Consider the following 48,421-nt stretch of genomic DNA (forward strand, 5'->3'; position numbering starts at 1 on the left):
GCTGGACGACCCCCTTCACCCTCGGTCTGTTCGGCACGGCGGCCGTCGCCCTGGCCCTGTTCGTCGTGGCGGAGACGCGGCACGAGCACCCGGTCCTCGACCTGTCGCTGTTCCGCAGGCCGTCGTTCACCGGCATCATGACCGCCGCGCTGTTCCTGCAGGGCGCCGCGTTCGCCTACCTGTTGTACGAGTCCCTGTGGATGCAGTCCGTCCTGGGGTACGAGCCCGTCGAGGCGGGTCTGTACCTCCTGCCCATGTGCGCCTCCGCGTTCGTCGTCTCCGCGCTGGCGGGCCGCTTCGGCCCCTGGCTCCCGCGGGCGACGATCGGAGGAGGGCTGGCACTGATCGCCCTGGGCTCCGCGATGCAGGCGGGCCTCGACGCGGGGTCCTCGGGCGGCAGCCTCGTGGCGGGGCTCGTCGTCGCCGGTCTGGGGGTCGGGCTCGTGACGCCCAGTCTGTCGGCGGCCGCCCTGGCCACGGTGCCTCCGGAGCGCGGCGGCATGGTGGGCGGCGCGGTCAACACCTTCCGCCAACTGGGGTTCGCCCTCGGCATCGCCGTGTTCGGCGTGATCTTCCAGTCGCGGATCGAGAGCGTCCTGCGGGCCGGCGGCGGGGTCCCGGACCCGCACGGTGCGGCCGTGGCGCTGAGCGGCGGACAGGCGCGGTCGGTCGTCGCCGGCCTGCCCGAGGGCGACCGCGACGCGATGGCCCACCTGGTGCGTGAGGCGTTCGCCTCCGGCCTGAACGCGGTGCTGGTCGTCGCGGCGGCGCTGGGGGCCGTGGCCTCCCTGGTCGTCGTCGCGACGGTACGGGTCCCGGCGGGCGGCACCGAGCAGCGTCGACCGGCCCTTCCCGGGCCGGCGGCGGACGCCGCCCTGGAGACGGGCAAGAGCGGCTGACCTCCGCCCGGGCCCGTCAGGCGCCCCGTCTCACCACGGCGTCATGCTCATGCCCTGGTCGACCCAGTCCGCGAAGGTGACGGGCCGGCCGCCCAGCCTCAGCGGGAGGATCCGGTCGCAACTGGCCCTGCCGTCGAACCACATCTCGCCGCGGTGCGGGCCCGTGACGACGAGGAGGGTGGAGAAGCCGCAGCCGCCCTCCTGGATGAACACCGCGCCGGCCGTCACGCGCTCGTGGAACACCCCGCCCTCGGAGTCCCACGCCTCCCACGCCGCCGTGTCCTCCCGGGGCGGTTCGCGCGCGTCGTGCTCCTCGTCGTAGGCACGGTACGAGTCGGGGTGCGGGAACGGCTCCGTCAGCAGGTCGTAGTTGGTGTCGACGTCGCCGTACCAACCCCAGCCCCGCGGACCGCGCCACAGCTGCCTGAAGCGACGTCCGACGTCACCGAACCGCAGCAGGTGCGCGCGGTACTCGGAGGGGAACGTGATCCCGAGATCCTGCTCCGCCTCGCGCACGTCCGCCTCCGTCAGGCGCCGCTCCAGCGGATTCCCCTCCCGCCGCACGACCTCGGGGTCCAGCCGCTCGTGGCGGTGGCCCCGCGTCAGGCGCAGGTACTCCGCGGTCCAGTCGATCTCCATGACCCGAGGGTAGCCAGGCCGTGCCGGAGCGGGACCGCGGGGACCGCCCCTGCGGTGTCAGTGCGGCGAAGTATCCTTCCCGGCACCGCACACCGACCCGTGAGGACCGAGAGAATTGACCGGCCTGTCTGCCTTCCCGCTGCCCTTCCAAGCCGCGCGTTCCCTGGCGTTCGCCACACCCCGGACGCTCCGCGAGCTTCAGATGACGGAGTGCAGCGCGCACCTTCGGGCGAAGGCGGGGTGGTTCGACAAGATGCACGACCCCGGCATCGTCGCCCGGTGGACGCGTGAGGCGGTGGAGCAGGGCCTCACCGAGGCTCAGGTGCGGTACGTGCTGGCCGAGCTCGCGCACTACGCGACCCTGCGGGACGCGCGCACCGGCATCGAGGTGTCCGCCGTCGACGGCGTGTGGCAGTCGGACACGCTGATCGACGACAAGCTCGCGACCCGGCTGCGCGAGGCGGTCCGGGTCCTGGAGGACGTCCCCGAGACGGAGCTGGACTGGCACCCCGGATCCGACGGCCAGGTGCTGGACCTGGTGCACCCCTCCCTGTTCTGCCTGGTGCGCGAGGCGAGTGGCGCTCCCGAGCGTGCGTGGCAGAACCCGACGAACCAGTTCTCGAAGCACGAGTTCTCGGAGGTGTTCCAGTGGCTGCCCACGGACGTCGACGTCAGTGACGGCGGCGAGGCGGCGTTCCGCTCCTACGTCAACAACGTCCACCCCGAGACGCACCGCGAACTCGCCGCCGTCCTGCCGGACCTGTTCGCCCGCATGCTGCCGCTCTGGGAGAACGTCCTCACCGATCTGCGCCACCCGCGGCCCCCTCGCATCGCGGCCGACCCGTACGGGTGGTACGACTCGGAGCCCGCCTATCCGGTCAGGGCCTCCTTCGGGGACGACGCGACCTACGCGGAAGCCCGTCGCGTGTGGGCGGACGCCCACGAGGAGTGGTGGGAGAACCGCCGCCCGGTCGTCCCGGACGCCCCCGCCTTCACCGCGCCCGAGGTGCCCGACGCCGCCTCCCGCGTCGACCTGCGCGGCCGCCGCCTCCAGGTCATCGCCAAGCTCGCCACCATCCACCTGACCCCGGAGAAGCCGGAGTACGCCGGCGGCTCCTGGCACGTCGAGGGGATGCTCAACGAACGGATCGTGTCGACCGGCATCTACTACTGGGACAGCGAGAACATCACCGAGAGCCGGCTGAGCTTCCGGGCCGCCCTCGACGACCCCGAGTACGAGCAGAACGACGACAACGGTCTCCGCGAGGTCTTCGGCCTGGAGGACGAGGACGCGCTCAACCAGCTCCTGGGTTCGTCCTCCACCCCGGCCGGCCGCTGCCTGGCCTTCCCCAACGTCTACCAGCACCGCGTCGGTTCGTTCCGCCTCGCCGACCCCACCCGCCCGGGACACCGCAAGATCCTCGCGTTCTTCCTCGTCGACCCCTCGGAGACCCTCGTCTCCACCTCCGACGTGCCCCCGCAGCAGCCGTGGTCCGCCACCTCCACCATGACCCTCGACCAGGCCAGGGCCTACCGCGAACAGCTCATGCAGGAACGCAAGTTCTTCGTCGACGAGCACAACGAACAGCTCTACGAACGCGAGTTCTCCCTCTGCGAGCACTGAGCCCCGCGCTCCGGGCCGCCCCCCCCCGGTCGGCGTCCTCTGACGCCGACCGGGGGGCAGAGCCGATCGCGGATCTAGCTTCCGGGATCGGGCTCGGCAGCCGCGTCGCTCGCCGTCATCCGCTGCCGGACCTCCTCCGCCAGCGGGTTGCCGAGGGAGTCCAGGATCGCGACCGCCTCGGCCAGGAGCGTCCGCGCCTCCACGGCCCGGCCCGCCCCACCCAGCTGCACGGCAAGGCCGTCCAGAGAACGGGCCAGTCCGAGCAGGTCTCCTATGCGACGCCGTACCTCCACGGCCTGTCCGTACCACCCGATCGCGTCGTCGGTCCGGCCGACGGTCCGGCACACATCGCCCAGCCCGTGCAGCGACTTGGCCTCCGTCGGCAGGTCCGCCGTGGCCCGGGAGCCGGCCAGCGCCCTCTCGTACTCCTCGAAGGCAGCGGTCGGGCGGCCGAGGGCGAGACTCAGGGCGCCGATCTCCGTCCGCGTGATGGACTCGCCGCGGCGGTCTCCGTTGCTCAGGTGGATCGGCAGGGCTTCCCGCTGCCGTTCCAGTGCTTCCTCGTGCCTCCCCATGAGACGGAGGGTCCAGGCGATGTTGTAGATGCTGGTCGCCTGCCAATGGCGATCGCCGGTCGCCTGACTGATCGTCAAGGCTTCGGTGAAGTGACGCATGGCGTCCTCGTGCAGGCCCATGTCCGACTCCGCGCCGGCGACGCAGATGAGGCTCCACGTCTCGGCCCACCTGTCGTGCAGGCGACGGGACGCCCGCACGGCCGTGTCCGACAGGGCACGCCGGTGGATGTCGTGCCGGCGCAGCCGCAGGAAGTACACCAGCGCCACCGGCAGCTTCCAGGCCACGTCGTCCAGGCCGAGCTCGACCGCCTGGTCCACGGCGGGCACCAGACTCGGCAGTTCCGCGTCGCACCACGCGAGGGCCGCCTCAGGCCCGGGAAACGAGACGGCCTCGCCGTCGGCGGCGCGCTCCAGGGGCACATGCTGACGCTCGGGGACCAGGACGCGGTCCGCGGCGTCCGCCATGCGCAGATAGTGGGAGAGTTCCCGGCCCAGCGCCTCCTCCCTCGCGCCCTGGGGCTCCTCGCTCACGACCCGCTCCCGCGCGTAGTCCCGCAGCAGGTCGTGGTACGCGTACCGTCTCGGTCCCGTCGCCTCCAGCATGTTGACGGCGACGAGCCCGCGCAGGGCCCGCAGGGTCTCTCGTTCGGGCAGACCGATCAGGGCCGCGGCCGTCGAGACGGAGAAGTCCGGCCCGGCGTGCAGCGCCAGCAGCCGGAACGCCTTGGCGTCCGCGGGGGCGAGTTGCTGATAGGACCAAGAGAACACCGTGCGTACTCCCCTTCGCTCGTCCGGCGTGGACAGCGAGTCCAGCCGGCGGCCGTCTGCTTCGAGTTCCTCGATGAGTTCGCCCAGACTGGTTCCGGAGCCCGCTTGTTGTGCCGCGATCCGGACCGTGAGCGGGAGACGGCCGCAGCGCCGAACGAGCCGGGCGGCCCCCTCCCCGTCGTCATCACCCGACAACGCAAGGAACAGCTCCACGGCGTGCCGCGTGTCCAGCGGATCGATCTGCACGGGCGTGGCGCCGTCGAAGGCGGTCAGGTCCCCGAGCCGGTTCCTGCTCGTGACGATCGTGAAGCAGCCGGGCGCGGAGGGGAGCAACGGCCTTATCTGGTCGGCGTCGCCCGCGTTGTCCGCGACCAACAGGACCCGCTTCCCGTCGAGCAGGGAGCGGAAGAGTGCGGACATGGCGTCGAGCGAGCCCGGTATCCGATCCGGTGGCGCACCCAGGGCCGTGAGGAAACCGTGGAGGACCTCCTCGGGCGCGAGGGGTGCGAGCCGGTCGTAGCCCCTCAGGTTCACATAGAGCTGGCCGTCCGGGTAGCGCTCCCTCGACTGGTGTCCCCAGTGGACCGCCAGGGCGCTCTTGCCCACGCCCGCCGGCCCGGAGACGGTGACCACCCCGTTCGTCGTGGTGGCGACAGCACTCAGCGCGGCCAGGTTGTCCGTCCTGTCGGTGAAGCAGGTCACGGCCCGGGGCAGCTGTCTCGGCACCGGCAGGGTCGGTGCAGGCGGGGCTTCGCCGCGGGTGTGGACGCCTCCGTAGATGATCCCGGCCTGCACCACTTGCCCGGCACGGCCGGTGAACGCGTTGCCCCCGCTGTCGGTGCTCATGCGGACACCTCCGCCCCTCTCACTCCGGTCGCGCGGCGCAGAGCCCCCGGAGCGGGGGCTGCCGACAGACGGTCGACCGCGGTACGAAGCCCGGTGACGAACCGCACGCCGGCCGGGGCGAGGCCGGCTTCGCCGGCGAGCGTGTCCACGGCGGTGTCGGCCCGTGCCACACAGCCGCGAAAAGCCGCGGCGGCCCGCGCCCGCCGATGCCGCTCCCGTACGAGGAACCTGTCGCGCGACACCACGCCGCCCCACGACAGCGGGTGAGGCGGCCCGAGTGCCCGCGCCCGCCAGAGTTCCGCCAGGGCGACCTGCGCGTAGGCGTCACGGAGCAGTTCCTCCACCGGCACGGGATCGTCCCGCCCCGGCATCCGCAGGGTGGAGGGGCCTGCGGTGTCGAAGAAGTCGTACGCGTCCGTCAGCGCGTCGAGTTTGGCGCACTGGAATTCCCGGAGCAGCGCGGAGGCCAGGTCGGCGGTTCCTCTGTGCATCGCAAGCCGCACCGCGCCGAACGGTGCCCTGAGGAGCTGTACCGGCGACGCGGGCCGGTCCACCGGCAGCACACGCACGGGGACCACGACCCGGAAGACCGCACGCAGGGGCGTGGCGTAGTCCGGAACCGACCGGGTCAGCTCGTGCCCCGCACGGCTGAGCGCGACCTGCCAGGTGGCCCACTGCCGTGGGGAGAGACGGTCGAGGGCGACGACGTCGGCACGGCGGACGGCGCGGTACGGGTCGAGGTCGTCGAGGGCTACCGGCAGCCAGGGAGCGGTCAGTCGTCTGACGCCGAGCCAGCCGGGGGGCGTCCCGCCCGACCCGTCGACAGTCATGTCCGCCGTCGGTCCCGCAGGGTCCACCCGTACCGCGCCCAGACCAGGCAGGTGCGCGAGCCCCTGCCGCACGGGGAGGGGAAGTCGCGTGATGACGCCGGCGCGCCACGCGGCGGCCGCGGCGACACAGGCGACGTGCGCCCGGTCGCGTCCGAAGGCGTCCGGCTCTTCCGGCGGCCCTGCTTCCCCGCCCGCGGTGGCCGCACGGCGGAGGCGCTCCCGGGCCCATGTCTGGACGAACGGATGGCGCAGTACTTCGGCCGTCTCCGTGGGGTGGCTGCCGTCCAGTTCCAGGAGGAGCCGCCGCCCGAGGGACTCCGCCACGGCCAGCTCCGAATCGGGACCGTCGAGGGGGTCGAGTCCCGCGACGAGGGCTCTGGTCAGCGAGGTCTGCATGCTGACGAGGGCCTGCGCGCCGTGGAGGGTCCCCGCGCCCGCGGCGAAGGCGTCGAAGGCTCCGTCCGGCAGGCGGTGGACGGAGGGCGCGGCGGGTCCGGGGCCTGCGTGGCGCCTGACCCCGATGCCACGCATGCGTGCCGCCGGGATCTCCGACGCCATGCGTTTCAGGTCGGCGCAGTACACGGAGGGGTTGTCGAATCCGTTGCCGGGCCGGTATCGGTGGGCGTAGAGCCCTCCCCCGCAGACGCGGACCACCGGGCAGGCGAGGCAGGTGGCGCACAGGTCCGCGTATCCCTCGTTGCGAGCCGTGACCCCGGGATGGCCGGCGAGGTCGTCCACGCTGTGGGTGAAGACGGACATGCCGGTCGCGGGGGCTCCGTCGTAGGCCGTCTTCAGGGAGTCCGCCTGCTCCCACGATCCGTCGGTGTCCACGACGGCGAGGGCGACGGGCTGGAGCCCCACGGCCTCGCTGCCACTCGCGCCGCCCCACGCGGCGGCCGCGAGACCGTCGAACAGGCGGATCGGAACGGGCCGGCCGTCGGCGATCCAGCGTGCGTGGACACGCCCCAGCCAGTCGGCGTAGGGGGCTGGTGTCCCGCGCGGTCGGGGTGGCGGGTGCTCCCAGGTGGCGTGGGGCAGAAGGAAGTCGAGACGGGGCGGTTCCTGTTCCAGCAGGGCCTCGTACACGGCGATCGGGTCGTTCTCGACGTCCACGGTGCAGAGGATCCCGCCGTAGACGTCGCGGAACTCCGGGCGGCGCAGGAGCTCCAGGCCGCGCAGGACCGCGGCGTGACTGCTGCGGCCGTTCGCGTACCGGCGGTGCCGGTCGTTCGCGGTCCGGTCTCCGTCGAGCGAGACACCGACCTGCACGCCGGACGCGGCGAACAACTCCAGGAACGCCGGGTCGAGGGTCACTGCGTTGGTGTGGACGTTCAACCCGAGCCGTTCGACGTCTCCGAGGGCACTGCGGAGGGCCTGGATCAGCGCACGCAGGCGCTCCACGCCGAGCAGGAGCGGTTCGCCGCCATGGAGGGTGATGCGCACGGTGGGGATCGCATGCCTCGCCACGTGGTCCGCGATGCGTCGCGCGACGCGTTCCGCGACGGCCGGACTCATGGTCCGGGCCTTGCTCCGCCAGCTCTGGTCCGCGTGCTCGTACACGTAGCAGTGGTCACAGGCGAGATCGCAGGAGCCGTGGACCTTCAGGACGTACTGGTCGATGAAGGGAAGCACCCGTCCCCACCGATCTCGGAGTTGAAGGCCGCCGTCCGCGCGGGCAGGCCCGGGATCACGACGCTGGTGCGGAACTCCGCGACCAGACCGGCGCGGTCCGCTACGAGCGTTGCCAGCGAGACGCTCCCGAGGTCGGGGAGGGGACGCCCGAGGGGTTCGTTGTCGGTCATGGTCACCTTTTCCGCTGAGGGTGGAGATGATGGCCGATCGAGGTGCTCGTATCTGCGAAGAGTGGAGCGGGAGAAGAGAGCGGTGAGGAACGAACTGTTCACGAGGCGGGTCGACGGGCGGAAGCGGGCGCATAGCCACCTGCCTCCAGGCTAGCAGCGGCGCGCTCGGCTGTCCCTGCCCTCTTCCCTCTGCACCGTGGCACTGTCGTACACTCGGCCGCGTGCGCAGGGGACATGATCGGGTGTCACAGCTCGTCCTTCGGAGCGTCGTCGCCGACGACGAGCCGCAATTCCTCGAACTGGCTCGCAAGAGCGCCGAGTTTCATCACCCCTGGGTCGAACTGCCGCGCACTCCTCAGGTCTTCGCCTCCTATCTGGCCCGATCCGACCAGGTGAGCGCCGCCTGCATGGTCCTGACCCATCGGGATCAGGGCGACCTCGTGGGAATGATCAACATCAACGGCATCGTGCGCGGCCCCTACCAGCGCGGCCTTCTCGGCTACGCCGCCTTCCTGCCCTATGCGGGCCAGGGATATATGTCCGCCGGGGTGGCCTTGGCCGTCCACCACGCGTTCGAGGTCATGGGACTGAACCGCCTGGAGGCCGACGTCCAGCCGGGAAACGCCGCTTCCCGTGCGCTGGTCCGGCTGCTCGGGTTCCGGAGGGAGGGACTGTCGCCGGGCTTCATCAGGATCGGCGGCGTGTGGCGCGACCACGAGCGCTGGGCCATCACCGCGGACATGCCTCTGCCGTTGGCGCGAGAGGACGAGGGACTCGATTGACTCCGGGCCCGCCCTCGTAAGGAGCGGGCCCTGGTCGATGACACGCCGCCGCACGACGAACGGTCACTGCATCGTCAGGCCGCCGTTGACCTCGTGGGTCTGGACGACGTTCTTGGCCTCGCCGTGGAAGGTGTTGGTGACGGTGCCGGTGGAGGCGCGGTTCCAGAGGTCCTCGCACTCCTGGCGGAAGGAGGGGTCGCGGGTGAACTCCTCGTGGAGGGCGGTGGCGATCTCGGCCTCGGTGGCGGGGGTGGGGGTGCGGCCGGAGAAGCGCTCGCGGATGCGGCGCCAGAGGGTGGGGAGGGCGGCGGTGGCGGACTCGCTCACCGCCGTGGCGGCTCCGGCCACGAGGGCCCCGGCGATGGCGAGGGACAAGGGATCCATGGACGACCTCCACTCGACGGGTGTGCTCCGTCCATCATGGAGGCACGGGCGGGCGGGTCACAGCCCTTCGCCGGAGCCGGAGTTCAGGGGCGGTCGGTGCGGCTCCTGGCGGCCGCGAGGGCGGCCTTGACCTCGCGGGCCACGCGGGCGGCGTCGTCGGGGCGGTTGACGACGTCGGTGTGGTTCATGTCGATGACGAGGACCTCGCTGGCGGAGTAGTGGCGGTGCACCCACTCGTCGTAACCGGACCAGAGGGTGCGGTAGTACTCCACGAGGGCCTCGTCCTGCTCGAAGTCGCGGCCGCGGAGGCCGATGCGCTGCAGGACGGTGGAGAAGTCGGCCTTGAGGTAGACCATGAGGTCGGGGGCCTTGCGGTACGGGAGGCCGTCGATCTCGCGCATCATCTCGTCGAGGAGGCCCTCGTACACCTGCATCTCGAGGGAGCTGATGCGGCCCAGGTCGTGGTTGACCTTCGCGAAGTACCAGTCCTCGTAGATCGAGCGGTCGAGGACGTTGTCGCCCTGCTTGTACGCCTCCTTGATGGCGGCGAACCGCGTCTGGAGGAAGTAGAGCTGGAGGAGGAAGGGGTAGCGCTTGGCCTGGATCTCCTCGGGGCTCGCCGTGTAGAAGAGCGGCAGGATCGGGTTGTCGTCCACGCTCTCGTAGAAGACGTCGCTGCCGAGCTCCTTGGCGAGCAGCTCGGCGACGCTCGTCTTGCCGATCCCGATCATGCCTCCGACGCAGATCACCGACATACCTCACTTCTCCCTGGGGACTTCTGTGCGCGGGCGGGAGTCGGGCCGCCCACGGCACCGGGACATGTGGCGGCGGTCACTCGATTCCCCGGGATCTGCAAGATCGGTCTCACGTGGCCCCCCGCCCGGGCCTGGGCCCCGACGCGGGCCGCGTCCTCGGCGGGCCCCACCGGCCGCTGCGCGAGTGCCGCCCAGGGGAACGAACCATCGCCTCGCGGCCGCTCTGAAGCATAGAGGACGACGCGCCCCGGGTCGGCCCCGCGAGGGGGGTCGACGGGGCGGTCTCCGGCGCCCGTGCGGCCTGCGGCGCGGGCGAGTGACGTACGGCACTTCGGCGGACCGCGGCGGCTGAGCCGGGGCCCGCGGCGCGGGGAGCTCCTCAGTGGATCGTGGACGAGGTGACGACGAGGATGGGTTCGTCGACGAAGTCGTGGGAGAGCGAGACGGTCCGGACGCCGGAGGCCGTCGTCACGGTCAGGAGGACCGTGCTGTCGAGACCGGTGACGGCGGAGTCCACGGGCAGCGAGACGTGCACGAAGTCGACGGTGTGGGACGGGCTGAGGGTCAGCGCGGGCACCGGGTCGCCCGGGTCGGCGAGGAGTGCGATCTCCGCCGTGAGGGTGCTGACGCCCTCGGCCGCGAAGTTCAGCCCGGCGGCGTTGACGGTGAGGGGGTGCTGCACCTCCTGCACGGTGTGGGTGTGGAAGGCGAGGAACCGCAGCATCGCGGCCTTCGGCAGCGGGAGGGGGACCTCCAGGGTGCGCGAGACCTCCACGGCCGTACCGGCGCCGAGGCCCTGGAGGGTGGTCGACCGTCCGCCTTCGAGCACCATGCCGCCGAGGGGCACGCCGGGTCCCGGGGCCTGGCCGTTCCTGACGTCGGCGCCATGGAGGAGCCTGAGGTCGAGCGGCCCGCGGTTCGTCGCCTGGGCGGTGGGGGGTGATCCGGACAGGGGCGTCGTCGTCAGGTCGCCGCCATGGGCGGTACGGCGCAGGTTGAGGAGCAGCTGGGTGCGCACGGGCTGGGGGAAGACGTCGTCGAGCCGGACGGCGATCGTGCCGAAGAGGGGCGCCGGCCCGGGCGACGCGAGCTGCTGGAGGAAGAGGTTGACGAGGGTCGTGGCCGGGGTGGGCCGGTCGTCGGAGATGTCGACGCTCACCTGGACGGCGTTGCCGTCTCCGTCGGCGAAGGCGGCCCGTCCTGCCGGGAACCCCTGGAGACCGGACGGGGTGCGGGGGTCGAGCCCGCCGGGCAGGGCGACGCGCAGGGTGCGGCCGACGGCCTCCGGGGTGGCGAGGACGTCGGCCCGCAGGCGTGCGAGGTCGATGGGGTCGGCCATCGGGGCGACCGTGAAGGTGAAGTGGAACCGGCAGCCGCTGAGGGTGGCGGGCGACTCGTCGACGACGGAGTCGAGGGCCGCGAGGGCTCCCTGCGCGGTGACGAGGATCCCGTAGGCGTCGGGGACGGCGATCACCGTGCCGCTGACCTGGCCGAAGAAGACCCGCTGGAGCGAGGGGTAGGTCGAGGAGACGTCGCCGAGCGTGGTCAGTTCGCGGAACTCCGAACGCGGTCCCGCGAAGTCGTTGAGGTCGTTGCCGTCGATGATCGGCCGGGTCATGCCCTCGGCGGTGATGGTGAACCGGCTGCGGTGGGCGTCGGTGTGGAAGTGGAGGCCGAGCGCCAGGCTGCGGCGGAACCGGGCGGTGCACGGGAAGAACACGTACGCGCCGACCCGGTCGAGGAGGGACGGCATGAAGGGGGCGTCACCGGTGTTGCCGCCGTCGCCGAAGACCTCGAACTGGAGGCCCTGGAAGACCGGACCGTGGACGGGGAAGCCGACGTCCGGCGCCGTCACGAGGGCCGTCTGGTAGCCGGAGTAGGTCGGCTCGTACTCGACACGCAGCTCGCCGCTCCTGGTGAGGTGCACGTAGGCGGCCTCGACCAGCGAGCCCGACAGTTCGAAGGTGGCCGTGAAGGTGGTCCCGCTGATCCTGGCCGTGGTGCCCGGCACCCGGTGGACGACGACCGTGTCGTCGGCCTCGGTGATCGGCACGGCCAGCATCACGACGGGCCGCAGCTCCGGCACGGGGTGCAGCTGGCCCGAGACGACGGAGGTGAGGACGCTCTGCGAGAGGTCCTCCTTCAGTGTCAGGGTGAGGGTGGCGCGGTTGAACGGTCCCCCGTCGGTGGCGACGTCACCGGGACGCTGGACGACGTCGAAGGCGAACTTGGGGTCCCGGGCGGGCAGGACGTACTCGGGGAGGAACCAGGTCGCGTCGGGGAAGGGGCCGAACGCGAGGACGTCGGGGGCGGAGCTGCTCTCCAGGCGCGGGAGCAGGGGTGCCTCCGCGGGGAGTCCGGGTCTCCCGCCCTCGTCGATCACCGACTCGACGTGGTCCCCCGTGCGTCCCACGAGCCAGTGCTTGGGCTGCGCGACGAGGAACTCGTCGAACGCCTGCTCCATGTGTCCCATGGCGTCTCCCCGTCGGGTGTCCTCCACGCGTCCCGTTCGGGCGGCTCGGGCCCGCACACACGGGGGCGGGGTCCACGGGAGCCGCACGGTGACGTCGACGGCCGCGTGACGTACCGGTCGTCGGGTCGCGATCCGGCCCGCGGGCGCCTTTTTCGACAGTAGTTCCGACTCCCCCGGGGTCGCCACCCGGCCGCGCGCGCCGCACCGTGTCCTGCCGGGTCGACCGTCCTCCTCACAGGGACGAGCATTGCCTTCGATGCCAACCATTGCAACGGATCGTTGCATTCAACGGCAGCGTCATTGCATCAATACACTTCACCTCACCAGCCATAACATCGAAAGTTCATTGACGACTTACTGAATGCAACGTAGCTTTCAGGGAACTTCGAACATGTCGTACCGCGAGATGAGGACGGACCATGAGCGACTCCCTGCACACCGTCACGGCGCTGCCGACGGAACGCCGCGCAGGCTGCCCCTTCGACCCGCCGGCCGAGCTGATCGACGCCCGGCGGCACGGCCCCCTCAGCGCCTACACGCATCCCGGCGGAAAGCCCGGCTGGCTGATCACCGGCTACGACATGGTGCGGTCGGTCCTGGCCGACCCCCGGTTCAGCTCGCGCAAGGACCTCATGAACGTGGTCGACTTCGCGCTCCCGCCGGCGCCGCCCGGCGAGTTCCTCCTCATGGACGAACCGGAGCACAGCCGCTACCGGAAGCCCCTGGTCGGCAAGTTCACCGTGCGGCGCATGCGGATGCTGAGCGAGCGGATCGAGCAGATCACCGCCGACTGCCTGGACGCCATGGAGGCGGCCGGGCCCCCGACCGACCTGGTGACGGCGTTCGCCAAGCCGATCCCCACCATCGTGATCTGCGAGATCCTGGGCGTCCCCTACGAGGACCGGGCGTCGTTCCAGGAGCAGATCGACACGTTCATGGGCGGGGAGGTCGGCGACGAGGAGCTGATCGCGGCCTACACCGCGACGCAGGAGTACCTGGCGCGGCTGGTGGCCGCCAAGCGCGCGCACCCCACCGACGACATCCTCAGCGAGCTGACGGACAGCGACCTGACGGACGAGGAGCTGCGGGGCATCAGCCTCATCCTCCTCGCGGCCGGGTTCGACACCACCGCGAACATGCTGTCGCTCGGCACGTTCGCACTCCTGCGGAACCCCGCCCAACTCGCCGCGCTGCGCGCCGATCCCACCCTCACCGACGGCGCCGTGGAGGAGCTGCTGCGGTATCTGAGCGTCGCCAAGACGTTCCACCGCACGGCCCTGGAGGACGTCGAGCTGGACGGCCGGACCATCAAGGCCGGCACCACCGTCGTCCTCTCGTACCACACCGCCAACCACGACCCCGACCGCTTCCCCGACCCCCACACCCTCGACCTCGGCCGCCAGTCCGCCGGGCACCTGGCCTTCAGCCACGGCATCCACCAGTGTCTGGGGCAGCAACTGGCGCGCGTGGAGATGCGGGTGGCGTTCCGGGCACTGGTCGACCGCTTCCCCACCCTGCGCCTCGCCGTTCCCGCCGAGGAGGTCGTCCTGCGCCCGGAGACCGCGGACATCTTCGGGGTGAAGAGCCTCCCCGTCACCTGGGACGCTCCGTGAGCGCGCCGCGCCTGAGCGCCGACCGCGGACGCTGCATCGGCGCCGGCATGTGCGCCATGACCGCCCCCGACGTCTTCGACCAGGACCCGGACGACGGGCTCGTGCTCGTCCTGCACGCCGAACCGCCCGCGGCCCACCGCGCGGCCGCCCGCATGGCCGTCGGCGTCTGCCCGTCCGGGGCGATCACCCTCCACGAGCCGACGACGTAGGGAGTGTCCGGAAGGCGGGCCTGTTCTCCGGCGCCGACACGGCCACGACGGCGACGACGAGCAGGAGCGCTACAGGCCGATGTCCCGGAGTCGGAGGTCCGCCAGGGTCTCCCGCCGGACGAGCACGCGGGCCAGACCGTCGCGTACGGCGACCACCGGCGGACGGCCGACGAGGTTGTACGAGGACGCCATCGACAGGTGGTACGCGCCCGCCACGGGAACCGCGAGCAGATCGCCGGGGTGGGTGTCGGCGGGCATCGGCACGTCCTCGGCGAGGATGTCGCCGGCCTCGCAGTGGCGGCCGACCACCGTCGCGCGCTCGTCCTCGGCCGCCGGGTGGCGGCCGATCAGGCGGGGCGCGTACCGCACTCCGTACAGCGCGGGGCGCGGGTTGTCGCTCATTCCGCCGTCCACCGCCACGAAGGTCCGCGTCGGCCCGCGTTTCACCGCGAGGACCCGGTAGACGGCGACACCGGCGGGGCCCGTGACCGCGCGGCCCGGCTCGATGATCAGCCGGGGGACGGGAAGTGCGGCGGCGGCGCAGCTCCGGGCGAGTTCGGCGCGGAGCCTCGCCGCCAGCCTCCCGGGGTCGAGCGACGGCTCTCCGGGGCGGTAGGCGATGCCGTGACCGCCCCCGAGGTCGAGCTCCGGCAGGGCGATCCCGTGGGTGTCGCGGACCCTGGCCATGAGGCCGACGAGCCTGCGCACGGCCACGAGGTACGGCTTGACGTCGGTGATCTGCGAGCCCAGGTGGCAGTGGAGTCCGGTGAGTTCGAGCCTGGGCTGGTCGAGGACGCGGGCGAGGGCGTGCTGGGCGTGGCCGTCGCGCAGGGAGAGGCCGAACTTCTGGTCGTCGGAGCCGGTGCGGATCTTCGAGTGGCCGCCGGCGCCGATGCCCGGCGTGACGCGGACCATGACCTTCTGGCGGGCCCCGGTGCCGACCGCGGCGGCGATGCGGGCGATCTCGGCGGAGGTGTCGATGACGATCCGGCCCACGCCGATGCGGAGGGCGGTCGCCAGGTCCTGCGGCGACTTGGCGTTGCCGTGGAGGAGGATCCGGTCGGCCGGGAATCCGGTGGTGACGGCGAGCTCCAGCTCTCCGGCCGAGCAGACGTCCAGGCCGAGCCCCTCCTCCTCCATCCAGCGGGCGACGGCGCGGCACAGGAACGCCTTGGCCGCGTAGTGGATCCGGGCCTCGGGAAAGGCGCCGCGGTAGGCGCGGCAGCGGTCGCGGACCTCGGCCTCGTCCAGGACGTAGACGGGGGTGCCGTGGCTCTCGGCGATCCCGGCGAGGGACACGCCTCCGACGTGGAGGTCGCCGTGCGGACGCTCGGTGGTGGTCGCGGGCCAGATCCGGTGGAGATCGGCGGGTTCCGTGTCCGTGGGGGTACGGGGGCCGGGAGCCGGGCCGGTCGGGGCGGCGTGCAGGGGGAGCGTGCTCATCGCCACTGCTCCCTTCACCGTGTGACGGCGGTGAGCGGGCGGACGGGCGTCGCCTGCGCCGGGCGGACAGGCGTCGCCTGCCCCGGGCCGACAGGCGTCGCCTGCCCCGGGCGGACGGGCGTCGCCTGCGCCGGGCGGACGGGCGCGGCGGACCTCGTCGGCTGCGCCGGGCGGGCAGGCGCGGCGGTCGGCACCCGGTCGCCCGGGGCGGCGGGGGCCGGGGCGGTGAGGACGGGGTCGATCCGGAGCGTGCGGACGCCCAGGGGCACCATGAGCGCGCGCAGGGCCGGTTCGGCGAGGACGATCCACGGCTGGCCGACGCCCAGGACGGCCCGCAGCCGGGCCGGGGCGGTGAAGGCGACGGCGGTCCGACCGCCGACGGGGGTACGGAAGAGGCGGGTCACACACCCGCCGGAGCCCGGCCGGACGGGGACGCAGAGCCGTCCGGCCGGGAGCTGTTCCTCGGGTTCGGGCTCGTCTCCGTACAGGGCAGCTGACATGGGTTCCTCCGCGGAAGAGAACGGACCCCGGGCGTGGTCGCGGCGGGGTGTCCCCGACGCTATGCCCGGGCCCCGCCGGTCCGGGCGCCGTCCTGACGCTCCCCTGACGGCGTCGACCGGGACGCATACGCCGCGCCTACGCCTCGCGCCGCTCCCTCGGGCGGGCCGGCCGCCCGAGGGCCTCCCGGCCCGCCGGGACCGCCAGACCTGACACGGTCCGGCAGCCGTGCGACGGTGGATACAGGGCCGGGCCACGGGCGCGTGTGCGCCGCCGCACCGGGTGTCCGCCGTGCCCGGGATGACCAGCCCTGGAGGCGTCATGCGGGCGAGCGACAGAGCACCGGGCGGGCCTCGGGGCGACCGCGTGACACGGCCCGGAGCGGCGGGGCCGGGCGGTGCGCCCGGCCGCAGGGCCGCCCGGAGGGGCGCGCGGCGGGCCCGGCTGGCGACGGAGTGGGGCCGGGCCAAGTACGCCGGTTCGTGGGCCGAGTACCTGTGGCGGCGGCTCGACGCGTTCGACTTCCTCAACCAGGCGATCCTGCTGGCCGCCACGCTGCTGCTGTGCGCGGTCCCGTTCCTGATCGTCACGTCCGCCCTCGCGGGGCGGTCGGCGGTGTCGGGGATGACGCGGCGGCTGGGGCTGAGCCGGGAGGCGGCGGCCGACATGGGCGACCTGTTCGCCTCCACGACGGCCACGTCCACGGCGGTCACCGGCCTGTCGTGGGTGTTCTTCGTGCTGGCCGGTCTCGCCTCGGCCGGCTCGCTCCAGAAGCTGTACCAGCAGATGTTCCGGCTGCCCCCGCGGCGGCTGCGGGACGGGCTGCGGGCCCTGGTCTGGCTGGCCGTGACCGTGGGGTGCACCGCGCTGGGCGCGTTCGCGGGGCGCGGGTTCTACGACCGCGCGCCGATCCTGTGGTGGATCGTCAACGTCCCGGCGTTCGTGGCGTTCTGGTGGTTCACGATGTGGTTCCTGCTGGCGGGGCGCATCCACTGGCGCAAGCTGGCGCCGTGCGCCGTCGCCACCGGGGTGCTCTGGTTCGGGATGCTGGTCGTCTTCCACTTCGTCTTCTCCGGCATGGTCACCGGCTACGAGGACAAGTACGGGCCCATCGGCGTGGTGTTCGCCCTGATGTCGTTCTTCATCGCGATCGGCGTGGTCATCACGCTGGGAGCGGCCGTCGGCATGATGTGGCAGGACCGGCACATGTCCTTCAGGGCCGCGGTCTCCAAGCTGAGGCGGCCGTCGTGACGGCCGGCGGCGGCCCCTCGTCGGGCCGGCGGCGTCCCTCCGCACCGTCGACGTTCGTCGACCACGTGCGCCGGGACGGTGTCGTGGTGCGCTGGGAGTCACGCCGCCACCGCAAGCACCAGCGGCCCGCCGCCGGCTCCACGTGGTGGGCGCCCGCGGCCCGCGGCTGGTGGATCGCGGTGCTCTTCGCCGTCGGTTCGCTGCTGTTCGCCGTGGGATCCGTGCCCGGCTACACCGAGGCGGTCGGTGTGCGCGGGGACACGGTAACCTACTTCGTCGGGTCGCTGTTCTTCACCTCGGCGGCGTTCCTCTGCTACCGCGAGTCGGTCGACGCCGCCCCGCCGCCGTCCGCACCCCCGCGCCGGCGCTTCCTCGTCCCGCGGCACCGGCGCATCGACTGGTGGGCCACCGCGATCCAGCTGGTCGGCACCGTGTACTTCAACGTCAGCACGGGCGTCGCCATGGGGAGCAGCCTCTCCGCGACCACCGCCCACGCGCATGTGTGGCGCCCCGACGCGATCGGCTCGGTGTGCTTCCTGGTCGCAAGTCTCCTCGCCTGGTACGAGACCTGTCACGGCTGGGCGGCCTGGCGGCCGTCGTCGTGGTCCTGGTGGATCACGCTGGCCAACCTCGTCGGGTCCGTCGCCTTCGGCGTCTCCGCCGTCGCCGGGTACGTCGACCCGGTGACCGGCGAGGTGCTCGATGCGACGGGAGCCGACACCACGACGCTGATCGGCGCCGTCTGCTTCCTCGTGGGCTCGGTCCTGCTCCTGCCCGAGCGGACCGAGCGGACCCGCGAGGCGGCCTCGTCGTCCGCGGCCGGCACACCGGCTCCGTAGACGGCGCTCGCGCGCCTCGCGCGCACCTTTGCCCGCGCCCGGCGGACCGTCGGCGCCCGCCGCCCGACCCGGTCGGGGGTGCGGACGCGGATCCCGGGCAGCGTGACCGGTCGTGGCGGAGGGTCCGGGACGCCGCCGGAAGCGCGGCGGTGATCGACCCCGTCTCCTCGTCATGTCCCGTGGGCGATCGGATCCGAGGATCCGGCCGCCCACGTGTGGATCTCGTGCGGATCGGCGGCAGGTCCTGCGCCGAACACCCGCCCCGCGGTCAGCCGGATGCCACTCCCCCCGCGGACCCGTCCCCTTTTGCGTACGGCGCGATGCGGCTTTTTCGCTATCAATCGCCGTTCATCCAAGCAGTTCTGTTGGTCCGTCAGTGACGGTTGCGCTTCGCTCGGGCGTTCTGGAAATCTCCGTTCGACTTGTCCGACCCGCGAGCAACGGAGCAACCTTCCATGCCCTCACGGCGAATACGTCACGCCTGGCTCACGGCGGCCGCCGCGGCCTCGCTGGCGTTCACCGGCCTGGCGGCGCCCGCCCAGGCCGAGGACGTCCCGCGGGGAGCCTCGGACCCGACGGTCCAGGAGCCCCGGACGGCCGAGACCACCCTCTCGCCGCTCGCGGCGCGTGCGTGGACCTCGCCGGGCGGTGCGGCCTCGCCGGGCGATTTCACCTTGTCCCCCGGCGCGCTGAACTCCGAGACGACCACGCGGGTGAGCCGTCTGGACTCGGTGCTGCCCAAGTCCGGTGTGCAGAACCTGCTCGCGGGGGCGAACCGGACGGTGGACCCGTGGTGCTCCCGGGACCCCTTCGGCACCGCCGCGGACCCGGACGTCAAGTACTGCCTCCAGAGCGACGACTCGGTCTCGCGCGAGTGGGTCCCCCAGGGGTTCACCGGCGTCTCCGACGCCAAGGACGACGAACTGTGGGGCGCGGCGGGGAACATCCAGCTGTTCGCCTCGTACGACGGCTGGGACCCGGGCCGGGAGAACGACCCGAACCCGGCGGCGGGCGACTGCACCACGGCCGAGCTGGAGGCCGACGACGCCTGCAACCAGAAGGGCGTCCGGATCACCTTCGTGCAGAGCCGCACCAATCCGGCGACCGGCACGCCGGAGGTCAAGTACCGTCATGTGCTGCTGGGCTGGACGTACGTCAACTCGGCCGACCACGTCTCCTTCGACGGGCTGCACGCCTCCGAGTACCCGATCCAGAAGGGCGTCCACGCCGGCGGGATCGTCTGGTACGGCAACTACCTCTACGTCGCCGACACCCGCAACGGCCTGCGCGTCTTCGACATGCGGTACATCATGGACCTGGACCCCGACGGCGCCCCCTCCACGCACGACGCGATGGGCGCGGACACCGACGGCGTGAAGACCACGGCCGATGTGCAGGACAAGACGAAGGTCGGCCGGCACGACAACGTCTGGTACAGCTTCGGCTACCGCTACGTGATGCCGCAGGTCGCCGCGTGGAAGTTCAAGGCCGACCTGGGGAACCCCTCGGGTTCCTACACGTGCGTGGCGACCGGCGCCCCGAAGGCGTCGTACATCTCGCTGGACCGCAGCACCAACCCCGACCGTCTGCTCATGGGCGAGTACTGCCGTCCGGAGACCGACCACCCCTCCACCGGCCGCATCGCCTCCTACCCGGTCGCGGCGCTGGAGGGGCGCTCCGCCGACGTGACCGCGGAAGGCTGGGCCAACTACCTGCCGTTGGCCAACGGCGGCGCGCAGGGCGCGGCCGCGAACGGCGGCACGCTGTACGTGAACGAGTCGAAGGGCACGGACGAGCCGGGCAACCTCTGGCGCTACGAGTGGAGCGGCGGCGCACTGGTCGCGAAGGGGCAGGCGATCAAGACCGCCCGGGGCGCCGAGGACCTCTACGTCGAGCGCGGCACGGGCCGGCTGTGGTCCCTCTCCGAGCACCGCCCCGGCTCCGCGACCGACTGCACGGCGAACCGGGACGCGGCGGACCCGGCGGGCACGGACTACTGCCAGCGGGTGCTCTACGGCCACAAGCTGAGCTGGGTCGACGGCCGGCCGTAGGCACGGTGCGGCGTCCCGCCGCACCCGAGTGGGCCCCGCACCGCCTGGGCCCCGGACCTTCGGGCCGTGTGCTCACCACGATCCGGGTGAGCGCACGGCCCTCCGGCCCTCAGGGCGTGGTGCCTCGGCCGCCGAGCGTGCGGACGGCCTCCACGATCAGGTCCCAGAACCCCTCCGTGTCGACCTCCATGCCGACCTCGACGTCGGCGGGCCGGCCCGTCACCCCGTGCAGGTCCACCAGGGTCGCGCCCCGCGTGTGCGTGCCGTTCAGCTCCACCGCCACCGCCGCCCGTACGACGGTGACCAGCGAGGGGTCGATCAGGTGGGCGACGGTGAGCGGGTCGTGGAGCGGGGGCGCGTCGAAGCCGAAGACCTCGCGGTAGGTCGTCGCGAAATAGGTGAGCAGGTCGACGCAGAGTGCGCTCAGGGGCGTGCCCAGCTCCGCGATCCGGGCCACGACCTCGGGGGTGGCCCGCGCCTGGTGGGTCGCGTTGAGGCCGAACATGGTCACCGGCACGCCGCTGCGGAAGACGATGTCCGCCGCCTCCGGGTCGCACAGGATGTTGAACTCGGCCGCGGGTGTGGTGTTGCCGCGGTCGGTGGAGCCGCCCATGAGGACGATCCGCTCGATCCGCCCGGCGAGTTCGGGGTGGGCGAGCAGGAGGACGGCGATGTTCGTGAGCGGCCCGGTCGGCACGAGCGTGACCGGCTCCGGCCGGGCGAGCAGGACGTCCCGGACCAGGGTGACGGCGTCGCGCGGGTCCAGTGGCACGTCCGGCTCGCCCTGCGCGAAACCGGGGCCGTCCAGGCCGGAGTCGCCGTGGATGTCCTCGGCGATCCGGCGCGGTCCGTGCAGCGGACGGTCGCGGCCCGCGGCGATCGGCACGCCCCGGACACCGGCCGCGGCACAGACCCGGCGGGCGTTGAGCGTGGTCTTCTCCAGCGTCTGGTTGCCCGCGACGGTGGTGATCGCGAGCAGGTCGATCGCGGGGTGCGCGGCGGCCAGCAGGATGTTGAAGGCGTCGTCGTGACCGGGATCGCAGTCGAGAATCACAGGGACCGGCATGGGCTCACCGTCCCACATGCGACCCGGTGGGCGCCCGCGGCTACGCCGGTGTCCCGCCGTCCGTGAGGGCCGGGCGGCGGGCGTAGGTGAAGAGGTGGTCCTCGGGGGCCGCGCGGTCGTCGTCCGGGGCGAAGACCGACAGGGCGTGGTGGAGCACGTCGAGGCCGCACTCCTCCCGCTGGAGGCGCAGGTACTCGTCCACGGAGAAGCTGGAGACCCTGACCGTCCGCTCCATCCAGACGATCTCGACGTCCTCCACGTCCGCGGGCACGGTCGCCGTCACCAGGAAGCCTCCCGGAGCGAGCCAGCCGGCCATGCGCCGGAGGGTGGCGGCCGCCTCCGCCCGGCTCATCATCATCAGTGGGAAGAAGGCGCAGACCGCGTCGAAGCCGCCCTCGGGCGCGTCGAAGGCGCGTACGTCGCACTGGACGAAGCGGGCTTCGGGCACCCGGGCGCTCGCGAGGGCGACCATCTCGCCGGAGACGTCGATGCCGGTCACGTCGCAGCCGGCGCCCGCCAGGAGCTCGGCCACCGGGCGTCCGGTGCCGCTGCCGACGTCGAGGACCCGGGCCCCGGGGGCCAGTCGGGCGGTGAGCCACTCGACCGCCGCGAGCTGGGCCGGCAGCCGGACGAAGGCGTGCTCGTACTCGATGCCCAGACCGTCGAAGAGTTCCGCCGCCGACATCGACCGCCCCGCGGTGCCGTCGTGTTCCATTCCGTGTCCCTTCCGTCGTCGGGTGCGTACGTGGGGTTCGTACCACGGGCGCACCGGGCCGGCGGGGACTTTCCGGCAACGCGTGACGGGCCGCGGGTGCCACCGGGAGCGGCGCGCCGCCGGCCGCGGGTCAGGACAGGGTGGCGAGCAGGCCGATCTCCGGGGCCAGTACGCCGGGTTGGGCGAGCGCGCGGAAGTCCGGCTCGACCGCGGCGAGGCCGAGGGCCCCGGACCGGACGGCGTGGTAGCGGACCATCGTCCAGACGAAGACGTCGAGGCTGTCGAACCGCGTGTGCGCTTCCAGGACCTCCTCCTCGTGGAACCACACCGCGACCTGGCCGTCGGTGAGCACGACGAAGTAGTTGCCCCCGCCGTCGGCGCCGACGGACCACACGTCGTCGTCCGAGAGCTCCGTCTCGTAGTCGGAGTGGAGGACGCGGCACCCGTTGGCGGCGAAGTCGAAGGCGTACGACCAGTCCTCGATGCCGAGGAGCGCCGGCAAGGTTCCCGCGCGGACGCGGCGGTCGAAGGCGGCCAGCGCGACCGCGGCGTCCTTCGGGAGACGGGCCAGGAAGGGGTCGACCGGGCGGACGTCGTCCGGGATGCCGGCCCTCGGCGCGTCGGGGAACCAGCGCGCCACGTCGGCGTCCAGGTCGCGCTCCACGTACCCGTCCAGCTGATCAGCGGTGAGTGCCATGCGGCGAGGCTAGCGGAGGCCGTACGGACGGGCCGCGGCGGAGGCGGCGTCGGTTCCCGCCGTGCTCCGGGGCGCGCCGGCCGGAACTCCCGAAGGCTCCTCGACGGAACACGGTGACGGCGTTTCGACGCAATACCTGGCGTCTTTCTCTTTTCCCGCGGGAAAACCGTCGGCCCGTCCTTCGATGCGCGGGTGAATCCACGACGACTCGTCCCGGTGATATCCCGGGATTGCGCGGGTCCCGGATATCGGCCTGGTGATTCCCGGCGCGCCGGACTCTCCGGCACCCATCCCCCTCCGGGCGATCCCTCGCACGTTTGTCCGCGGTGCGCCGTGGAAGAAGTGAATCCGACGACCGGCCGGGGCGCGGCCGGGGCGGCACGGCCTTCGCGGCACCACGACCCGAACAGGAGCCCCTCGTTGCGCTTCTACGCCCAGACCTCCGCACGGCGGAACCTCCAGGTGCTCGTGGACCTGATCGCCGTGGCCCTGATCGCCGCCATCGTGTGGGCGGCGCTCCTCGTGCACGAGACGATCATGCTGCTGGCCGAACCGGGGCGGAAGGTGGAGAGCGCCGGCGACAGCCTCGCCGAGGAGCTGGGCAACGCGGGCGACGCCGCGTCGGACGTGCCGCTCGTCGGCGGGGTCCTGAAGAAGCCGCTGGAGGCCGCGGCCGACGCCGGCTCCGGGTTCGCCGACGCGGGGGTGTCGCTCCAGGAGACCGTCAGCCAGGTCGCGAACGTGACCACGGCCGTCCTCATCGTCGTCCCGGTCCTCTTCGTCCTGCTGCTGTGGCTGCCGCCACGCCTGCTCTGGATCCGCCGCAGCGCGACCCTGCGCCGTCTCGCCGAGGCCCCGGGAGGCGCCGACCTGCTCGCCCTGCGCGCCCTCACCGGCCCTCCGCGCGCGCTGGCGGGACTGGCGGCGCCGCCCGGCGGATGGGCCGACGCCTGGCGTCGGGGAGAGCCGCGGGCGATCGCCGACCTCAGCGCGCTCGCGCTCAGACGCGCCGGCCTGCGCCCCTGAGGCGCACGGGACCCCGGACCCGTGCGCGGTCCGGGCCGCGGGCTGGACGGGCGTCGTAGCCTGGGGGGAACCGCCGCCGTATTCCTCGGCGCGGCAGGGACACCTGGAGGGGAGGACCGCATGGACAAGGAGATCTGGCTCACCGTGGCCGTCGTACTCGTGGTCGCGGTGGCGGTCTGTGCGGCCGTTCTGCTGGTGCGGGTCTTCCGTGCGCGCAAGCTGCTGGTCGACGCGGGCATCCCCTTGCAGTCCAAGGCCCTGTTCTGGGCGGCGGTGGTCTACACGGTCTCGCCGATCGACCTGATCCCCGACCCGGTCTACCTGGACGACGTGGGCGTCCTGCTGATCGCCCTGCGCGTGCTGCACTCCGCGGCCGCCGGGCGGGCGACGCGGCCCGAGAGGCTTCCCGAGGGCCCGGACGCCTGACCGCGCGGTCCGGCGCGGGTGCCGCCCTCCGGGTGAGCGTGCGGACGGCCGACGTCCATGCTCCGTTCCGTAGTCGTCATGGACGGCGTGGAGAGTTCTACGCGTGTGGAGCTCTCGACTTCTCCAGCGGAACGCACCATCGGGAATGGCCGCGGTTGGATCTATGCCCACACCTTTTCGCGAAGGGGCGAAATACCCACGGACCCGGGAGAGAATTCCGGACGCACTGTCCGAAATAATCATGAGGAATGCTCCGTGCGACCAAGACTCTCCGGTATATCCGCCTCCGTGGCCGCATGCGGACTGCTCGGCTCACTCGTCACCGCCTGCGGTGCGCCCGACGAGGGCGGAACGACACTGCGCCTGGTCGCCCCCGAGTACGGCAGCGGCCCGGCGACCGGCTCCAAGGCGTACTGGGACAAGCTGACGGCGGCCTTCACGGCCGCGCACCCCGGCACGAAGGTCGAGGTGACCCTCTACCCGTGGGCCGACGTCGACCGCGAGGTCACCCGCATGGTCGGGGAGGACGACGCCCCCGACGTCGCCCTGATGGGGGCCTACTCCGACTTCGCCGCGCAGGGCCGCCTCTACTCCGCCGACGAGCTCCTGTCGGTCAGGGCCGAGGCGAACTTCCTGCCGCCGCTCGTGAAGGCAGGCTCGGTGGACAACGCCCTGTACGGCCTGCCCTTCGTGGCCAGCAGCCGGCTGCTCTTCTACAACCAGGAGCTGTTCGACAAGGCCGGGGCGAAGCCGCCGAAGACCTGGTCGGAGCTGAAGGAGGCGGCCGAGGCCCTGAAGAAGGAGGGGGTGCTCTACCCCTACGCCCTGCCGCTCGGCCCCGAGGAGGCCCACGCCGAGGCCCTCATCTGGGAGCTCAGCAACGGCGGCGGGTACACCGACATCAGCGGCAACTACAGCATCGCGTCGGAGCAGAACACCCGCACCTTCCGCTGGATCCGGGACAACCTGGTCGCCCCGGCCCTCACCGGCCCGGTCCCGCCCGCCGAGCTCGACCGCCAGGACGCCTTCGCCGCCTTCCTGCGCGGCGACGTCGGCATGGTCAACGGCTACCCCTCGCTCCTCCACGAGGCGCGGGCGAAGGGCATGAAGGTCGGCACCCTGAGCATGCCCGTGTCGGACACCCTCGGCGACGGCAGGAACACGCCCTCCGCAGGCGTCGCCGACTGGATGATGGCCTTCAGGCACGACGGAAACCGCGAACCCGTCGGCGAATTCCTGGACTTCGTCTACCAGGACAAGAACCTCAACGAGTTCGCGGGCCGCTACCACCTGCTGCCCTCGACGGTCTCCGCCACCATGGCCTCCCGCACCTCCGCGGTCGACCCGAGCACCGAGCAGTTCCTCACCGCCCTGCGCGGCGCCGAGCTCTACCCGGTCAACGAGCCCTCGTGGCTCCAGGTCAGCAACACCATCAAGCGCAACATCGGCAAGGCCGTCGCCCCCTCCGCCGACCCGAAGGCCGTGCTGGAGGACATCGCCGAGCAGGCGCGCAACGCGCAGCGCGAGTAACCGGCGGCGGCGACGCCGACCCGACCGGGGAAGGGGAGCCCCGGTCAGTCGCGCAGGGAGAGCTCGGCGACGACGTGGGTGCCGCCGGGCAGGACGTGGACGGTGCAGCGGAGCGCGTACGCCTCGACGATGTCCAGGCCGCGGCCGCCGCAGGCGAACTCGCCGCGGCCGCGGGGGCGGGGAAGCCAGCGCCCGTTGTCCTTGACCTCGACGGCCAGTGTCGACACGTCGACCGAGAGCAGCAGGGCGACGTCCATGCCGCCGCTGTGCCGGACGGCGTTGCCGACGAGCTCGCTGACGACGAGCCGCAGGGTGTCGTCGATACCGGTGGGCAGGTCCCAGCGGGCCGCCACTCCGCGGGCGAACCGCCGCAGGGCCGGCACCGAGGCGGCGGTCGCGGCCGTCAGGCATCCTGCGGTCCGCCGCTCGGTGCCCGGCGGGCCCGGTCGCTCCCAGGGAGCGCCGGGCCGGTCCTCGGCGAGGAGGACCGGTCGGAGGTGCGGGACGGTGGTCGGCATCGGGTCTCCCGAGACGGCGGGTGGTTTCCCCCGCTCTCCACGATCGGCGCCGGGCCCCCGGGAAACAATCCGGGTCGGCCGCTTTAGGGGTACCCAAGCCGGGGTCGTCGCCCCGGGGGCCGTCCGGAGGACAGGGCCCCGCCCCGTGGCCCGGACACCTCTAGGTGTCGGACTCCCCCAGGGCCTCGGCGACGGCCTTGCGGGTGGTGCGCAGCTTGCGCAGGACGCTGGCGACGTGGTTCTCGACGGTCCGTGTCGAGAGGTACAGGGTGTCCGCGATGGCCTGGTTGGTGGCGCCGTCCGCGAGGAGCTCCGCCACCTGCCGTTCACGGGGCGAGAGCCGGTCCCCGTAGCCGCGGCGGCCCGGGGTGGCGGGGCGTCCGAGGCCCAGGTCCCGGGTGAGCCGCCCGCAGCGGGAGACGTCGGCCTGTGCGCCGAGGGCGGTGTACGTGCCCACTGCCGCGGCCACGAGCGCCGCGGCCTCGTCGGGGGTGCCGGCGAGGGCCAGGGCGCCGCCCTGGCGTTCGGCGGCGCGGGCCGCCTCGTAGGGACGCCCGATGTCCAGCCAGCCGCGCCGGGCGGCCGCGAAGTCCTCCGCCGCGCCGGCGGGGTCGGCGTCGAGGGCGAGCAGACCGCGGGCGACACGGAGCTCAGCCCCCGCGGCCGGTGCCTCCCGGCCGAGGAGTCCTGCGTGCGCCTCCTCGACGAGCTGCCGGGCCGAGGCGCGGTCCTCGCGGGCGAGCGCGGTCTCGACGGCCAGCGGGACCAGTCCGGTGGCCTTGGTCCACGCCCGGGCGCGGCGCAGGACGGCGAGCGCGGGTTCGGCCGCGGCCCATGCCTCCTGGGTGGCGCCCTGGGCGAGGAGGACGGACATGAGGCCGGCGGTGCCGCGCAGCTGGGTGCTGATGGCGATCTGGCGCGCGCCGTGCCGGACGGCCTCGGCGAAGCGGTCGCGTGCCAGGTCGCCCCGGCCTCGTGCGGCCGCGATCGTGCCGACGGCGAGCAGACGCTCCGTGAGGGGCACGCCGATGTCCGGGTAGGCGCTGACCAGGGCGTCGAAGCGGCCCTCCAGGCCGTCCCAGCGGCCGCCGAGGGTGTCCAGGGCCAGGGCGAGGACGCGTCCGTAGCACTCGACGACCACCGCTCCGGCGCGGCGGCCCTGCTCGCGGCTCTCGGCGACGAGGGTGGCGGCGCGGGTGTCCTGCCCGAGGGCGATGGCCGCCTCGGCGACGTTGTGGAGGGCGCGGGCGGTCTGCCAGGTGGCGGCCGGGGAGTCGGCCTCGCGGGGCAGCCGGTCGACGAGGTCCCAGACACCGCCGTCGCCCTGCCAGCTGAGCAGGGTCAGCCGCGTGGCCTCGTAGGCGGCCCGGAGCGCCTCGTCCCCGCTGCCGTCGAGGGTCTGCCGGGCGCGGTCCATCCAGCGTGCCGACCGGTCGGGTCCGGCACGCTCGTCGAGGGCGAGGGCGAGCATGGCCCGGCCGGCCGTGACGGGGCGCTCGGAGAGCTCGTCGACGGCGCGTTCGAGCTCGTGCACCCAGGACGGGGAGTCGGCCTCGTTGAGCAGGAGCAGGCCGAGTCCGAGGCGGATCTCGCCGCGGAGCGCCGTCGGCAGGTGGGGGTCCTCGACCAGGCGGCGCAGCAGCCGTGCGCCGGCGGCGAAGTCGACCCCGTTGTACGCGATCCGCGCGAGTGCGGTGGCCGCCCGGGAGCGCCGTTCCGTGTCGAGTGCGGGCTCGTCGAGGATCCGGTGGAGCAGCACGGCGGCGGTGCCCCGGTCCCCGACGGCGGCGGCCTGGTCGGCGGCCTCCTCGGCCCGTCGGAGCCATGCGGCGCGGTCGCCGAGCGCCAGGGTGTGGTGGGCGATCTGCACGAGCGGGGCGGGCGTCAGGTCCTGGAGGGCGGCGACGGCCGACCGGTGCAGCCGGGTGCGCCGGGGCGCGGGGACGTGGCGGTAGGCGACCTGCTGGGCCAGTACGTGCCGGAAGGCGTACCGGTGGTCCTCCGTCTCGTGCAGGAGCGAGCTGCGGAGGGCCTCGACCAGGCCGTCGGTGCCGGCCTCGGGGTCCAGGCCGGCGACCGCGGCGAGCAGCGCCTCGTCGGAGGGGACGGCGAGCACGGCCGCGGCGTCGACGATCGCGGCGCCGGCGGGCGAGAGGCCGGCCAGCCGTTCGGTGACCGCCTCGCGCAGTCCCTTCGGGACGTCGGTGTCCCGGAGGCGGTGGACGGCTTCCCGCTGGTCGGCCGTGCCGCCCTGTTCGGCGAGGGTGAGCAGGTCCTCCTCGGCGACCAGCGGCAGGCCCTCGCTGCGTGCGTACAGGGCGCTGGCGAGCGCGGGCGTGGCGTCCGGGCCGAGGGCGGCGGCGGCCAGTTCGCCGACCTCGTCCGCCGTGAGGGGGCCGAGTCGGATGACCGCGCCGCCGGCGCCTGCCGGGTGGCGGTAGGCGGCGCCGAGCACGGAGGTGTCCGGGCGCAGGTCCTCGGCGCGGTAGGTGAGGACGAGGGTGAGGCCGTCCGGCGGGTCGCGGGCGAGCAGGAGGAGCAGGTCGCGGGTGGCCTCGTCGACCCAGTGGAGGTCCTCGACGATCAGGACGGTGGGGCCGAGGGCGGCGAGGAGCGCGCGGACGCCGTGCAGGAGCCGGAGCCGTTCGGCCTGCTCTCCGCCGGTCTCCTCGGGGGCCGGCGGGAGCCGGTCGGCGAGGCCCGGCAGGAGTCTGGCCAGGGCGCCGGCGGCGTCGGGCAGGCCGTCCTCCGGCAGCCAGGGTCCCGCCTTGGTCAGCGCGTCGGACACCGGTCCGTAGGGAAAGGGCTCCCGCAGGGGCTGGCAGAAGCCGGTGAGCACGGGCCGGTGCTCGGCGCGCAGCGCGGCGGTGACCTCGCCGACGAGGCGGGACTTGCCGATCCCGGCCTCGCCCTCGATGAGCACCACGGCGGGCGGCTGTCGTACGGCGGTCATGAGCAGGGCCAGCTCGCGGTGGCGCCCCACGTAACGGAACGTGCCCACCGGTGTGGCCGCTCCACGGCCCAGTGACCCCGCCACGTGCTCACCCACCTCGCCGCCGGAAGCCCCGGCTCTTCCAGCCTAAGCGGGGGCGTTCCGGCGGACGACCGGACGCGGTCCGGTCAGGCCAGCACCCGCAGGGCGGAGGGCCGGACGCGGAGGGTCACCGGCAGGGCCGCGTCGACCTCGCCGTCGGCGCCGTACGGCAGGGACCGGTCGGCCTCGATGCGGATCTCCTTGCCGCGCAGGATCTCGACCTGGGGACGGGCCAGGTGGGCGCCCGTCTTCAGCTCGTTCATCATGGCGAAGAAGAGCCGCTTGGGCGCTTCGTTGATGACCACGACGTCGAGCAGTCCGTCGTCGACGCGGGCGTCCGGGGCGACCTTCCTGCCGAATCCGTAGAAGCCTGAGTTGGCCGCGACGACCGTGTAGCCGGTGCGTTCGTGCGTCTCCCCGTCGATCGTGATCCGGTACGCGGCCGGCTTCCAGGCGAGGACCGCCCGGAGGCCGCCGGCGTAGTAGGAGGCGGCGCCCCGCAGCAGCCGGGTGGTGTTGGCGTGGTGGTTGGCCACCGCGTCGACGCCGGCGTACACACTGCCCAGGACGCACACGCGTGCGTGGACGGCCGACTCCACCTCGATGGTGTCGACAGCCCGGGGTGCGCCGTCGAGGAGGATCGGGGCGAGCCGGGCCGCGTCGGTGGGGAGCCCCAGGGCGCGCGCGAAGTCGTTGCCGCGGCCCGCGGGGACCAGGCCCAGCACCGTGTCCGTACCGCTGAGGGCGCCGCCGACGCAGCCGGCCATGCCGTCGCCGCCGACGGCGAGCACGACGCGCCCCTCCTCCCCGGCCGCCCGCGCGAGCTCGCGGGCGTGCTCCAGGCTGCGGCTGTAGACGGTGTCGAGGCCGGCGCCGGCCTCCCGCAGCAGCCGGGCCAGCGGGAGCAGGCCCGCCGTACCGCTGGAACCCCCAGCGGTGGGGTTGACGACGGCGGTGAACTGTCGCATGGGTCTGGCCTCCGGGCGGCAGAAGGGGTTCAGCGGACGGGGATGAGGACTCCGGGGCTGAGCACGCCGGACGGGTCGACCTCGGCCTTGACGGCCTGCAGCATACGGATGCCGAGGGGGCCGATCTCGCGGGCGTACCAGTCGCGGTGGTCGGTGCCGACTCCGTGGTGGTGGCTGATGGTGCCGCCGGCCGCCAGGATCGCGTCGTTGGCCGCCCGCTTCACCGGCTCCCAGTGGGCGACGGCGTCCTCGCCCTGCGCGGAGACGACGGTGAAGTAGAGCGAGGCACCGTTCTCGTACGTGTGGGAGATGTGGCACATGACGAGGGGCGGGGTGCCGGCCTCGGTGAGGGTGGTCGTGAGCGCGTCGCGCACCGCCGCGTAGAGCCCGGGGATCGCGGACCAGAAGGCGGCCGTCTCCAGCGTCTCGGCGAAGGCGCCGGCGTCGAGGAGGGCGTCGCGCAGGTAGGGGGCGTTGTACCGGCCGTGCTCCCAGCGGTCGCCGGGCTCCTCGCCGATGTACTCGCCGTCGCAGGCCAGGAGGACCTCGCGGGCGGCGGCGCGGCGGGCGGCCGTGTCGTCCTCGGTGCCCTCGAACCCGACGATCGCCATGCAGCCGGGGTTCTGCGGGACCTCGGCGCTGCCGATGGCGTCCGGCTGCGCGAGGCCGATGAAGGTCTCCGACTCGTCGGACAGCCGCAGCACCGTGGGGCGCGGGCCGTCCTGGGCGAGGCGGCGCAGCGCCGCGGTGCCCGCCTCGAAGGAGGCGAAGCGCCACCCCTCGTAGATCCGCCGGGTCGGCAGCGGACGGATGCGCACGGTCACGGCCGTGATCACGCCGAGGGCACCCTCGGAGCCCAGGACGAGCTGGCGCAGGTCGGGGCCGGCCGCCGAGCGGGGGGCCCGGCCGGTCTCCAGGGTGCCTTCGGGGGTGGCGACGGTCAGGCCGAGGACCATCTCGTCGAAGCGGCCGTATCCGGCGGACGCCTGGCCGCTGGAGCGGGCCGCGGCGAAGCCTCCGACGGACGCCCACTCGAAGGACTGGGGGAAGTGCCCCAGGGTGTAGCCCCGTTCGTTGAGCAGTGCCTCGCACTGCGGGCCGCGCAGTCCGGGCTGGAGGGTCGCGGTGCGCGAGACCTCGTCGACGGCCAGGAGTCCGTCGAGGCGGCGCAGGTCGAGGGCGACGAACGGCCTCTTCGTGGTGGGCGCGAGGCCGCCGACGACGGAGGTGCCGCCGCCGAAGGGGACGGCGGTGACGCCGTGGTCGGCGCAGGCGCGCAGGACGGCGAGGACCTCGTCGTGGCCGCCGGGGAGCACGACGGCGGCCGGGATGTCGTCGACCTCGCCGGCGCGGATGCGCAGGAGGTCGGGGGTCGACTTGCCCCGGGTGTGCCGGACGCGGCTCTCGGCGTCGTCGCGCAGGCCGTCGGGTGCGGCGACGGCGGCGGCGAGCGCGGCGCGGGCCTCGTCGGTGAGTCCCGGGGCGGGGAGTTCGATGTCCGCGAGTGCGGCGGGGCCGCTCTCGCGGGGGGTGACGCCGAGCAGGTCCCGCAGCAGGCCGGTGACCGAGTCGGGCAGCGGTGCCGCCTTGGCCGGGTCGCCCCAGCCGCTCCACAACATGTCCACTTCGAAAGGGTTCCTCACGGTCTGTTTCACGGACGCGCTGCCACTGGGCCCGCGCTGGCATTACACTGTGACAGATGACGCCCATTCGTCACAACCATGCGGACACAGATCCCGTCCTCGACGCCGCCCGCGACTGCGTGCTCGCCGTCGGCGTACGGCGCACCACCCTCACCGACGTCGCCCGGCGCGCCGGCGTGTCCCGGATGACGCTGTACCGGCGCTGGCCCGACGTGCGCAGCCTCGTCGGCGACCTGATGACCCGCGAGTGGATCGCCGTCGCCGCCGGCGCCATGCCGCCCGGCGACGACGACCGCCCCGAACGGGAACGGATCGTCGAGGGACTCGTCTCCGGAGCGGCGGCGTTCCGCGCCCACCCGCTCTTCCACAAGATCCTCGACGTGGACCCCGAGCTGCTGCTGCCGTACGTCCTCGACCGCCGGGGCGCCAGCCAGGACGCCCTGCTCGGACTCCTCCACTCGGCGCTCGAGGACGGCCACGAGGACGGCTCCGTACGCCGGGTACGGCCGGACCTCCAGGCCCGGTCCCTGCTGCTCGTCGTCCAGTCCTTCACGCTCTCGCTGCGCACCATGACCGACGAGACCGATCCCGAACTGAGCGAAGCCGCCTTCCTCGGCGAGCTGCGCACCCTGCTGGAGAGGACGCTCACGCCATGACCCCCACGAGCAGCACCGCCCTGCCCGGCTCCTCACTCGACGCCGAGCGGCGCCGACGCGAACTCGGCCGGCTCGCCGACGGCGAGACCGTCGACGTCCTCGTCGTCGGGCTCGGCGCCACCGGGGCCGGAGCCGCGCTCGACGCGGCCACCCGCGGGCTCACCGTCGCCGCGATCGACGCCCACGACCTCGCGTTCGGCACCTCCCGCTGGAGCTCCAAGCTCATCCACGGCGGACTGCGCTACCTCGCCTCCGGACAGCTCGACGTCGCCCACGAGAGCGCCGTCGAACGCGGCATCCTGATGGAGCGCACCGCCCCGCACCTCGTGCGCGCCCAGCCCTTCGTCCTCCCCCTCACCCCGCTCGTCAGCCGCGGCCAGGCCGCGCTGGCCCGCTCCGGCTTCCTCGCCGGCGACCTGCTGCGCGTCTCCGCCCGCACCTCGCGCCGCACCCTCCCCCGGCCCCGCACCCTCTCCGCCGTCGAGACCCGGCACCTCGCCCCGGCCCTGCGCCCCACCGGACTGCGCGGCGGACTCCTCTCCTGGGACGGCCAGCTCTCCGACGACGCCCGCCTGGTGACCGCGATCGCCCGCACCGCCGCCGCCCACGGCGCCCGTGTCCTCACCCGCACCCGCGCCGTCGCGCTGCACCGCGACGGCGCGACGGTCCGCGACGAGACCACCGGCGAGGAACTGCGCGTCCACGCCCGCACCGTGATCAACGCGACCGGTGTCTGGGCCGGCGGCCTCGTCGACGACATCCGTCTGCGGCCCTCGCGCGGCACCCACCTCGTCCTGCGCTCCGAGGACCTCGGCCGCCTCTCCGCCGGGCTGCACATCCCGATCCCCGGCGAGACCAACCGCTTCGTCCTCGTCCTGCCCCAGGGCGACGGACGCGTGTACGTGGGCCTCACCGACGAGCCCGTCGACGGCGACGTCCCCGACGTGCCGGACGTCCCCGAGACCGACATCGGGTTCCTCCTCGACGTCCTCGGCTCGGCGCTCGACGTCACCCTCCACCGGACCGACGTGGTCGGGGCCTTCGCCGGGCTCCGCCCCCTGCTGGACACCCGGGGCCCGGAGGACCGCACCGCCGACATCTCGCGCAGGCACGCGGTGCTCACCTCCCCCGACGGCGTCGTCACCGTCGTCGGCGGGAAGCTGACGACCTACCGCCGCATGGCCCAGGACGCCGTCGACGCCGCCGTGGCCGCGAGCGGCCTGACCGCCGGCCCGTGCCGCACCGCGTCCGTCCCCCTCGTCGGGGCCGCCCCCGCCCGGACCCTCGCCGGTCTCGACGTGCCGCCCCGCCTCGTCCACCGCTACGGGGCGGAGGCACCGGCCGTCCACGCCCTCGGGCTCGCGGACCCCGCCCTCGCCGAGCCCGTCGTCCCCGGCCATCCCGTCACCGGCGCCGAACTGCTGTGGGCCGTACGCCACGAGGGCGCGCTCGACACCTCCGACCTCCTCGACCGCCGCACCCGCATCGGGCTGGTCCCCGAGGACCGCACCGTCGCCGAGGAGGCCGCCCGGGAGGCCCTCGCGGCGGGTTGACACCGAATGGCGGGTCCTGCCGGGTCCTGGGATGATTTCCCCCGAACCCGGAGGACAGCCATGACTCCTGACCAGCACGAACCTCCGTCGGATGGCTCCCCGGAGCGCGAGGGTCCGGGGGCCGGGGACGCCTCGCCGGCCTCGCGGGATTCCCGCACCGGCGGGGGCGGGGAAGCCGATCCGCCCACTGCCGAGGACGGGGAAGCCGATCCGGCCGCCGCCAAGGACCGGGAAGCCGATCCGGCCGCCGCCGGGTCCGCCAAGCGCCGGTGGCACCTCCGCCTCACGCTTCCCGGGTGCTGGGGCGCGCTCCTCCTCGCCTGCCTCTCCTTCACCCCCTCCCTGCTGCCCCGGGGCGGCGTCCTCCAGGGGCTGATCTGCGGCATCAGCGCGGCCATCGGCTACGGCCTCGGCGTGGTCGCCGCCTTCGTGTGGCGCGCGTTCGCGGACCGTGACGCGCGGACCCCGTCGCACGGGTCGTGGCGGGTCCTGATCGTCTGCGCGATCGTGCTCTTCGGCCTGTCCTTCGGCTTCGGCCAGTACTGGCAGCACGAGATCCGCCGGCTCATGGGGGTCACCGACTACAACGTCGTCACCGCCGTCGCCTGCCCGTTCGTGGCCGCCCTGGTCTTCTGGCTCCTGTTGTCGGCGGGCCGGGGACTCCGGCGCCTGTACCACTGGTTCTCCCGGATCCTGCAACGCTGGATCGGCCCTCGCGCGGCACGCGTGGTCGGCTGGGTCGCGGTGGTGGCCCTCGCCTGGTCCGTGGTCAGCGGCGTGCTCCTGGCCGGCTTCGTGAACGCGACCAACGAGGCGTTCTCGCTGCGGGACAACGAGACCCCGGAGGGCGTGCACCAGCCCACGACCACCCTGCGCTCCGGCGGGCCCGGCTCGCTGGTGCCGTGGGACACCCTCGGCTACCAGGGCCGGGCCTTCACCGGCAGCGGCCCCACGGCCCGGGACATCGGCGCGTTCACCCACCGCCCGGCGCAGGAACCCGTCCGCGCCTACGCCGGACTCCAGACCGCCGACGACGCGGAGGCCCGCGCCGACCGGGCCGTCGCCGACCTCCGACGCGCCGGCGGCTTCGAGCGCGAGAACCTGCTCGTGATCACCACGACCGGAAGCGGCTGGGTCGACCCCGCCGCCGTGGACTCCTTCGAGTACCTCGGCGACGGCGACTCCGCCACCGTGGCGATGCAGTACTCCTACCTGCCGTCCTGGCTCTCCTACCTCGTCGACCAGTCCAAGGCCCGCGAGGCGGGCCGCGAGCTCTTCGACGCGGTCTACGACGTCTGGTCCAAGCTCCCCCAGGACCAGCGGCCGCGGCTCTTCGTCGCCGGCGAGAGCCTGGGGTCCTTCGGCGGCGAGACCGCCTTCAGCGGCGAGTACGACCTGCGCAACCGCACCGCCGGCACCCTGTTCGCCGGGCCGCCGAACTTCAACACCCTGTTCCGCGAGTTCAGCGACCACCGCGAGCCGGGCAGCCCGGAGATCGAACCCGTCTACCGCGACGGCCGGACCGTCCGCTTCACCGACGACCCGGCCGACGGGATCCCGCCGGCCGACCGGCCGTGGGACGGCACGCGGGTGCTGTACCTCATGCACCCCTCCGACCCGATCGTCTGGTGGAGCCCGTCGCTGGCGCTCTCCGAGCCCGACTGGATCGGCGAGGCACCCGGCAGCGACGTGCTGGAGGAGATGGTCTGGATCCCCTTCGTGACCTTCTGGCAGGTCACCGCCGACCTGCCGTTCTCCACCGGCGTGCCGGACGGCCACGGGCACACCTACAAGGCCGCCTACGTCGACGGCTGGAACGCCGTCATGCGGCCGTCGGGCTTCACCCCGCAGGATCTGGACCGGCTGCGGGACGTCATCCAGCCGGAGCAGTGAGGCCGGGCACTGTTCAGCGGAGCAGGAAGCCGGCGACGTAGCCGAGCGCGTTGACCGCCCAGTGCAGCCCCATCGGCGCGAGCAGGCTGTCGCTGCGGCGGCGCAGTTCGCAGAAGAGGACACCGGACGCCGCCGTGAAGAGCACGGCGCCCGCGACCGCGAGGAACGTGCCGAGCGCGGAGTCGCCGACGACCGAGCCCATGGCCGGCTTCGCCGTGGCCAGGTGCAGGGACGGCAGGACGTGCCACAGGCCGAACAGCACGCTGGACACCGCCGTCGCCCAGACCGTCCCCCGGGCCCTGCGCACCAGCCCGTACAGCACCCCGCGGAACGCGATCTCCTCCACCAGGACGGTGCCGACGGGCACCGCCACGAGGACGCGCAGCGCCAACTCTCCCCCGGTCATCCCGTCGTAGCGCCGGTCCTCGAACAGCGGCCGGGTGGCCGGCAGCAGCGCTCCGGCGAGGTAGACGAGGGCGACCAGCCCGATCAGGACCAGCGCCCAGCGGGTACCGCGGGCGAGCGTCCCCCGTGCCAGTCCCGCGTCCGCGAGGGTGCCGCCGGCCCAGCGGAGCACGGCGAGCAGCAGGGCGCCGACGGCGACGGCGGCCACCGGCCGGAGCACACCGTCCGCCCGTGCCAGGAGCACGTTGGCCCCGGCGAGGACGCCGACGACGAGGCCCACGGCCGGCCACGTGCCGATCGGCCGCCGCAACCGGCCCGGCGACGGGCCGTCGGCACGGCGTCGTCCCCTTACCGGGGGTCCGTCGCCGTCCGCCGGACAGGCCGGCCCGGCCGCGTCCGGGGTGCGGCGTCCGGCGTCCTCGGAGTCCCGGTGCATCGGTGTGTCATGAACGGTCGTTCTTGAACGAGTCCTTGATGCCCTCGGCGCGGTGGCGGATGCTCTGCACCTTCTGCCGGATCTTCACCTTCGCCTGGTCCGTCTTCCCCTCGGACTCCATGCGCTCGTGGCCGGTGAGCTTTCCGGTGATCTCCTTGAGCCTGGCCTTGGCCATGTCCAGGGTGTGGTTCCTGTCCATCGATCCTCCGCGGGGTCGGTCCCCCAGCTCCAAGGTAAGCGAGGCGGAAGCCGGGCGGCGGGCGCGGGAGGCGGTGGCCGGGCGATGGGCGCAGACTGATGTGGAAGTAACCGGCCGCCCGCATGCTCCCGCGCTCCGCGGGGGCGACCGGGAGGAGGAGAAATGGCCCCGTCACACGGCCCCACACCCCACGCCGCCCCGGCGTCCGAGCCCTACGGTTCCGACCCCGCTTCCCCGGCCGACCCCGCCGATCAGCTGGCCCGTCTCGGACGGTCGTGGGTCTGGCTCCTGTGCGCGGCGCTGGCGACGCTCGTCCCGGGCGTCCTGGCCCTGGTCTGGCCGGACGTGACCCTGCACGTCCTGGCGGTCCTCATCGGGCTGTACCTGCTGGTGACCGGCGCTTTCCGGTTCGTCGCGGTGTTCGGTCGCCGTGAGGCCGGGGAGCGGGTGCCCGGTCTGATCGTGGCCGTCCTGTGCGTCCTGGGCGGAGTGCTGTGTCTGCGGAACCCGCTGCAGACGATCGCCGCGCTCTCCCTCATCGTCGGCGCCGTCTGGCTGGTGTCCGGCATCTTCACCCTCTACACGGCCATCGCCACCAAGGACATGCCGCACCGCGGCATCGTGATGGCGGTCGCCGCGCTCGGCATCGTCGCGGGCATCGTCGTCCTGGCCCTGCCGACCGAGTCGGCCCGGACCCTGACCAGGCTGCTGGGCCTGTGGCTCATCCTCCTGGGTCTGGCGGAGACGGCGGTCGCCCTGGCGTGGCGGTCGGCCCTGCGCCGGGCGGGCATCACGGGCGGCGAGGCGTCCGGCCCGCCCGCCTGACGCCGCCACGCGGGCGCGTGAGGAACGCGCGACGCGCCCGGTCCCCCGCAGAACGGAGAAGACATGTACCTGGCCTACGACTATCCGCTGCTCGGCGCCTTCTGGACCATGTTCTGGTTCTTCCTGTGGGTGCTGTGGTTCATCCTGCTCTTCCGGATCATCACCGACATCTTCCGCGACAAGGAGATGAACGGATGGGGCAAGGCCGGATGGCTGGTCTTCGTCATCCTCCTGCCCTTCCTCGGCGTCCTCGTGTACGTGATCGCCCGGGGCAAGAACATGGGTCGCCGCGAGATCGCCCAGGCCCGTGAGCAGCAGCGGGAGTTCGACGCCTACATCCGCGAGACGGCGTCGGGCGACACCCGGCGCAGCCACGCCGAGGAGCTGACGAAGCTCTCCGAGCTCCGCTCCCGCGGGGAGATCACCGACGAGGAGTTCGCCCGGGCGAAGGCGCTGATCCTGAACGACGACCCGCCCTCGACGAGCTCCGGGCCCACCGGCACCACACCGCCGACCGCTGACCGCTGACCGCCGACCCCCGACCGTTCCCCACCACCCCCGGGCGCCGTCGGCGCCCGCCGATCCGAACGCAAAGCGAGGCATCGTCATGGCCGCCACGCACACCCCCCGTCCCGCGGACACCTCCAGACAGGCATGGGCCGGCGGACTCACCGTCTTCGCCGCCGTCATGCTCGGCATCACCGGCCTCGTCGGTATCTTCCGGGGCATCATGGCGATCGCCGAGGACGAGGTCTTCGTCTCGACGCCGAACTACGTCTTCAAGTTCGACCTGACCTCGTGGGGCTGGATCCACCTGGCCCTCGGTCTCGTCGCCGTCATCGTCAGCTTCGGTCTGTACCGCACGGCGACCTGGGCGCGGGTGGCGGGCGTGGTCATCGCCGCGGTCGTCATCATCGCGAACTTCCTGTCCATGCCGTACTACCCGGCCTGGTCGATCGTGATGATCGCCATGTCCGGATTCGTGATCTGGGCGCTGTGCGTGGTGCGGCGCGACGACGGCGCCCTCGCGTAGACCGTGCGGGGCGGGACGGGTCCGCCCGGACCGCCCGCACCGGGTGCAGCGCACGGCGTCCGGTGTTGGAATGACAAGGGGGTCCGGTTCCCTACTGCCAGAGGTGACGCTGTGAGCGAGGAATTCGCCGAGATGGGCCCCATCGACTACGTGGTCGTGGAGTTCACCGGCAACCGCATGACGGGCGAGGCTTTTCCGCTGCTGGTCGACCTGGTGGACCGGGGCATCATCCGGATCCTCGACCTCGTGTTCATCAGGAAGGACGAGGACGGCACGGTCTCCGGCCTGGAGATCACCGACTTCGACGGCGACGGCGAACTGGATCTCGCCGTCTTCGAGGGCGCGCGCTCCGGTCTGCTCGGGCAGGACGACATCGACGAGGCCGCCGTGGCCGTGGAGCCCGGCAACGCCGCCGGTCTGCTCGTCTACGAGAACGTGTGGGCCGGCCCGTTCGCGGCCGCCCTGCGACGCGGCGGCGCACAGCTGGTCGCCTCCGGCCGACTGCCCGTCCAGGCCGTGCTCGCCTCGCTCGAAGCGGTCGAGGCCGCGTCCTGACCGGTCGCCGGCCGAGCCGGCCGACCGGCCGCCCCCGTGTCGAACCCGTCCGCCGACCGCGTCGGTCTCCGGGCGGAGCACGAGAAAGGAACACCCGATGCCAGGTCTTCTCCGCGGAGTGGCCCGCACGGCCGTGGTCGCCGGCACGGCGACCGCCGTGTCCAACCGCGTGTCACGGCGCCAGGCAGGCCGCTGGGCCAACCAGCAGGCGGCCCAGGAGCCCGAGCCGCAGTACGCCCCGCCGCCTCCCGCACCCGCGGCCGCGCCGGCCGCGGACAGCATGGACAACAAGCTCGAACAGCTCAGGCAGCTGGGGGAGCTCAAGACCCAGGGCGTCTTGACCGACGCCGAGTTCGAGGAGCAGAAGCGCCGGCTGCTGGCCTGAGGCAGGTCCCGGCAGGACGGCGCGGGGCGCCGGTCCCGGTGCGGCGGTCGTCGCACCGGGACCGGCGCCCTTCCGGTGCGGTCAGCGCTTCCGGACGTGCAGGACGTGCGCGTCGAGGGGCAGCGGGCGGTGCCCGACGAGGACGAGGCCGGCCGTGTCGAACAGCGCCGCGTAGGCGCCGGCCCGGCGCTCGCGCCCGCCCGTGTTGCAGAGCATGTGCAGGTCCCACGCGGTCGCCAGGGACGGGGCGGCGTCGTCGGGCAGCAGCCGTTCGACGACGAGGAGGTCGGCGTGCGCGGGCATCGCGTCCGCGAGGTGCGCCAGGATCTCCCGGCACCGCTCGTCGTCCCAGTCGTGCAGCACGCGGGAGAGCAGGTACACGTCCCCGGCCCCGGGGACGTCGGCGAAGTCGCCGACCCGGTAGGAGCACCGCGCGCCGACCTCGGTGGCGGCGAGCCGGTCCCGGGCGGCGGCGACGACGTGCGGCCGTTCCAGGAGGACGCCGCGCAGCGCGGGGTGGGCGGCCAGGACGCGTTCGAGGAGTTCGCCGGTGCCGCCGGCGACGTCGACGACCGTGCGGGGGCCGGGTCCCGCCGCGGCCGCGGCGAGGACGGGATGGGCGGGCACGGGGTCGAACATCCGGGCGCCGGCCGCCATCGACCGGTCGAACGTCGCGGCCAGCGCGGGGTCGCGGGCGAAGTGGTCGAAGTGGTTCTCGCCGTGGAGGTGCTCGAAGCCGGGCTCGCCGGTCCGCACGGCGTGGGCCAGGTGGGCGAAGGAACGGTAGAACGGGCCTCCGTACATCAGTGCCAGGGGCCGCATCGAGCCGGCGGCGTCCTCGCGCAGCAGCAGCCCGGCGGGGGTGAGCCGGAAGCCGTCCCGGTCCTCGGTGACCACGTCCAGCATGGCGAGGTAGCGCAGCAGCGTCTCCAGCGCGTCCGGGCGCGCCCCGACCTCGGTCGCCAGCTGCCGGGCGGTGCGGGGCGTGTCCGGTCGGAGGGCCTCCGGCAGCCGCAGTTCGGCGCAGGTGGCGAGGGCCTGGGTGGTCCAGGCACCGGTGAGCAGCCGCAGGAGCGTTTCCGCGGCGAGGGCGTCCGAGGCCGCGCCGACCGCCGCGCCCGCGTCTGCTTCTGCGGTGGCGGTACCGTCGCGTCCGTCCTCCGCCGCGCGGTGGCCGGACGGCCGCTCGGCCAGGTGCTCGGCGAGCAGGTCCCGGTGGTCCCCGCTCGCGTACAGCTCCATGCGGCGGTACTCGGTCTTCGTCCCGGCGGGCGTGGCGAAGTAGAACACGGTGCCGTCCTCGTGCGGGTTGTACCCGCCGCCGTCGGCGACCGCCCCGTGCCGGGCGAGGCTCGCCCGCAGTCCCCGCAGGACCAGGGCGTCGGGCCGGTCCACGTCGAAGGCGAGGTGCGCCTCGTGCCCGTGCTCCCGCTCGTGCACGGCGAGCGCGGACAGCGGCGAGGCTGGCGGCACGGCGAGCGCGAACACCTCCACCGTGCGGTGCTCCCCGTCGGGACCCCGGACGGCGGGCCGGAGAATCCTTACGTCAAGATCGGCGGCGTCGAGTCCGTGGCGCGCGGCCAGCCGGTCGCGCACCACGACGCTCGGCCGGGACCCGGTGTCGTCGGGGAGCCCGCAGGCGGCGAGTGCGGACCGCGTCCCCGGCCGGTCGGCCGGGAAGACCAGCAGCGCGGCGTGGGAGAAGCGGCACCGGTCGGCCACCGCCCGCAGCTCGGGGCCGTCGAGGCCGGGGAGCACGCGGGACAGCAGGAGGGACGTCTCCTGCTCGCGGACGAACGCGGCCGTCGCGCGCAGGCGCCGGACGTCGTCGGGCGCGAGGCAGGTCGCCGCCGGTGCAGGGGTACTCATCAGGGGGATTCCTCGGGGAAAGGGCGGAAGGAGCGGGCTCCGGGCCGACGGGCCGGGACCTCGGACCGCGTGGGGCGGTGGGGTGGGGTTCAGATGCCGACGTACTGCTCGGCGAACCAGTCCTGATGGGCACGGGACGTCCGCAGCGACTCCATGCGGGACCGGCGCATGCCCTCCTGGAACGGGGGCGCGCCGTGGAGGAGGCCGATCATCCAGTGCGAGAACTCCTGCGCACGCCAGATGTGCGTGAGGCACCGGTCGGAGTAGCGGGCGAGCGGTTCGGGGTCGTCCCGGTGGAGGTCGGCGGCGAGGGCCTCGGCGAGGAGTTCGGCCTCCAGCACGGCGAGGTTGGCGCCCTTCGCCGCGGAGGGGCTGATGAGACCGGCGGCGTCGCCGGCGAGGAGGAGCGAGCCGTACCGGAGGGTGTCGAGCACGTCGGACTCCAGGTCGACGACGGCGCGCTGGACGATGCGTCCGCGCCGCAGCGGGCCGTACTGGTCGCTGCGCATCCGCAGGTCCAGTTCGTCCCAGATCCGCTCCTCGGTCCACTCCTCGGCCGGGGTGCCGCGGTCGCACTGGAGGTAGTAGCGGGTGATGTCGGCGGACCGGGCCATGTGTCCGGCGAAGCCCCGCGGATGGGTCGCGTACCCGACGGCGTCGAGGCTGGGCGGTGCCTCGGCGAGGAGTCCGAGCCAGGAGACGCCGTGGTCGCGGTGGTGTCGTACGGCTCCCTCGGGCAGCGAGCGGCGTCCGGCGCCGTGCCGGCCGTCGCAGGCGGCGACGTACCGGGCCCGCCACCGCACGGTCCGGCCGTCGGGCTCCCGCGCGGCCACCCACGGGCGGTCGCCGTCGGCGTCGCCGACCTCCAGCGCCTCGGTGTCGAAGCGGATGCGGCCGCCGGCGCCGAGGTAGGCGGCGAGGAGGTCGGCCACCAGCTCGTGCTGGGGGTAGACCGTGTGGGGTTCGCCGGTGCCGAGCGTCCTGTAGTCCAGCCGGAAGCGCCCGTCCTCGGTGCGGAACTCGCACACGCCGTGCTCCCGTCCCCGTCGCCGCAGCCCCTCGTCCAGGCCGTGGCGCCGCAGTACGTGTGCGGTGTGCGCGGCGAGGAACCCGGCCCGGGCGCGGTTCAGGACGTGGTCGCGTCCGGTGCGTTCGAGGACGACGCAGTCGATCCCGCTCCGCAGCAGGAGGTTGCCCAGGACGAGCCCGGCGGGACCGGCCCCGAGGATGACGACGTCGGCCGACTCCCGTTTCTTTTCTGCATGTTGACTCTCTGTCACGGAAGTGGATCTTAAGCAGGGGAACGCGCGCCGCTGCTCCAACATCACTCGAATGCCACATTCCACGAGAAAAGGATTCTTCATGGGCGTCCACGCACGCGGGCCCCGCCGTGACGGCGGGGCCCGCGTGCGTGGTCGGATCAGGTCGTGCGCCAGCGCGTCAGAGGACGTTGACCCCGGTCCAGGCCGCAGCCACGGTGGCGTACTCGGCGCTCGTGGCGCCGTACAGGTCCTTCGCCGCGCTCAGGGTCGCCGCGCGGGCTCCCTTGTAGTCCGTGGTGGAGGTCATGTAGACGGTCAGCGCCCGGTACCAGACGGCGGCGGCCTTCTGGTTGCCGATGCCCGTCACGGTCGTGCCCTTGTACGTCGCACTCGTGTAGGTGACGCCGTTGATCGTCTTGGTGCCGCTGCCCTCGCTCGCGAGGTAGAACCAGTGGTTGCCGACGCCCGAGGAGTTGTGCACGTCGAGCCGGCCGACGGACTTCGACCAGAAGTCGGCGGAGCGGCCGTCGAGAGAGGGCTTGTCGAAGCGCCGCAGCCACGGCGGGGTGGACTGGTCGCTGAAGAGGTAGTCGGGGGTGTCGACGGCGTTGGCGGCGTACCACTCGACCATGGTGCCGAGGATGTCGCTGGTGGCCTCGTTCAGACCGCCGGACTCGCCGCTGTAGCGCAGGTTGGCGGTGGCCGAGGTGACGCCGTGGGTCATCTCGTGGCCCATGGTGTCGAGGTCGACCTGCTCGGGGTCGACGCTGCCGTCTCCGTCGCCGGTCATCATGCAGAAGCAGGAGTCCGACCACTGGGCGTTGTCCCAGTTCGTGCCGACGTGGACGAAGACCGTGGCCCCGCGGCCGTCGTTCTTGATGCCGCTGCGGCCGAAGGTGCTCTTGTAGTAGTCGAAGGTCTTCGCGGTGTTGGCGTGGGCGTCGACGGCGGCGGTGGAGCGGTCGGCGGAGAACTTCCGGCCGTCGCCCCAGACGTTGTCGGCGTCGGTGAACAGGGTGCCGGAGGAGCTGTTCAGGGACGAGGACGAGACGTTGCGGGCGTCCTTGGTGACGTGGCCGCGCACCGGGTCGATCAGCGCGTAGGTGCCGTTCGCCTGGAGGGTGGTGTCGAGGGTGAGGTCGCCGGTGTACTCGGAGTGCCCGGTGCCGGCCGCCTCGCGCTCGGTGTCGTAGTTCTCGATCGCCGCGCCGGTGGCGGCGTCGGTGACGAAGACCTCGCCGTGCGGCTGCCCCTTGTCGCCCAGGCCCTGCACGGTCGTGCGCCAGGCCAGCCGGGGAGCGCCGTCCGCCGCCCAGACGATCAGCTCGGGGGTGGATCTGGCCTCGCTCACCAGCCCGTTCGAGCGCTTGAGGGCGCCGGCCGCGGTTCCCTTGGCGTCGACCGCGGGGGTGACGGAGGCGAGCGCCACCTTGCGGGCCCTGGCGTGGGTGGACCCCTTGAGCGAGCCGTCTGCCTTCTGGTGGACGACGAAGTCGCCGCCGACGACGGGGAGGCCGCGGTAGCTCCGCTCGAAGCGGACGTGCTGGGTGCCGTCGGCGTCGATCACGACGTCCTTGACGCGGAGCGCCTGGCCCGCCCCGTATCCGAAGGTGTCGGCGTGCCGGGCCACGTTCGACTCGGCCCGGGATATCGCCGTGTCGCGGACGGAGCCTCCGCCGGCCGCGTCGGGCCGGGCGTGGGCGGGTACGGCCGTCACCCCCGCGGTGACGACTGCGGCGGCGACCATCGTGGAGAGGGCAAGGAGGGAACGGGGCATGACGGGGTGTTTCCTTCGCTCGTCGTGGGGGGTGACGACGTCCTGGGACGTTGACGCGAAGTGTTCACCAGGTGACATGTTCCTGACGTGATCCCATATGGGATACAACCCCGGAGTTATACGTGCGCTGCGCGGCGCCCCGAGCGCGCGGTCAGCGGTCCGCGCCGAGCGCGAACCCCTCCCCGCCGTCCTCCCACCACGCCAGGTACTCCGGCCGCTGCCGCACCAGCGCCAGGTACTCCGCCAGCAGCCGGTCCCCCACCGCGCCGGCCAGCTCCGCCGGCACCGACGCCGTGTTCCAGGCCAGCTGGAGCCGCCGGTGGAACGGGACGTCGACCAGCGGCCTCAGCACGGTCCCCCGCGCCGGGACGTCCGCGCTCGGCCACACCCCGCAGACGGCCCGCCGGCCGGCGACCAGCATCTGCGCCACCGACAGGTCCGGCGTCACGTGCGCCACCTTCGGCGTGAACCCCGCCGCCCGGCAGGTGAGATGCAGGTACGCGTGCACCCCGCTCTCGTCGGCCTCCGGCATCACCCACTCCTCGTCCGCCAGCTCGTGCAGCGCGACCCGCTCCCGGCGCGCCAGCGGATGGTCCTCGGCGAGCAGGACGAAGACCGGCTCGCGCAGCAGCGTGCGCGCCGCCACCGACTCCCCGACGGGCAGGGGGAACCCCGGGAACTCGCCGAACACCGCGATGTCGCACTTCGACAGCCCCAGCGCCTTCACCAGCGCGTGCACGGACCGCCGGGCGTCCACGGTCACCCCGTTTCCCGGCACGAGCTCGAACAGGGCCGACATCAGCAGCGACACGAGCGGTCCCGCCGTTCCGCCCGCCCGCAGCGGAAGGGCCGCCCCGCTGTCCGCCTCGCCCGCCCCCCGCGCGTACTCCCTCAACCGGTCGAAGCCGACGACGAGGTCCCGTGCGCACCGCAGCACGTACTGCCCGTTCTCGTTCGGCTTCACCCCCTCGGCGCTCCGCACGAACAGCGGGCCGCCCAACTCGCCCTCGATCCGCTTCAGCTGCGCGCTCGTGGCCGGCTGCGACAGCTGGAGCCGCGCTGCCGCTTTGCGGATGCTCCCGGCCTCCGCGACGGTGAGCAGCACCCGCAGGTGCCGGAACTCCAGCTGCATGAACCTTCCCCGCTCAGGGCGAAGGGGCCCTCGGCACCCCCCGTGACCAGCAACACCCCTGCCCGAGGGCATGGTCACCCACACTCCGGCGCCCCCGCCCGGCCAGCAACCACGGGACGGCAAAATCTCCGCGCCCGCACCGCCCCCTTTGCACGGGCACCGCCCCGCCGCCCGAACGGGCGGCGGGGCGGCGGGACGGCCGGGGAAGGTCCGGCGTCGTCAGTGGCGCAGGAGGGCGCAGACGAAGTCCTCCTGCACGGCCCGGACCTTGGCGAGCAGTTCGGGCTTGGCGGTCTTGCTGGTCTGGGTGGTGATCGAGAAGGTGAGGGAACGACGGCCGTCGGCGGTGGCGGCGGCGAACTGGGTGTAGCCGGGGAAGTTGCCCGTGTGGCCGTAGACCGTGCCGCAGCGGGTCTGGTACCGGAAGACGGCCAGTCCGCCGGAGTTCACGCCGGGGCCCGCGGGCTCGGAGGCGGCGCCGGGGATGAAGGTCCGCTGCTCGCGGCGGGTCCGCTCGGACAGGAAGTGCGGTCCGCCGGCCCAGGCGCGGACGAAGGCGTTGAGGTCCTTGGGGGTGGAGACGATGCCGCCGGAGGCCCAGACGCCGGAGGCCCCGATGGCCTCGCTGATGTCCTCCGGCGGGGCGGGCGGGATCACGTCGTAGCCGTGCAGATAGGGACGGGGGAGACGGTAGCCCTGGGGAAGGCTCGTCCGGCGGAGGTCGAGCGGCCGGTACACGAGCCGGTCGAGGAGCCGCTCGTACGGGCGCCCCGTGACGGCCTCGGCCATCAGGGCCACGGCGATGTTGTCGGAGTTCGAGTAGACGTACTTCGATCCCGGCGGGAAGTCCAGGGGCTTGTCGGCGACGTAGTCGAGCAGCCGGCGGGAGTCGAAGTGGTGGCGGGGGTCCGCCTGCAGGACCTCCAGGAACGCCGGGGCCTGGGAGAAGTCGGGGAGTCCGCTGGTGTGGTTGAGCAGCTGGCGGAGCGTCACCTTGTGCCACGCCACGGGCTGCGACGGAAGGATCTCGCCGATCGTGTCGTCGAGGTCCAGCTGGTGCCGGTCCACCAGGCGCAGGGCGACCGCCCCGCTGAACGCCTTGGCGACGCTGGCGATCCGCATGTGGTCGGTCGCGCGCGGCGGACGGCCGGTCTCCGTGTCGGCGACGCCGGCCCGGAGGACGGTGGTGCGCTCGCCCCGCTGCAGCACCGAGATCACTCCGGGCGGCCCTCCGGCCGTGCGGACGAGGTCGTCCAGCTGCTTCTGAAGGGACGCGTCGGGAGGTGTCGGCGTGCCCGTGGCCTGGGCGGGCTGGACGAGGCCGGCGAGCGCCGCCGACGCGGCCAGGCCGGCGACGGTCAGCCGCAGACGGGCGCGCGAGCGGGACCGGACATGAGATCGTGCCGACACAGGGGCTCCTTCACGGTGATGCCGGGCGGCGGGCGGTCACCCGGTTCGGGCTGGTCCGCCTCAGCATCGGACGCCGTGCCGTGGCCTGCCCGCCCCGGTGCTCCATCCGGCCCAGACACGCCCGCGGTCCGGCGCGAGCGGGGCGGCGCCTCCGGAGGGCCTTCACGGCCGGTGCCGGAAGCCGGCCGCGGAGTGCGGGGGCGTGGGTGCCGGGGCGCGCGGAGTGGGTCATCCTGGGGGTATGGGTGCCACGCGGGACAGGTCCTTTCCTCCGGGGGCGTCGGGGCGCCGGAGTCCCCTGCGGACGCCGGCCGCGGTCGTCGCCGCCCTCGTGCTGGGCGTCGCCGCGTCGTCCGGCTGCGCGGGCGCCGCGGGTACGGCCACGGGGGCGCACGGTCCGTCGTCGGAGGTCTCCGTCCGCTCGGCCGCACCGACACCGCCCCCGGCACCGCCCTCCACGTCCCCCGCGACCGCCGTCGCCGCGGCGGCCCCGTCCCCCACGGCCACGCCGCCCTCGCCCCGTGCGCATCTCCCCGCCGAGCTCTCCATACCGTCGATAGGGGTCGAGGACCTGGCGGTGGTGCCGTACGAGGGCACGACCGACGACCGCGCGGGGACCCGCATACAGGACCGCGGGGTCGCGGCGAGTCCGTACGGCGAACGGGGCGGCGTGGGGCCGGGGGAGGTCGGCAACTACCTGGTGACGGCCCACCGGCTCTCGGCCGGCGGACCGTTGCGCGAGCTGCCCGCGGTCGAGGTGGGCGACCGGGTGCACGTGACGGCCGGAGGGACGGTGTACACCTACGAGATCACCGAGACGCGCAGCACGTCCTTCCGTTCGGCCCGTTCGCTCGCCGAGCAGCGGGCCGCGGTGCCGGGAGATCCGGGCGAGCGGCCCACCCGGGCGATGATCACGCTCTCCACCTGCGCGACGCCGGAGGACGACGCGGCGGGGAACCGCTGGCGGGACGCCCTGCACAACCCCGAGCACCGGATCGACAAGATCGGTGTGCTGACGTCGACGCGGCCGGCCTAAAGGGTGTTGCAGAAGGCTCAGTTCTGGGCATTTTCCCTGTATGGGTGGGGTGTTGCGGGCTGAGCCGGTGTGGGTGGAGACGTTCACGGGC

General features: G+C 73.3%; 43 protein-coding genes (1 of these 43 cut by a window edge). 20 read left to right on the forward strand and 23 right to left on the reverse strand.

Features of this window, described 5'->3' with window-relative positions:
* Positions 1 to 899, forward strand: the 3' portion of a protein-coding gene (locus tag AB0424_RS03225; protein ID WP_366301761.1) for an MFS transporter. Its footprint begins 649 nt before the window's first position; the window shows 899 of its 1,548 coding nt (coding positions 650-1,548); its start codon lies beyond the left edge, outside the window; its stop codon occupies positions 897 to 899.
* 30 nt (positions 900 to 929) lie between these two features.
* On the opposite strand, the gene AB0424_RS03230 is transcribed toward AB0424_RS03225, so the two are convergent.
* The gene (locus AB0424_RS03230) at positions 930 to 1,538 is read right to left on the reverse strand and encodes an SMI1/KNR4 family protein (RefSeq protein WP_366301763.1); all 609 of its coding nucleotides are present in this window, start codon (positions 1,536 to 1,538) and stop codon (positions 930 to 932) included.
* Between the two features lie 115 nt (positions 1,539 to 1,653).
* Here AB0424_RS03230 and AB0424_RS03235 point away from each other — a divergent pair, with 115 nt between their 5' ends.
* Positions 1,654 to 3,162 carry a DUF4246 domain-containing protein gene (locus AB0424_RS03235; protein ID WP_366301764.1) on the forward strand — a complete coding sequence of 503 codons (1,509 nt, stop codon included), beginning with the start codon at positions 1,654 to 1,656 and terminating at the stop codon, positions 3,160 to 3,162.
* 74 nt (positions 3,163 to 3,236) lie between these two features.
* Here the strand turns inward: AB0424_RS03235 and AB0424_RS03240 are convergent, their stop codons facing one another.
* Genes AB0424_RS03240 through AB0424_RS03250 form a run of 3 tightly spaced genes read right to left on the reverse strand, consistent with a single transcriptional unit; the run spans position 3,237 to position 7,983 of the window.
* Positions 3,237 to 5,351, reverse strand: a complete 2,115-nt coding sequence (locus AB0424_RS03240) for a tetratricopeptide repeat protein (protein ID WP_366301765.1) — start codon at positions 5,349 to 5,351, stop codon at positions 3,237 to 3,239.
* A complete protein-coding gene (locus AB0424_RS03245) occupies positions 5,348 to 7,813 on the reverse strand; it encodes an FxsB family cyclophane-forming radical SAM/SPASM peptide maturase (protein WP_366301767.1) in 2,466 nt (821 codons plus the stop codon). The genes AB0424_RS03240 and AB0424_RS03245 overlap by 4 nt, the downstream gene beginning before the upstream one ends.
* Entirely contained in the window at positions 7,783 to 7,983 is a 201-nt protein-coding gene (locus tag AB0424_RS03250; RefSeq protein WP_366301769.1) for a hypothetical protein, read from the reverse strand. Before AB0424_RS03250 ends, AB0424_RS03245 begins: the two co-directional genes overlap by 31 nt.
* A 221-nt stretch (positions 7,984 to 8,204) precedes the next feature.
* Here AB0424_RS03250 and AB0424_RS03255 point away from each other — a divergent pair, with 221 nt between their 5' ends.
* Positions 8,205 to 8,765 (forward strand): GNAT family protein, encoded by a 561-nt coding sequence (locus tag AB0424_RS03255; protein ID WP_366301770.1) that lies wholly within the window; start codon positions 8,205 to 8,207, stop codon positions 8,763 to 8,765.
* A 63-nt stretch (positions 8,766 to 8,828) separates the two neighbouring features.
* Here AB0424_RS03255 and AB0424_RS03260 read toward each other — a convergent pair whose 3' ends face one another.
* The 3 genes from AB0424_RS03260 to AB0424_RS03270 all read right to left on the reverse strand — a co-directional run bounded on the left by AB0424_RS03260 (position 8,829) and on the right by AB0424_RS03270 (position 12,377).
* Entirely contained in the window at positions 8,829 to 9,149 is a 321-nt protein-coding gene (locus tag AB0424_RS03260; RefSeq protein WP_231077285.1) for a hypothetical protein, read from the reverse strand.
* 83 nt (positions 9,150 to 9,232) lie between these two features.
* Positions 9,233 to 9,904 carry a deoxynucleoside kinase gene (locus tag AB0424_RS03265; protein ID WP_366301772.1) on the reverse strand — a complete coding sequence of 224 codons (672 nt, stop codon included), beginning with the start codon at positions 9,902 to 9,904 and terminating at the stop codon, positions 9,233 to 9,235.
* Between the two features lie 379 nt (positions 9,905 to 10,283).
* Positions 10,284 to 12,377: a hypothetical protein gene (locus tag AB0424_RS03270; RefSeq protein WP_366301774.1), complete on the reverse strand. Its 2,094-nt coding sequence runs from the start codon at positions 12,375 to 12,377 to the stop codon at positions 10,284 to 10,286.
* A 419-nt stretch (positions 12,378 to 12,796) separates the two neighbouring features.
* Between AB0424_RS03270 and AB0424_RS03275 the strand changes: the two genes are divergently transcribed.
* Both AB0424_RS03275 and AB0424_RS03280 read left to right on the forward strand, forming a co-directional pair.
* Positions 12,797 to 13,990, forward strand: a complete 1,194-nt coding sequence (locus tag AB0424_RS03275; RefSeq protein ID WP_366301776.1) for a cytochrome P450 — start codon at positions 12,797 to 12,799, stop codon at positions 13,988 to 13,990.
* Positions 13,987 to 14,199, forward strand: a complete 213-nt coding sequence (locus AB0424_RS03280) for a ferredoxin (protein WP_366301778.1) — start codon at positions 13,987 to 13,989, stop codon at positions 14,197 to 14,199. The genes AB0424_RS03275 and AB0424_RS03280 overlap by 4 nt, the downstream gene beginning before the upstream one ends.
* A 69-nt stretch (positions 14,200 to 14,268) precedes the next feature.
* Here AB0424_RS03280 and lysA read toward each other — a convergent pair whose 3' ends face one another.
* Together lysA and AB0424_RS03290 are read right to left on the reverse strand one after the other, a co-directional pair.
* Entirely contained in the window at positions 14,269 to 15,642 is a 1,374-nt protein-coding gene (gene lysA / locus AB0424_RS03285) for a diaminopimelate decarboxylase (protein ID WP_366301779.1), read from the reverse strand.
* 14 nt (positions 15,643 to 15,656) lie between these two features.
* On the reverse strand, positions 15,657 to 16,142 hold the full coding sequence (locus tag AB0424_RS03290; RefSeq protein ID WP_366301780.1) for an SAV_915 family protein: 486 nt from the start codon (positions 16,140 to 16,142) through the stop codon (positions 15,657 to 15,659).
* A 364-nt stretch (positions 16,143 to 16,506) separates the two neighbouring features.
* On the opposite strand from AB0424_RS03290, the gene AB0424_RS03295 reads away from it, so the two are divergent.
* The 3 genes from AB0424_RS03295 (at position 16,507) to AB0424_RS03305 (ending at position 20,281) form a co-directional block, all read left to right on the forward strand.
* The gene (locus AB0424_RS03295) at positions 16,507 to 17,391 is read left to right on the forward strand and encodes a YhjD/YihY/BrkB family envelope integrity protein (RefSeq protein WP_366301782.1); all 885 of its coding nucleotides are present in this window, start codon (positions 16,507 to 16,509) and stop codon (positions 17,389 to 17,391) included.
* A complete protein-coding gene (locus AB0424_RS03300; protein ID WP_366301783.1) occupies positions 17,388 to 18,230 on the forward strand; it encodes a hypothetical protein in 843 nt (280 codons plus the stop codon). Before AB0424_RS03295 ends, AB0424_RS03300 begins: the two co-directional genes overlap by 4 nt.
* Positions 18,231 to 18,685: 455 nt before the next feature.
* A complete protein-coding gene (locus tag AB0424_RS03305) occupies positions 18,686 to 20,281 on the forward strand; it encodes a hypothetical protein (protein ID WP_366301785.1) in 1,596 nt (531 codons plus the stop codon).
* Between the two features lie 109 nt (positions 20,282 to 20,390).
* Here AB0424_RS03305 and AB0424_RS03310 read toward each other — a convergent pair whose 3' ends face one another.
* From AB0424_RS03310 to AB0424_RS03320, 3 genes are all read right to left on the reverse strand, one after another.
* Positions 20,391 to 21,347, reverse strand: a complete 957-nt coding sequence (locus AB0424_RS03310) for a nucleoside hydrolase (RefSeq protein WP_366301787.1) — start codon at positions 21,345 to 21,347, stop codon at positions 20,391 to 20,393.
* 40 nt (positions 21,348 to 21,387) lie between these two features.
* On the reverse strand, positions 21,388 to 22,062 hold the full coding sequence (locus AB0424_RS03315) for a methyltransferase domain-containing protein (protein ID WP_366301789.1): 675 nt from the start codon (positions 22,060 to 22,062) through the stop codon (positions 21,388 to 21,390).
* A gap of 130 nt (positions 22,063 to 22,192) precedes the next feature.
* On the reverse strand, positions 22,193 to 22,759 hold the full coding sequence (locus AB0424_RS03320) for a hypothetical protein (RefSeq protein ID WP_366301790.1): 567 nt from the start codon (positions 22,757 to 22,759) through the stop codon (positions 22,193 to 22,195).
* A 420-nt stretch (positions 22,760 to 23,179) separates the two neighbouring features.
* On the opposite strand from AB0424_RS03320, the gene AB0424_RS03325 reads away from it, so the two are divergent.
* The 3 genes from AB0424_RS03325 to AB0424_RS03335 all read left to right on the forward strand — a co-directional run bounded on the left by AB0424_RS03325 (position 23,180) and on the right by AB0424_RS03335 (position 25,741).
* Complete coding sequence (locus AB0424_RS03325) at positions 23,180 to 23,785, forward strand: hypothetical protein (protein ID WP_366301791.1); 606 nt, start codon at positions 23,180 to 23,182, stop codon at positions 23,783 to 23,785.
* A gap of 120 nt (positions 23,786 to 23,905) precedes the next feature.
* Entirely contained in the window at positions 23,906 to 24,211 is a 306-nt protein-coding gene (locus AB0424_RS03330; protein ID WP_366301792.1) for a YkvA family protein, read from the forward strand.
* Positions 24,212 to 24,499: 288 nt separating this feature from the next.
* Positions 24,500 to 25,741, forward strand: coding sequence for an extracellular solute-binding protein (locus AB0424_RS03335; protein ID WP_366301794.1), 1,242 nt, complete (start codon positions 24,500 to 24,502; stop codon positions 25,739 to 25,741).
* Positions 25,742 to 25,785: 44 nt separating this feature from the next.
* On the opposite strand, the gene AB0424_RS03340 is transcribed toward AB0424_RS03335, so the two are convergent.
* The 4 genes from AB0424_RS03340 to AB0424_RS03355 all read right to left on the reverse strand — a co-directional run bounded on the left by AB0424_RS03340 (position 25,786) and on the right by AB0424_RS03355 (position 31,886).
* Positions 25,786 to 26,259, reverse strand: a complete 474-nt coding sequence (locus AB0424_RS03340; RefSeq protein WP_366301795.1) for an ATP-binding protein — start codon at positions 26,257 to 26,259, stop codon at positions 25,786 to 25,788.
* A gap of 160 nt (positions 26,260 to 26,419) precedes the next feature.
* Positions 26,420 to 29,260 (reverse strand): AAA family ATPase, encoded by a 2,841-nt coding sequence (locus AB0424_RS03345; RefSeq protein ID WP_366301797.1) that lies wholly within the window; start codon positions 29,258 to 29,260, stop codon positions 26,420 to 26,422.
* A 119-nt stretch (positions 29,261 to 29,379) separates the two neighbouring features.
* A complete protein-coding gene (locus AB0424_RS03350) occupies positions 29,380 to 30,261 on the reverse strand; it encodes a YegS/Rv2252/BmrU family lipid kinase (protein ID WP_366301798.1) in 882 nt (293 codons plus the stop codon).
* 29 nt (positions 30,262 to 30,290) lie between these two features.
* Positions 30,291 to 31,886, reverse strand: coding sequence for an FAD-binding oxidoreductase (locus tag AB0424_RS03355; protein ID WP_366301799.1), 1,596 nt, complete (start codon positions 31,884 to 31,886; stop codon positions 30,291 to 30,293).
* A 74-nt stretch (positions 31,887 to 31,960) separates the two neighbouring features.
* Between AB0424_RS03355 and AB0424_RS03360 the strand changes: the two genes are divergently transcribed.
* The 3 genes from AB0424_RS03360 to AB0424_RS03370 are packed head-to-tail and all read left to right on the forward strand — an operon-like array spanning position 31,961 to position 36,006.
* A complete protein-coding gene (locus tag AB0424_RS03360) occupies positions 31,961 to 32,560 on the forward strand; it encodes a TetR/AcrR family transcriptional regulator (RefSeq protein ID WP_366301800.1) in 600 nt (199 codons plus the stop codon).
* Positions 32,557 to 34,113 (forward strand): glycerol-3-phosphate dehydrogenase/oxidase, encoded by a 1,557-nt coding sequence (locus AB0424_RS03365; RefSeq protein WP_366301802.1) that lies wholly within the window; start codon positions 32,557 to 32,559, stop codon positions 34,111 to 34,113. Before AB0424_RS03360 ends, AB0424_RS03365 begins: the two co-directional genes overlap by 4 nt.
* A 60-nt stretch (positions 34,114 to 34,173) precedes the next feature.
* Positions 34,174 to 36,006 (forward strand): alpha/beta-hydrolase family protein, encoded by a 1,833-nt coding sequence (locus AB0424_RS03370; RefSeq protein ID WP_366301804.1) that lies wholly within the window; start codon positions 34,174 to 34,176, stop codon positions 36,004 to 36,006.
* A gap of 13 nt (positions 36,007 to 36,019) precedes the next feature.
* On the opposite strand, the gene AB0424_RS03375 is transcribed toward AB0424_RS03370, so the two are convergent.
* The gene (locus tag AB0424_RS03375) at positions 36,020 to 36,847 is read right to left on the reverse strand and encodes a CPBP family intramembrane glutamic endopeptidase (RefSeq protein WP_366301805.1); all 828 of its coding nucleotides are present in this window, start codon (positions 36,845 to 36,847) and stop codon (positions 36,020 to 36,022) included.
* 7 nt (positions 36,848 to 36,854) lie between these two features.
* Positions 36,855 to 37,046 carry a CsbD family protein gene (locus AB0424_RS03380; RefSeq protein ID WP_366301807.1) on the reverse strand — a complete coding sequence of 64 codons (192 nt, stop codon included), beginning with the start codon at positions 37,044 to 37,046 and terminating at the stop codon, positions 36,855 to 36,857.
* Positions 37,047 to 37,208: 162 nt separating this feature from the next.
* Between AB0424_RS03380 and AB0424_RS03385 the strand changes: the two genes are divergently transcribed.
* The 5 genes from AB0424_RS03385 (at position 37,209) to AB0424_RS03405 (ending at position 39,844) form a co-directional block, all read left to right on the forward strand.
* Positions 37,209 to 37,871, forward strand: a complete 663-nt coding sequence (locus AB0424_RS03385) for an HdeD family acid-resistance protein (protein WP_366301808.1) — start codon at positions 37,209 to 37,211, stop codon at positions 37,869 to 37,871.
* A gap of 63 nt (positions 37,872 to 37,934) precedes the next feature.
* On the forward strand, positions 37,935 to 38,399 hold the full coding sequence (locus AB0424_RS03390) for an SHOCT domain-containing protein (protein WP_366301809.1): 465 nt from the start codon (positions 37,935 to 37,937) through the stop codon (positions 38,397 to 38,399).
* Between the two features lie 79 nt (positions 38,400 to 38,478).
* Positions 38,479 to 38,904: a hypothetical protein gene (locus tag AB0424_RS03395; RefSeq protein ID WP_366301810.1), complete on the forward strand. Its 426-nt coding sequence runs from the start codon at positions 38,479 to 38,481 to the stop codon at positions 38,902 to 38,904.
* Positions 38,905 to 39,015: 111 nt separating this feature from the next.
* On the forward strand, positions 39,016 to 39,459 hold the full coding sequence (locus AB0424_RS03400) for a DUF6325 family protein (RefSeq protein WP_366301811.1): 444 nt from the start codon (positions 39,016 to 39,018) through the stop codon (positions 39,457 to 39,459).
* A gap of 97 nt (positions 39,460 to 39,556) precedes the next feature.
* A complete protein-coding gene (locus AB0424_RS03405; RefSeq protein ID WP_366301812.1) occupies positions 39,557 to 39,844 on the forward strand; it encodes an SHOCT domain-containing protein in 288 nt (95 codons plus the stop codon).
* Between the two features lie 81 nt (positions 39,845 to 39,925).
* Here AB0424_RS03405 and AB0424_RS03410 read toward each other — a convergent pair whose 3' ends face one another.
* From AB0424_RS03410 to AB0424_RS03430, 5 genes are all read right to left on the reverse strand, one after another.
* On the reverse strand, positions 39,926 to 41,713 hold the full coding sequence (locus AB0424_RS03410; protein WP_366301813.1) for a methyltransferase: 1,788 nt from the start codon (positions 41,711 to 41,713) through the stop codon (positions 39,926 to 39,928).
* Between the two features lie 89 nt (positions 41,714 to 41,802).
* Positions 41,803 to 42,993 (reverse strand): 4-hydroxybenzoate 3-monooxygenase, encoded by a 1,191-nt coding sequence (locus AB0424_RS03415; protein ID WP_366301815.1) that lies wholly within the window; start codon positions 42,991 to 42,993, stop codon positions 41,803 to 41,805.
* 160 nt (positions 42,994 to 43,153) lie between these two features.
* Positions 43,154 to 44,752 carry a M4 family metallopeptidase gene (locus tag AB0424_RS03420; protein ID WP_366301817.1) on the reverse strand — a complete coding sequence of 533 codons (1,599 nt, stop codon included), beginning with the start codon at positions 44,750 to 44,752 and terminating at the stop codon, positions 43,154 to 43,156.
* Positions 44,753 to 44,903: 151 nt separating this feature from the next.
* A complete protein-coding gene (locus AB0424_RS03425) occupies positions 44,904 to 45,884 on the reverse strand; it encodes a LysR family transcriptional regulator (protein WP_366301818.1) in 981 nt (326 codons plus the stop codon).
* 219 nt (positions 45,885 to 46,103) lie between these two features.
* Positions 46,104 to 47,294: a serine hydrolase domain-containing protein gene (locus tag AB0424_RS03430; protein WP_366301819.1), complete on the reverse strand. Its 1,191-nt coding sequence runs from the start codon at positions 47,292 to 47,294 to the stop codon at positions 46,104 to 46,106.
* 241 nt (positions 47,295 to 47,535) lie between these two features.
* On the opposite strand from AB0424_RS03430, the gene AB0424_RS03435 reads away from it, so the two are divergent.
* Positions 47,536 to 48,330, forward strand: coding sequence for a class E sortase (locus AB0424_RS03435; protein ID WP_366301821.1), 795 nt, complete (start codon positions 47,536 to 47,538; stop codon positions 48,328 to 48,330).
* Positions 48,331 to 48,421 lie beyond the last annotated feature (91 nt).

Origin of the sequence: Streptomyces sp. NPDC051180, assembly GCF_040689545.1 — a bacterium.
Taxonomy (GTDB): domain Bacteria; phylum Actinomycetota; class Actinomycetes; order Streptomycetales; family Streptomycetaceae; genus Streptomyces.

Bases quoted from the DNA above. Each gene is read 5' to 3' on its own strand.
- AB0424_RS03230 (WP_366301763.1), bottom strand. From the start codon at position 1,538: ATGGAGATCGACTGGACCGCGGAGTACCTGCGCCTGACGCGGGGCCAC.
- AB0424_RS03240 (WP_366301765.1), bottom strand. From the start codon at position 5,351: ATGAGCACCGACAGCGGGGGCAACGCGTTCACCGGCCGTGCCGGGCAA.
- AB0424_RS03250 (WP_366301769.1), bottom strand. From the start codon at position 7,983: ATGACCGACAACGAACCCCTCGGGCGTCCCCTCCCCGACCTCGGGAGC.
- AB0424_RS03260 (WP_231077285.1), bottom strand. From the start codon at position 9,149: ATGGATCCCTTGTCCCTCGCCATCGCCGGGGCCCTCGTGGCCGGAGCC.
- AB0424_RS03265 (WP_366301772.1), bottom strand. From the start codon at position 9,904: ATGTCGGTGATCTGCGTCGGAGGCATGATCGGGATCGGCAAGACGAGC.
- AB0424_RS03270 (WP_366301774.1), bottom strand. From the start codon at position 12,377: ATGGGACACATGGAGCAGGCGTTCGACGAGTTCCTCGTCGCGCAGCCC.
- AB0424_RS03275 (WP_366301776.1), top strand. From the start codon at position 12,797: ATGAGCGACTCCCTGCACACCGTCACGGCGCTGCCGACGGAACGCCGC.
- lysA (WP_366301779.1), bottom strand. From the start codon at position 15,642: ATGAGCACGCTCCCCCTGCACGCCGCCCCGACCGGCCCGGCTCCCGGC.
- AB0424_RS03290 (WP_366301780.1), bottom strand. From the start codon at position 16,142: ATGTCAGCTGCCCTGTACGGAGACGAGCCCGAACCCGAGGAACAGCTC.
- AB0424_RS03305 (WP_366301785.1), top strand. From the start codon at position 18,686: ATGCCCTCACGGCGAATACGTCACGCCTGGCTCACGGCGGCCGCCGCG.
- AB0424_RS03310 (WP_366301787.1), bottom strand. From the start codon at position 21,347: ATGCCGGTCCCTGTGATTCTCGACTGCGATCCCGGTCACGACGACGCC.
- AB0424_RS03315 (WP_366301789.1), bottom strand. From the start codon at position 22,062: ATGGAACACGACGGCACCGCGGGGCGGTCGATGTCGGCGGCGGAACTC.
- AB0424_RS03320 (WP_366301790.1), bottom strand. From the start codon at position 22,759: ATGGCACTCACCGCTGATCAGCTGGACGGGTACGTGGAGCGCGACCTG.
- AB0424_RS03330 (WP_366301792.1), top strand. From the start codon at position 23,906: ATGGACAAGGAGATCTGGCTCACCGTGGCCGTCGTACTCGTGGTCGCG.
- AB0424_RS03340 (WP_366301795.1), bottom strand. From the start codon at position 26,259: ATGCCGACCACCGTCCCGCACCTCCGACCGGTCCTCCTCGCCGAGGAC.
- AB0424_RS03350 (WP_366301798.1), bottom strand. From the start codon at position 30,261: ATGCGACAGTTCACCGCCGTCGTCAACCCCACCGCTGGGGGTTCCAGC.
- AB0424_RS03360 (WP_366301800.1), top strand. From the start codon at position 31,961: ATGACGCCCATTCGTCACAACCATGCGGACACAGATCCCGTCCTCGAC.
- AB0424_RS03365 (WP_366301802.1), top strand. From the start codon at position 32,557: ATGACCCCCACGAGCAGCACCGCCCTGCCCGGCTCCTCACTCGACGCC.
- AB0424_RS03370 (WP_366301804.1), top strand. From the start codon at position 34,174: ATGACTCCTGACCAGCACGAACCTCCGTCGGATGGCTCCCCGGAGCGC.
- AB0424_RS03375 (WP_366301805.1), bottom strand. From the start codon at position 36,847: ATGCACCGGGACTCCGAGGACGCCGGACGCCGCACCCCGGACGCGGCC.
- AB0424_RS03380 (WP_366301807.1), bottom strand. From the start codon at position 37,046: ATGGACAGGAACCACACCCTGGACATGGCCAAGGCCAGGCTCAAGGAG.
- AB0424_RS03385 (WP_366301808.1), top strand. From the start codon at position 37,209: ATGGCCCCGTCACACGGCCCCACACCCCACGCCGCCCCGGCGTCCGAG.
- AB0424_RS03390 (WP_366301809.1), top strand. From the start codon at position 37,935: ATGTACCTGGCCTACGACTATCCGCTGCTCGGCGCCTTCTGGACCATG.
- AB0424_RS03395 (WP_366301810.1), top strand. From the start codon at position 38,479: ATGGCCGCCACGCACACCCCCCGTCCCGCGGACACCTCCAGACAGGCA.
- AB0424_RS03405 (WP_366301812.1), top strand. From the start codon at position 39,557: ATGCCAGGTCTTCTCCGCGGAGTGGCCCGCACGGCCGTGGTCGCCGGC.
- AB0424_RS03410 (WP_366301813.1), bottom strand. From the start codon at position 41,713: ATGAGTACCCCTGCACCGGCGGCGACCTGCCTCGCGCCCGACGACGTC.
- AB0424_RS03420 (WP_366301817.1), bottom strand. From the start codon at position 44,752: ATGCCCCGTTCCCTCCTTGCCCTCTCCACGATGGTCGCCGCCGCAGTC.
- AB0424_RS03425 (WP_366301818.1), bottom strand. From the start codon at position 45,884: ATGCAGCTGGAGTTCCGGCACCTGCGGGTGCTGCTCACCGTCGCGGAG.
- AB0424_RS03435 (WP_366301821.1), top strand. From the start codon at position 47,536: ATGGGTGCCACGCGGGACAGGTCCTTTCCTCCGGGGGCGTCGGGGCGC.